This is a genomic window from uncultured Muribaculum sp., from assembly GCF_910583865.1.
Lineage (GTDB): Bacteria > Bacteroidota > Bacteroidia > Bacteroidales > Muribaculaceae > Muribaculum.
This window is the reverse complement of record NZ_CAJTYX010000007.1, coordinates 1-57,671: the sequence shown is the minus strand read 5'-3', so window position 1 is coordinate 57,671 and position 57,671 is coordinate 1. Positions and strand designations below refer to the sequence as shown.

Below are 57,671 nucleotides of genomic sequence, written 5' to 3'. Positions count from 1 at the left end.
GCCATCCTCAACCGACACTCCACCGGTCGACACAACAAGACGGCGGTCGACAGGTATGTGGAATTTCTCAAGCGCCTCGCGGTATCCCTGCGAACGCGCACGCGAGTTTTCTATGTATGACGGCCCGGCAAGGTTCACTATGCGCCGACGACCGCTGCGTATGAGATGCTCTACAAGGAAGAACGACATAAGTCCGTCGTTGGAACAGACCGACGAGCATTGAAGGTCGCGTATGGTACGGTCGAAAAACACTATAGGGAAATTGGAGCGGACCAGATTCTCAAAATGGTCGCGGTTGGCCAGATTATGGGTAACCGACACCAGCAGCCCGTCGACACGCCCGTTCTCGAACATGTCGAGATTCTGTCGTTCGCGCGCAGGATCCTCGCTCGAAACGGCGATCAGCACCCTGTAGCCGAGCGGCTGCACTGCTTCTTGCACCGTCGTGACGAAAGCCATCGAAAAGGGCGTGGTTATCTCAGGCACTATTATGCCTATGATCTTGTTGGCCTTGGCGCGAAGATTCACAGCCGTCATATTACGACGATATCCCATCTCCAGCGCCTTGGCGCGGACGCGTTCAATAGTCGACGGACTGACGTTGCGTATATCTCCCGCCAGAGCACGTGATACGCTCGACTTGGAAATGCCGAGCGCGTCCGCTATATCTTTTATTGTAACGTATCGCATCAGATATCAGATTTTGAATTCGGAGGCCCTGATATTCCATTCCGGGAGGAATTCACGCCTATTTGTCCATGTCAAATTTAGGCAAATTCCACTAATAAAAAATCAAGTTCAGGAAAAAAGCGAACAAGAGGCGTATCGGGAACGGTTGCGCAGTCCGCAAACGGTTGAGGTCTTACACCCCTGCGCCTAACCCGGCACCGCAACCGATTGAGGAAACCGCAACCGATTGCGGGAACGGTTGCGAAAAATAAAAGCGTTAAATCATTTCCATGAAGTCGCGAGGCTTTATAATTTTATGTCATAAATTCTACCAATCAGACATTTAACATTTCTGAAAATATATCATGAAAGAAAACATGAACGTGGCCGTGATGAACGGCATCGGGAAAATGGGACTCATCAAACGTCCTGTCCCGGTCCCTGCAAAAGGTGAGGTACTTGTGAAAATCGACTACGTGGGAATCTGCGGGTCCGACATACATTATTATGAAAGCGGACGTATCGGCAACTACATCGTGGAGCCTCCCTTCGTGCTCGGACATGAAGCCGCCGGAGAGGTGGTGGCCCTCGGAGAAGGGGTCAACGGCCTGAGTCTCGGCGACCGTGTGGCCCTCGAACCGGGAAAGACATGCGGCCACTGCCGCTATTGCCGCGAAGGCAAATACAATCTCTGTCCCGACGTGGTGTTCTTCGCCACTCCTCCGGTCGACGGCGTGTTCCAGGAGTATGCCGTCCATCCCGCCGACCTCTGCTTCAAGCTCCCTGACAACGTAAGCAATCTTGAAGGCGCCCTTATCGAACCGTTGGCGATAGGATTCCATGCCGCCAACCAGGGGGGAGCGCATGCCGGGCAGAAAGCAGTGGTGTTCGGAGCCGGATGCATAGGACTGGTGTGCATGATGGCCCTAAAAGCCGAGGGCGTGTCGGAGATAATCGTAGTCGATGTAATGCCGAAGCGTCTTGAAAAAGCGTTGAAGTTAGGCGCCTCCGCCGTAGTCAACGCGGCGCAAGAGAATACGGTGGAACGTATCGCCGAACTTACCGGAGGCGAGGGCATCGACTTGTCAATCGAGACCGCAGGCACTGAAATCACCACACGCCAGGCCATCGAGGTGGCACGCAAAGGTTCCACGATAGTGCTCGTGGGCTATAGCAAGACCGGGGAACTCACCCTGCCCATATCGCTATTCATTGACAAAGAACTCACGTTCAAGAGTGTGTTCCGCTACCGCCACATCTATCCTATGGCCATAGAGGCTGTGGCCAAGGGACGTGTGAACCTAAAGGATGTAGCCACGCACATATTCGACCTGTGCGACATACAGGAAGCCATGGACCGAAGCGTCAGCGACAAGGCCAACATCGTAAAGGCCGCAGTCAGAATCAATCCATAACACCAACCGAATGCCATGGATTCACTGAATTACATAGTATTGTTCCTTTATTTCCTCGGGCTGATCGCCGTCAGCTGGCTCATGTCGCGCCGCATAAAAAGTTCGGAGGACATGTTCATCGCCGGCCGCAGCTCCTCATGGTGGCTGTCGGGGATGTCGACCTACATGACCATATTCTCGGCAAGCACATTCGTGGTGTGGGGAGGTGTGGCCTACCGCTCAGGCATCGTGGCTGTCATCATCGGCAACCTCGTAGGAGTGGCATGCCTGGTGACCGGACGATGGCTCGCCGGCAAATGGCGACAGATAAAAATCAACTCTCCGGGCGATTTCATAGCGGTACGCTTCGGCAAGACCACCGTCGATTTCTACACCATAGCGGGGATAATCGGGCGCGGCGTTCACACCGGCGTGGCCCTCTACGCCATAGCCGTGGTGATGTCGACGCTGATGATTCTTCCGGAAGGACACTTCCTCGCCGACGCCTCGGGCCACCTTTCCATAGCGTGGGCAGTGGTAATCCTTGGGGTCATCACTCTTGTCTACACTATCGCGGGCGGTTTCCTCGCCGTACTCATGACCGATGTCATACAGTTCGGCGTGCTCATCACCGTTGTGCTGTTCATGATTCCGCTATCGCTCCACACAATAGGAGGAGTCGACAATTTCATCAACTCTCCGTCGCTCCCATCCACCTACTTCGACCTCTCCTCCGGAGAATATCCATGGATATGGCTTCTGCTGTGGACGGGGCTGAACATCTTCCAGATGGGCGGCGACTGGCCTTTCGTGCAGCGCTACATCAGTGTCCCCACCGCGCGCGATGCCCGTCGCAGCAATTACCTCGTCGGAGTGCTGTATCTCCTCACCCCTATCCTGTGGTATCTCCCCGCCATGGTCTACCGCACCATAAATCCCGAGGCCAATCCCGAGCAAGCCTACATACTCATGAGCCAGACGGTGCTCATGAAAGGGATGCTCGGTGTGATGCTCGCAGCGATGATCTCGGCCACACTCAGCTGCGTGTCGGGCACGCTCAACGTCTATGCAAACGTGTTCACCTATCAGATATACGGGGCTGCCCATCCGCAGGCCAAGGATCGGACGCTTATCAAGGCCGGACGTCTGTTCACGCTCGCATTCGGCGTAGCCATAATCGCCATAGCATTGCTCATCCCGCTTATGGGAGGCGCGGAGCGTGTGGTGGTGACAATCCTTACCATGGTGATCGCACCTCTTTTCATCCCCTCGGTGTGGGGTCTGCTGTCGAGCCGCATCAACGGTCGTCAGGTAATATGGTCGATGCTCGCCACCTACGCGATAGGCATCACCATGAAGTTCACCCTTGCCGGGATAGTCAACAACCAGGTGCTTGAAGCCACCGTAGGACTCCTCCTGCCGGTCGCCCTCATGGCGGCGCTACAATTGCGAGGCTACATGAAAGGATACGTATGCCCCGGCTATACAAAGGTAGCCGCCATGGAGGACAAGAGCGCCGACCTACAGCCCGACGAGGCCACGCGGAGCGCTGTGAAGTCCTACTCCTTCATGGCCGTCAACTGCTTCCTCGTGACGCTCGGCGCGATTGCCCTGCTGCTCGTGTATCTCATGTGCACCGAGGTCTACGATCCGGCGGTGCGCTGCATAATGACCGCCACGTGCATCATCATAGCGTCGCTCATAATCATATATCTGGCATACCGAATGGTAGATTCACGCAATAAAAAGGTTGTCACCGCATGAAGAAAGGACTGACATATCTGCTGCTTGCCGGCGTCATTACCGGGATGCCGCCCCAGGAGTCCCGTGCGGCCGACACTCGATGCGAGGTAGCCTACACCAAGGATGCCTCACGCCGTTCACAGCAAGGGATGGCCCTGTGGGGCGACCTTTTGCTGGCATTCGAGCACGGAGGTCACTGCACGGTCTACGACCGCAGTAGCGGCTCTCTCCGCAATGCAGGAGAGTTCGATGTGGAGTCATCATCACCGGCCAACCATTGCAACCAGGCCAATTTCGGCATAGAGCGACTTCCTGGCGCGGAGATGCCGGTGATATACCTCTCTGTGGCGCAGCCCAAAAGCGCCCTCGACATGCGATGCCATGTGGAGAGCGTAAGCCGCAAGGATGGCAAATGGAGTTCGAGCCTTGTGCAGACTATCGAACTTGACACCGCAGGATGGGCCAAGAGCGAGCTTAACACCATATTCGGCGCACCATCATGGCTCATCGACAGGGAAAGAGTCTCGCTGTGGGTTCTCTCGGGAAGAGTGCGCACTGTGCCGGCCGCGATGCCGACATTCGCCCACAACAAGCTTGTGGCCACGCGCTTCCGGCTGCCCGCGATTTCCGAAGGAAAATTCGTGAGGCTCGGTGCCGACGATGTGGTTGAGCAAGCCGTGTTCGACATGGACGCATATGCCACACAGTCGGGGTGCATCCATGATGGCAAAATCTTCTACTCTTTCGGATTCGGTGACAAATATCCGGCCACTACCTCCAAAATCCGTGTCTACGACCTCGACAGCCGATGTGTGACAGCACGTGTGGATCTCGACAGCCTCATCCGCCAGGAGTGCGAGGCGCTGATGGTCGACGGCGACAGGATGCTCGTCAACACCAACAGTGCGCTCATCTACTCAGTGACTCTGCCCGAGATGCCGGATCCCACCTTGTGGCGCGGCACATACCGCGTTGACCCGTTCACAGAGGTGGAGGACCGCACGGCACCCGAAGGCTACGTCCCTTTCATGATCAGCACATACTGCCGCCACGGCATACGCCACATCGACAGCGCCCCGGTGCTCCCGCTCGTGAAAGAGGTCCTTGAATGGGGCGACTCCACCCGGCTGCTCACACCACTCGGAAGCATCATTCTCGACCGCCTGCATGCCCTGTGGCCGTCGGTAAAGATGCGCACGGGCGACCTCACCGCCGCCGGAGCGCGCCAGTGGGAAGCTTATGCTGCAAAACTCCTCCGGGAATATCCCGAGGTGTTGGCCCCCGGCGCCATCGTCCGGTCCCAGTCTACCAATGTGATGCGCACGGCCCGGTCAATGGAGGCATTCAACGGAGCTGTAGGGCGCCTATGTCCCGGAGTTAAGGTGTCGGGCGATGTCAGCAGCCGCTATCATATATGGCTCAATCCATATGCCAACGACTGTCCCACCAAGCTCCCCATCGACGAGGAGATGCGTTCAAGCTCAGGACGATGGTATCCGTTATGGCGCGACTTCGTAAGCACCCATGTCGACCTTCCCGCATGGCTTGCCCGCATATTTGTCCGGCCCGACAGTGCCGCCGCACGCTTCGATGCCGTAAAGCTGTGCGAGGCTATGTTCACCCTGTCCAACGCCGCTCCAGCGCTCGACCGTCCGGAGTCATTCTCCGAGCTGTTTACACCCGTGGAAACCGAGGCCATGTGGGAAGCCGACAATGTAAGACAGTACATGCAGAAAGGACGCCACGCCGTAAACCTCGGCCGGGGTTGGCAGCAGGCGGCACGCATGCTCGACAACATCGTGGCAAACGCCGACGACGATCTCGCTGCCGGACGACGCGGAGCACGCATGCGCTTCGGCCACGACGGCTGCATGATGGCTCTCCTCGCCCTGCTCGAAGCCGACTCATGGGGCCAAGTCACCGATAATCTCGACGATGTAAAAGATTTCTGGCAGACATGGCGCATACCCATGGCCTCGAAGGTAAGCTTCGTTTTCTTCCGGCGTCCCGACAATCAGCGCGTGCTCGTGAAAGTGCTCCTCAACGGGAAAGCGCTGTCGTTCCCCCTCACCTCAACGAAGAAGGGACAGTGCTACGACTGGAAGGAGTTCCGACACATGTGCCTTGCAAAGATCGACGCCGCGACAGATGCCCTTGAGGCCTCGGCGTCGACCCCTCTCAACGGAAAATGAATCAAACAATATTAACCTCAAAAACAAATCATGAAAATCCTTTCAAGACTACTCTTCATCACTCTCATAGCGATGATGACAGCCTGCTCCGACGACGATGCGGCTCCTTACATGGAACTGTCGCACAAGGAGGCAGCCTTAAAGGCCGACGGAGGTACCATTACCATGACTGTCACTTCCAACGTCAGGTATGTGGTAAACCACTCCAGCGAGTGGATCACCATCAGGGAAGCGGCAAACGAACACAATGTGACGACATTCACCATCGATGTCAGCGCCAACGAGGACTATGACGACCGCACGGGACGCATAAAATTCATCGGTGACGGAGTGACGCCCAAAGCCTTCGACATCACCCAGAGAGGTGTAGTACCCACAGGCGTGTCGGTGAAGAACATCACCGTGGAAGCCGGCGACACCGAAGCTGCCTTCACCGTGCTTGGAGAAGGCCCGTGGACAGCCGTCGCATCCAATCCGGACTTCGTCCTCACGCCATCCTCGGGCGACGGCCGGACAGATGTAAAGGTGAGCTTCCCGCGCAACCAGGCCATGGAGGACGTGACTACAACCATAACCGTATCGATCGACGGAAAGAACTATACCCTCACCATCACCCAGGCCGCACTCGATCTCACTCTCATCACCGAATGGGCCATAGATGCCAACAGCGACGAATACAAGCAGACATGGGGCGCAATGAACTTCAAGAAGTCGAAAGCCGGATTTATCGAAGCATACGCCAACCCGACCACGGGTACAGGCTCGATACGCTTCTACAACTCCGACAAGTCGGACCGTCCCGATGACGGGAAAGGTATGCGAACACAGACCGGCACACACGGCGACCTCATGATACGCGGATGCGTCACGACAGACTACTGGCTCCTGGAGTGCGGCAACAAATCGTTTGACGAAGTGCCGGCAGGGATGCCAATGCGATTTGAATTCACCGGCCACATATATTCGAGCTGCGCGGGCCACTGGATGGCCGAATATCTCGACGGCGGAGAATGGTTGCCGATCATGACTCCAAAGACCGTGACACTGACCGCCACCGAGGGCCTTTCGGGGGCAAGCGGGAACTGGAGCGAGACAGTGACCTACAACTACGAATATCCCAAGGACGGTATCTATGTGCTCTTCGAGGGTACGTTCACCCTGAAGAACCCGTGCGAGAAGGTGCAGATAAGGCTGCGTCCGGCCACAGAGATAGCCGTATGCGGCAAATACATCGACCAGATCTCGCAGAGTACGTGCACACGCTTCACCGCGCAACACCCCCACGACGGTGACAAGGCCGTAAAGGAGTATAACCAGACGGTAAAGCTCGAATTCGTAAAGTAGCAACCTAATCCATCAGAAAAATCATGAAATCCCACAAAATGAAATCATTCATAGACACGCTGCGCAAAGCATCGGCCACCATCCTCGTGATGGCGGCAATGCTCTCACCGGGCGCGGCAACCGCACAAGGATCGACCTTGAGCGGCACCGTGACCGACGAGACCGACGAACCGGTGGTAGGGGCTATCGTGGCCGACATGGGCGGCAAACTCTCCGCCATGACCGACATCGACGGCAAATACTCTATAAAGAACGTGCCCGCAGGTTCCGAAATCAAGGTCACCTATCTCGGCTACAAACCGCAACAGGCCAAATGGACCGGACACGGACACCTCGACTTCAAACTGCAGCCCGACGTGCAGATGCTTGAGGAGACGGTGGTCATCGGCTATGCCACGGTAAAGAAAAAAGACCTAACGGGCGCCGTAGGTGCCATCGGCTCCGACCGCCTTGAGAAACAACGCTCCCCCAACCTGTCTACAGCCCTCCAGGGCGCAATCCCCGGACTCGACATCACCCGCAGCGGCAGCATGCCCGGAGCGGGCGGCACAATAAAGGTGCGCGGCGTGACCACCATGGGCGACAGTTCTCCTCTCATCCTTGTTGACGGCACGCCCGTCAACGACATAGACAACGTCAATCCCGACGACGTAGAGTCGATATCCGTGCTCAAGGACGCCGCAGCAGCATCCATCTATGGCGCCCGTGCGGCAGCCGGCGTGATTCTCGTCACCACCAAAGGCGCGAAGGAAGGCGACCTCAAGATCAGCTACAACGGGGAATTCTCCCTGATGCACGCATCCTCATTCCCAGACTATGTGGTCGATCCCGTGCGCCACATGCAGATTGTAAACGAGACACGCTGGAACGAAGCCGGAAATCCTGCCGGCGGTGAATACCCCACCTACTCCAAGGATTACATCGAGTCGTACATGGACAATCATTTCTACGATCCCATCGACTATCCCCTCTACGACTGGCGCGACCGCATACTACGCTCCACAGCCCCGCGCACGAAGCACAACGTAAGCCTCTCCTACGGCAACAAGCAGGTAAAGACACGTATTTCCGCCTCATATGAAAAGACAGAGGCCCTCTACGAAGGCTCCGACTACCAGCGTATATTCCTGCGCGCCAACAACACCATAAAGTTCAACGACAACTGGACGGCATCGGTCGACCTCTCCATGCGCCACTCGATAAAGAACGACCCGCACTCGGGCAGTCCCATACGCGCCGCACTCAGTTATCCACAGATCTATGCCGGCACATATCCCGACGGACGCATCGCCGCCGGACAGTCGGGCACCAATCTCGAGGGGGCGCTCCTCGAAGGAGGTACGAAGAAGAACACCATGGACTATCTCACCGGCAAGATATCGCTCACCTACAAGCCGTTCCGGTTTCTCACGATACAAGGCACCGTGACACCGACCCTATCGTTCCAGAAAGTGAAGGACATGCGGCGTGCAGTGCCATTCTACGACGCGTTCGACACCGACCAGCTCCTGGGCTACGTGGTAGGCTACGAGACCAACTACCTTCTGGAGACACGTGCCGACTCAAGGGCGCTCGAGAAATCACTCACGGCGACATTCGACAAGGAATTCGGCATACACTCCGTCAACGTCCTCGCAGGATATGAGGACTATACCTACGACTACGAGGTGCTTAAACCCGGTTCCAACGGTATGACCCTCCCCGACTATCCATATCTCGACAATGCCAACAAGAACCAGCTCGAAGCCCTGGGAAGCGCTTATGAGAACGCTTACCGCTCATTCTTCGGACGCGTGATGTACAACTTCGACCGCCGCTACTTCATCCAGGCCAACATACGCGGCGACGGATCGTCGCGATTCGCCAAGAAACACCGCTGGGGCTGGTTTCCCTCCGCATCAATAGGCTGGCGCATCAGCAACGAGAAGTTCATGGAACATCTCTCTCCCGTGCTCTCCAACCTTATGCTGCGCGCTTCCTACGGCTCACTCGGCAACGAACGCATAGGCAACTACCCCTACCAGGCATCCGTAAGCCTCAACAACGCCATAATGTTCGGTCCTAAAGGCCCGCAGGCCGTGACCTCCGGAGCTCAGATCGCATATGCCGTGGAGGACATCACCTGGGAATCGACCCACACATGGGACATAGGCTTCGACCTCGGACTGTTAAACAACCGCCTCGACCTCACCGCCGACATATACTACAAGAAAACCAAGGATATGCTGATAGCCACCGAGATACCGCTCTTCATCGGATATAACGCCCCCGAAGTAAACGCCGGCGACATGAACACGCGCGGCTGGGAGGTGAAGGTATCCTGGAACGACAACATCGGCAAGGACTGGACCTACGGAGCCGGATTCAACATATCCGACTCACGTTCCAAGATGGGCAACCTCGGCGGAAAGGTACAGTACAGCGGCAACTGCATCATACGCGAAGGTGACGAATACATGGCATTCTACGGCTACCGTGCCGACGGCATCTACCAGACCCAGGAAGAGGTCGACAACTCGGCCAAACTGATCGCAGCCGTAGGGCCCGGCGACATCCGCTTCAAAGACCTGGGAGGCGCCGACGGAACTCCCGACGGTAAGATCGACACCACATACGACCGCGAGGTGCTCGGCTCCTCGCTCCCCCACCTGCTTTTCGGCGGATATATCAACGCCGGATACAAGGGGATACGCTTGTCGGCGGCGTTCAACGGCGTCGGACGTCAGAAAGTGCGCATGTCGGAGGCCATGGTGCGCCAGTCATCGTTCCGCGCCGCCCCCGAGATCATCATGGGCAAGTACTGGAGCGTCTACAACACTCCGGAGCAGAACCTGAAGGCAGAATATCCGCGCCTCAACAACGCCACGGGCGAAAAGAACAACTACGAGATGTCAGACTTCTGGCTTATGGACGGTTCCTACTTCCGCGTGAAGAATATCAATCTCAGCTACTCTTTCCCGAAGCATCTTGTCAACGCCATACGCCTCAACAACCTGCGCGTGTATTTCAACGTGGAGGATCCATTCTGCTTCCATCACTATCCTAAAGGATGGGATCCGGAAGTCAACTCGGGAGGCACCAACTACATAGCCACATCCTATACTTTCGGCCTCGACTTCTCCTTCTAACCATTTGAATGTACTGAAATGAAAGCAACAGCAATATATCAGAGCGCCATATTCTGCACCGCGATGCTACTCGCCACATCGTGTGCCGACCTCGACCTACAGCCGCTCACCCAGCCGTCATCCGGCACCTGGAACTCCAAGCTCGAGGAAGTGCGCATATCGGTCAACGACCTCTACCGCGACTATCCCTACAATCTCGAAAAGCGATGGTTTACCGACGGACACACCGACGACTTCTCACACCGCAACAAGGTGTACGACGTCCCTTCCGGTACACTGTCGAGCACCACCGGATGGATACAGACGACATGGGAAAACACCTATAAGGCCATCAGCCGTTGCAACCGAGTGCTCGAAAGCCTCGACGAGCTTGGCTACGACTCCGACGAGGCGAAACGTCTGGCTGGAGAGGCCCGCATGTTCCGTGCGTTCTTCTATGCACGCCTGATAACCCTTTGGGGCGACGTGCCCTTCTTCACCACGGCAATCACCATCGAGGAGGGGAGGCAGATGGGCCGCACTCCCGTGGCCGACATACTTCCGACAATATACTCCGACTACGACTATGCCATCGAGAACCTTCCCGAAAGCAACGTGGTCAACGGCATATGGCGTGTCAACCGCTACGTGGCGGCATCCCTGAAATGCCGCATAGCCCTTACGATGAAGGACTGGGAGATAGCGCGCGACGCCGCCAAAGCGGTCATCGACTCCAAACAATACTCCCTCTATCCCGACTACGGCGAGCTGTTCCGCGACAAGACCATGGACAACGGCGAATTCATATTCTGCATACCCAAGTCGGTGGAACTCGAGCAGTCGGACGACGTAAAGACATTCATGCTGCGCACCGTCAACGGACAGGCAGTGGCCAATCCTTCCTGGGATCTTCTTGCGGCCTACGAGTGCACCGACGGGAAGCCAATCGACGAATCGCCGCTCTTCGACCCGAAAAATCCCTATCTCAACCGCGACCCGCGCTGCTGCGAGACATTCGCCGCCCCCGGATCGGTAATCTACGGATGCGTGTTCGATCCCAGCCCCAAGGCGACCAACGTGCTGCTCGACGGGAAATCGGTCAAGAACAAGGACTCGAAAGTCAACGACCAATATGCCGCCACGACCGGCACATGCCTCCGGAAAGGTGCGCAGGACAGCTGGCGCACCGGCGAGATGCAGAGCGAAAATCCGACCGTCATCATACGCTATGCCGACGTACTGCTGATGTATGCCGAGGCGAAGGTGGAACTCAACGAACTTGACAACGCCATGCTCAACGCCATCAACGACGTGCGCGCACGTGCCTACAAGACCACCCGTGACAACGTGACGGCTTATCCGGCGCTGGCCATGGCCGACCAGAACAGCATGCGTCTGGCCATACGCCGCGAACGCCGCGTGGAATTCGCCTGGGAAGGACGCCGGTTCTTCGACCTGCTCCGTTGGGAGGGCTGGATGGAGAAAGCCTTCAGCCATGACTACTACGCTTTTCCCAACAAATCAGGCATGGCCGACATGGAGAAGAATGGCGAATATTACTGGCCCGGCACACCCGAGATTGACGAATACGGAATGGCCGACTTCAAGCCCATGTTCGATGCCGGCAAGATCGCACGCGTGCTCCCGCGCAAGTTTGATCCGCGCCTGCCGCTCCTCCCCCTACCATTCGTGGATGTCGACATATCCAACGGGAAGATCCAGAACAATCCCGGATGGTAAGGCAACAGAATGGACTGTCGGACAGTTCAGACAAGTCTGGCAGTTCGGACAGTCCACCAATCCGATTTACAAATCTCAATTATATTACTGATTTAAAACAATCGCACAATGAGTGTAGACGAAATATTACTCCGGAGTCGCTTCCAGCCCCTCGAAAGGGTATTATGCTACGACGTGTTCAACACAGGCTTCAACGGCTGGATGACGCTGCTCCCCAATTTCACGGAATATCCCGATTTCGACGTACCAAAGACCCTCGTTAACAAGGACCAATGGCCTCCGGTTATGCTCAGTTCGGCCACCTACCGCTATCCCGGTACCCACGGGGCAATGTCCGGAACGTTCAGCCTGAAACTATCGACGCGCCCCGTACATTCACGCTACGAGGATATACCGGCTCCGGGGTCGATGGGCCACGCCATAAAGCGCCTGTCGTTCTACCGGCCCGGAAGCCGCTTCCTACAGATAGAATGCTGGTTCTCCTATACCGCAGAGCAGGACACACTCGACCCCGAGGGCACTCCGCAGCCGGGACTCCACGAGAAGAGCATACGTGCCTTTGGCATGGGATTCGACATACAGGAACGCGGCGAGCGCTACCAGGTGGGAGTCCGTCATCTCAACTGCTTCAACGGCAACCTCGTACAGCGCTGGGAAATAGAGAATTCCGCCGATGTCACCGACAAGGAATGGGCATTCGGACTTGAAGGAGACTGGTGTAAGAGAGGCATCGACCCTTGGTGGTTCGGACGACGCTATCCCGACGGACGCCACGAGGCATTCCAGGTGATTCCCGACTCCCACCAGAAGCTCATCTACAACGAGACCGACTGCAAGCTCAACTGGCAGTACATGCGGCTTAAGATCGACACGCTCAACCGCGAGTATGTGGAATTCCAGTGCCAGGATCGCATATGGGACCTGCGCGGCACTCATGTCACGAATGTCCCCGGCTATCACCGCATCGATAACCTCATCAACCCGCTCTTCTGGGTAGAGACCGACCAGGACCGACGCGTCTACTTCTACATCGACTCCGTAGTCGTGTCGCAGGAGTAACCATACCACCCCATCCATCAACCTCCAACAATCATCATGAAACAATTCAATGCATCACACCTTGAGATAAAGAAGTGGTTCGCCGGACATCTGGAGACCCATCCCTATGAGGCCGGCTGGGCCGATGAAGCCATCTTCTTCATAATGATCGAACATGCCGAAGGTGAAAGACCCACGATTACGGCACACGTAGAAATCTCGCACGACGGTGTCAACTGGGCCTCCGACGGGACTACTCCCGTAAGTTTCACCGGCATAGGGCTACATCCCGTCAAGGTAGCCCCGAATTTCGGCAACTGGCTGCGTCTGGTAGCCGACATCGACGGTGGCAAGCTCTTCCTAAACATTCAGATACACTGCAAAGGATAATCCACTACCATGAACCGACTCATCAAATACATGGGTGTCGCCGCCATGACATCCGCAATCATATCGGGCTGCTCCGACGACAAAGAATATTTCGGCGCACCTCCCATCAAACAGCCCGCTCCGAAGGAAGTCTACGTACAAGGCACGGTAAAGACCGCAGAGGGGATGCCTCTCGCAGATGTAGCCGTGTCGGATGGCTACGACATCGTAACGACCGATGCCGACGGAAGATACTCCCTCAAATCGGAAGTGCCTCTGGGCTATATGTTCGTCTCCACTCCCGACGGCTACGAACCGGCAACCTTCCTTGACAACAACCGCCCCAAATTCTGGCAGAACGTCAACAAGAACGCTCCTTCGGGAGTCGACTTCATCCTGAAAGCCACCGACTGCAAGCCGCTGTCGATAATAGCCATCGCCGACCCGCAGATCTCCGACCGCGCCGGCGACGTGGAGCTTTTGAAGAACATGTACGTGCCTCAGATCAACCGCGCCATCGACTCGCTAAAGACCGCAGGAACAAGTCCCATCGTGGTCACTCTCGGCGACATCATCTGCGACTGGTTCGTGGCCAACGGTTTCGGCTACACTCTCGACCGGTTCAATGCCGACTTCAAGGTCAACGCCCCCGTCTACCATACAATGGGCAACCATGACAACGACCCTTTCATCGAGGGCGATCTGGCGAGCGCGTCGACATGGCACTCGCATGTAGGGCCGAGCTACTACTCGTTCAACCGTGGCGGCGCACACTTCATCGTCACGGACAATATCGTTTACACCAACCCGGGGGCGGCGCCGGGAGTGTCGGGCAAGCGTTCTTACACCACCGCCTACACAAAGGAACAGCTCCAATGGATCGAGAAGGACCTCGCGACAATAAAGGACAAGACCGCACCGCTATTCATCACCATGCACGGCATCCTGCTGACCTATCCGGAAGCCGAAGGTGTGCAGGTGAGCAAGGTCTACCGCTTCGACGACGGAGGCCCACAGCTCGGAGCTCTGCTGAAGGATTTCACCAACGTGAAGGTGTTCTCCGGCCATTCCCACAAGAACCATTTCCAACACACTCCCGAAGGCAACATCCGCGAATACAACTATGCCGGCACCAACGGCGGATGGTGGCCGGCGGGCTACAAGCCCTACAAGCCCAACCTGCCGCTATGTCTCGACGGCACGCCATGGGGAATGGGCATATGGAATCTGTCGTCGGGCACCGCACAGCACATATTCAAAGGCTACGAGCTTCCTGTCGACCATCAGATACGCGCATATGACCTCAACACCCTCACGGTCGATGATCGCGAATTCACCAGCTCCTACCTGCCGGGCAACAGCGCCAACACCAACGTGGTGCAGGCCAACGTGTGGGCATGGGAACCGGGATGCACTGTGAAAATGATAGAGAACGGCCGGGAGCTTGCCGTGAAGCGTGTTAAGATGCCCGACCCTTACCTCATCACAAAATATCTCGTTCCTATAAAGAAAGAGTATCCGAAGTGGGACAGCGGACTTAATCCGGAATCCACAGCCCACATGTTCCGCGCACAGGCGTCTACCGCCGACTCACCCGTCACCATCGAGTTTACCGATTTGTCGGGCCGCAAGTTCACGACCGTGCTCAACCGTCCCGCTCCCGCAGAATAAGAGGTTGTTTAAAAACAGCCTCTAAACCTATTTCCCCTGATAAGTGGCCATCCGCCGCAAACGTACAGATGGCCACTTATCAGGAAATACACTTCTAATCCCAAACTTAAAGATTCATGAAAAAATTTCTACTTCTCGGTGCTTCGGCACTACTGACTCTCCCGTCCGGCGCACAGACCGACTACCATGGATTCAGCATCGATGCCTCGCAGGCGCTCATCGACAATCCCTTCAACCAGGCGCTCGGCGAGCCTTGGTATCGCAACAACAAACAAATATCGCTCCAGGCATTCTACCAACCTGAATACAGTACACTGACCGTCAACGAGGAACTGACAGAATGGGAACATGGCACCACCACCCACACCGACGCCAAGGGAAAGTTCGGCGACCTAACCTCCAACGCCACGAGCCATAAGGGCACGCAGAACTACCATGTGGATTTGGCCTTGAAAGAAGGCTTGGTCAACGGTGCGGTGCTCAAGGCGGAGATGTCCGACAACGGCCTCTGCTACGTCACAGTCCCCGAGCAGTACTACGTGAACAACGAGCTTGTCGACGTGCCGCCCACGGGTGGCGACATACGCATACGCTTCTTCATGCTTTCCGGCGACAAAGGCCGAATCAACGATGCCGACAACCCATTGAGCCATACCGAGGACATAACCGGCGTATATCTGACAGTCGACGCACCATCGACCGTAAGAATCACGAGCGACTTCACGGAGGCCGCCCCAACGGCATTCGACGGCAAGAAGATGGATTCCGGAACGACCGACCAGCTCGGCGCGGTGTCGCGCGTGGCCTCGTTCCCCCTCCCGTCCACCAAAGGTAACGGCCCGGAGGACATCTCCTACACCGGAAAAGCCGAGAAGTGCTGGAACCTGTTCACCTACAAGCGCACTTCCGACACCTATGCTTTCCCGATCAACACGGTGGACATAGTGTTTTACGGAGTGAAGCCCGGCGAGCGTGTGGGATGGACCAACTACCAGACCCTCCACGATGGGTACACCCCAAAAGCCTATTCCTCAACATCGGGTATCGACGCGCCGGCGCGTGACGTGACCGACACCACAGCAGATTACTACACCCTTCAGGGGATCAAGGTATCCCGGCCATCCAAAGGCGTATATCTCATGCGCAGGGGATCCGACGTGCGTAAGATTGTTTTGAAATAAAGGTTATTTAAGAATGCCTTTAAGGTTTGCCCCACATACCACATATATGTGGGTATGACAGAGACGGCGTGCCGGAATCCGGCACGCCGTCATGGTATGGAGTCAGAAGGAGGATAGTATTACCGGAGGGGAGTGGTGGGGAGGATGTCGGGGGCGGTGTCGGAAGGGATAGCCTTGATGAGCGTGCCGTCGAGGGCATAGAACAGGTCCATGTCGGCCTGTCCGGCTTTCTCTACCTCGAATACGTAGAACTCGGTGTCGGCACGGCGATAGTGGGTTATGTCGTCGATGGTCCACGTGCCGTACTCGCCACGCGGGAATGCCGCCGTAACTGCGTTGTCGGGCACAAGGAAGATGTCCTTGCCATAGTCCGTCTCGGTCATGACCCATGCGGTGGTCTTGTCGAACCACACATCATACCCGACCATGTTCTTTGTGAACTCGGCCACTCGGTATTCGTTCTTACGCTCCCATTTCACATTCTGCGCATCGGGAAACTGCTCTTTCAGCGCACTGTTGAACGCGGCATCCACCTTGTTGGTGATATAGGTGTCCTTGTCATCGTCATCATCGCTGTCGCACGACGGCATCACGACTGCCATGGCGGCCAATGCAAAAGCAAAGGCAAAAATGCGGCGAATTCTCTTCATAGTCCTGAGTGTTTTTAATATTGTCAACTTAATATTTATATATCAAGACCTTAACGCTCCCCGAAAGTAAATTGTTCGCACACGTGCCATCGTCGTGGCCCTGCGATTTTCTACTCACGCGGAAATTGCCTAACTTCACGGCATGGAAAAAGGAGATCCGACAAAACGATTCGCCATATTCGCCTCCGGCGAGGGGAGCAACGCCGAGAATATCATAAGATATTTCCGCGACAACGGCTGCCGCGCCGAGGTGGCGCTTATAGTGTGTAACAACCCCTCGGCGGGAGTAATCTCGCGCGCAGCCTTGCTCGGCACGGAAGTGCGCATAGTCAGCCGCAAGGAGCTGAACGAGCCGTCGACGCTGCTGCCCCTGATGGAGGAGTACGGCGTCGACGTGGTGGTGCTCGCCGGATTCCTGCTGATGATACCGCCGTTTCTCATCGACCGCTACCGTGGCCGCATCGTCAACCTCCATCCGGCGTTGCTTCCGAAGTTCGGCGGCAAGGGGATGTACGGACGCCATGTGCATGAGGCCGTCGTGGCCGCCGGAGAGAGCGAGACGGGCATCACCATCCACCACGTCAGCGACCGGTATGACGAGGGGAGGATAATATACCAGGCCTCTATACACGTGGCACCCGGCGACACTCCCGACGACGTGGCCGCCAAGGTGCGCGACCTTGAGGGACGCCACTTCCCCCGGGTGCTCGCCGAGACTTTCCTATAACCGTCACATCCAATTCATAGCAAAAGCATGTCAGAAACAATCAGACAGATAGCCGAATCCATAGCCCCGGCGAGCCTTCACCCGAACATAGCCACACCCGTGCTGCTCGCGTGCATAGCCGTAGTGGCGGTGGTAGCCTACTTCATGACAAAAGGCGCACTGATGATATTCGAGAAGATGATCCTGCGCAGCCCCACCCAATGGGACGACGACATGCTCAATCCTCGGCTCATGCGCGCGATATCGCAGCTTGCGCCGGCGCTGATAGTGTCGTGGCTCCTGCCGCAGACGTTCGCCGGCCAGGGCGACTCGCCGGACTCGGTGAAGTGGGCCGACATATTGACGTCGCTCTATATCCTTTGGGCGATAGTGCGCATAGTGGTCATCCTCATCGACAATCTCTACAAGGCGCTTCTGCGCCGCGACAGCCTCAAGGCGTATGCCATCACCGGCATATTCCAGATGTTCAAGCTGATAGCCATAGGTATAGGAGTAATCATCGCGATAAGCATACTCATCGGCAAGACCCCGATAGCCATACTCACGGCGCTGGGTGCGTCGGCGGCGGTGCTGTCGCTGGTGTTCAAAGACATGATACTGGGGCTTGTCGCGGGCATACAGCTGACGGCAAACAAGATGCTACAGCGCGGCGACTGGATCACGATGCCCGGGCGCGACCTCAACGGCGAGGTGATCGACGTGTCGTTGACCACGGTGAAGGTGCGCAACTGGGACAACTCGGTGACGACGGTACCCCCCTACTCGCTCGTGACCGACTCGTTCCGCAACTACCGCCCGATGCAGATGTCGGGAGGGAGGCGCGTCGACCGCGCCATATACATCGACATCAACACGGTACGCATGCTCGAAGCGCAGGAGGTCGAGAGCCTGCGTGCGGACGGCTTCCTGCCGGCCCGCGGCGCCGCGACGGAGAACGGGGAGAATGCTGTCCCGCGCCCAGAGAGCAGGCGCGTCAACCTGCGGCTGCTGCGCGACTACCTGGAGCATTATCTTGCCACCCATCCCGACGTCAACCCCGAAATGACGCTGATGGTGCGCCAGCTCTCGCCCACGCAGTCGGGGCTGCCGGTGCAGCTCTACTTCTTCACCCGCGACACGGCATGGGTCAACTACGAACACGTGCAGGCCGACATCTTCGACCATGTCTACGCGGTGGTGGGAAGGTTCGGCCTGTCGATATTCCAAGCGCCATCGGGCATAGACATCCTGTCGTCACCGGCAAGACACAGGTCCTACACATGATTTACAAAGCCGTGGCAATCCTTATAAAATGCTGTGGAGGATGGCTCGCGTATTATATTATGGGTTAATTTTGCCATGAGCGCACGGGAAACCGGACATACAGCCCCACCCGGCGGCTCAGCACATTCATTCGTCAATATCTATCTACGCGATCATGTCTAAAACGAAAACAGCGGTATGCCGGATGCTGTCGGCGATAGCCGTGCTGTCGATAATATGCTCATGCAGCCCTGATAAGAGGGGCGGCATGGAGTCGTTGCCGCCATGTGCGGTGACGGAGGGTCTCGACTCCCTTTTCAGCGGAATATTCCCAGAGGAGGAGGGCCCGGGCGGGATTGCCATGGTGATGCGCAACGATACTGTCGTCTACAGGCACGCGTTCGGCGTGGCCGACCTCCAGAGCAAGGAGCCGATCAACGACAGCACACTGTTCAACCTGTCGTCGGCATCGAAGATATTCACATCGGCAGCGTTGCTGAAGCTTTGCGAACAGGGTATGTTGTCGCTTGACGACAGCCTGTCGAAATTTTTCCCGGAATTCAATGAGGAGGTGTTCGCCCCTCTGACGATACGCCATATCCTCACCCATAGCTCCGGATTGCCCGACCCGCGTCCTGCCAACGCCAAGGAGTGGAGCAAATACCAGGACATGCACCATTCGGTGTTTGTCGACAATGAGGACTATGCCCTCTACGGCGACGAAGGGGAGCACATGCACTCGTTCCAGAACCTGACACGCGCCGACTTCGAGCCGGGCACACACTACAACCGCCAGGATCCGGCCTACATCCTCGTGGCCCCCATCATCGAGAAGGTGACAGGATCCACATTCGAGGAGTGGATGGACCGCAACATATTCAAGCCGGCAGGCACAAAGGAAACATTCTACTACAGCTACCTGTCGGAAATGCCACCTACATCCCACGCCTACCGTAAGGCGGATGGCCGTCCGGCATCGCTGGCCTTCCGCAGCGAGGACGGCCGATGGGAAGAATATGACTTCGGCGAGGCGCCGTTCTTCCTGACCCGTGCCGACAGGGGTGTGTATAGCTCGGCACGCGATTTCATGGTCTGGAACCGAGCCTTGTACTCGGGGAAGATAATATCCGACTCGTCGCTCAAGGTAATCAACATGCCTTATATCCCGACCGACGTGCCGATGGTGTCGTTCGGACTGGGCACGGCCATACGCGAGGAGCCGGGCTTCCCGCTGAAAAGCTACCATATGAACAGCAACGGGGCATACTCCATCGTGGAGGGAACATGGCCGGAAGAGAAGCTGCACTACATAGTGTTTGCCAACCGCGCAGACTGGGACTACCGTGCGGTTACCGCATCGATCGACAGCATCTTCAAGGCCAAAGGCTTCCTGAAATAATATCGCACAGAGCACACGGAGCGCACAGAGATAAGAGTCGGGGGCTACCCGGAATCTCTGTGTGCTCCGTGTGCTCCGTGCGGTTAATCCGACGATGCTCTGCGGTTAATCCTGATGTTTCGGGAAGCATCCCTACGTCGGACGATACCCTGTGCGGTTGTGTCGAACGTGTGCCGTGCGGTTGCGTCCGACGGGATGCCGCTCAGGGCAATTGGAGGATGGCGGAGAGGAGGGCATCTCCGGTGACATGCTCGACAAAGGCGGCGGCGATGACCGGGGGAGCGCTTTCATCGGCGGCAGGCACGGTGAGGTAGATGCGCGGGATTATGCGGTTGGCGAAAAGGCGGTAGACGCGGTCGTCGGGCTGCGGCGAATAGGGCATAGTGAGCGATGCCTCGCGCCAGTACGGGGCGATGGAGGCCTCCCCCTCGGAGCGGGCAATGCACACGAAGCGCACGCCGCGCGACTGCACTACCGTGCGGTCGGCCACAGACTGCACGACGGGGAGGGCGGCGCGGCAGTCCGGACAGGAGGTGTCGAAGAAAGTAATCACGCATGGCGTGCGCTGCATGTCGGTGTAGCCGAAGCGTGTGCCGTCGTCGAGCGTCACCTCGAAGCGTGGCACGGCGTCGCCCGGCCCGAGCGCCACCACCGGCTCATCCTTCTCGGTGACACATCCGGCCATCACCATCGCCAGCAGAAGCATGAATATATAAAACAGTCTGACAGACATCGATTCATCTGAGATTATCCATTACAAACGAATACCACCTGCCGAATGTTGCGATATGTCCCGTCTCGTTGTACCGTTCAACGAGACGATCCAAATAATGCTTCTTACATACTTCTCCAGGCTGCCTTTTAGAATATCTGACATGCTGCTCTGAAAATATCTTTCTTAAATAAGAGTGATGGAATTGTGCCTTAGTCGAGAATTCATCGGGATTAATATTGTCCATGAGTTCCGGATCATTCTCCTTGACATTAAAATGACTGATATAGCGTCGCAGTGCTTCATCCTCCGGATTTGATTTAAAAATCCTACGGTTTCCCAAGAACCACGACTCCATACTGACTTTCTGCTCAAAAACAACAAGATTGAATGACGACAACGGTATATTCCGTTCTGTCAGCTTTTTATCAATCTGCCCCAATATATATTCCCGGGATTCTTCTTCCGTATCAATACAGACAATGAGAAAATCGATTATGGCCGTCCCTTTTGCATTTATATTATTAATGTCCTCTATAGCATTAGCTATATGATTATATATCGACGGAATTCCACCGCCGCTGAAAAGATAATAGTTGTTTTCATGCATGTCGAAAACATCGGACACGCGTGTAAGCGCCGGCGCGAGTATCTCCAACCATTTTGGATACACAATAGTTTCCGTTTTGTCTCCTTCTACTATTATGTATGCATTCATAATTGTCCGGTCCTGTAAGCGGAAGTCTGAATCAGCTGCATAAATGCATCATGCCTGGAGTGCTCTCCGATTTTCATTTCTGAAGCAGTATGCACTCTTAACTCACCACCAATCCGTGAAACAATCCTCCAATCCCGGTATGGGATTGAATTGATGATATACGGATGATGGCTTGTCATTATAATCTGGACATTGACCTCCGGCTCCAATGCCATATCGGCAAGACTGTCGATACAATTGATTCCAAGGCCGTTTTCAAATTCATCGATTAGAATTATATCCCCGTCATCAGCCAAAGTCAATGTCACTATCTGACTCAATGTACGGCACATGCCGGATGAGATGTCGGGAAGTTTAATCCAACTGTCGACACCTTTTTCTTTTATTTTAAGCACCGGGACAAATTCTTTTTTAAAAAAATGCTCCAGATCAAAATCAAGATCTTCAACCAATGGGAATATTTCAATAAACGCCCTCTTTATTTCACTGAATACGTTTGCGTCATTTTTCTGTATCAGGAACAGCCTCTCAATCGGTGTCCTGAATTTCAGACCTTTAATTTCTTTGAGGGTTAATTCGGCGTCGTTATTAGTCCATAGACCCGGTCGAAAGGATATCCGGCTACCCTCTCCCATGTCAAGCCATGACATCTTTTTAAAGGCGCGCTTGACAGGGGCAACATCCGGCTCCTCTTTCAATAGTTCAACGGCACTTTTAGATGGGTCAAGTTTCACCGTCGGGGTATCATGATAGCGGAGTTCCGTCTCGTTTCTTGAAAAAATTTCCGTTCCATCATCTGTTGCAAGACGTTCTTCCAGAATTGAAAATTCCGGCTCATCAGAAAAAAAAACCTCCTGAAGATTCTGTGAGGCTTCAAATCGTCCTGTCCAGATGTAATTTATCCCCGATTCTTCAAATTCTACAGCCCATTCCCTTCCGTCAAGAGAGTTTCCTTCCGCAATCCTACATAATGCAGAAAGAGATTTTAAAATTTGAGTTTTACCAACGCCCGAAGCTCCGACAAGCAATGTCAGAGCGCCAAACCGGACATCTTTAACATGCCAGCCTGTTTTATGGTTGGCAAAAGAAAACTTCTTTAATTTCATTAATTGTACAATATGGTTGCGAAGTTATATATTTTTTCCAAACTATCAAAATCGACCCCCGTTTAAGAGGTTGTCTAAAAACAACCTATAAGCTAAGACGTTAGAATTCCGATTATGATGGCATCTCACAACAGACAGGAGAGATTCACGACGAAACATGCACAAGACTTTTTTGATGAGGAGGAAGCTATTTATAAGGTGTTTCATATTTCGGGAAGGGCATAAAGGCCGTTGATGAAGATGCGGAGCAGAGGGTCGGTGAGCGTGTAACCGCCGTCGGCAATGGATATGAATCCGTCTCTGACGAGACGTGAGATAGCGCTCTGCACCGAACTTGCCGAGGACAAAGCGTTGGCCCTTATGAAATCGCCGCTCAGCGGATTGGCAACGACGCGCGCCTTGGCCACGGCATAGAGCGTCGATTTCTGACCGACACTGATATTGGAGAGCATCTCGCGGTAGACCACCTCGTTGGCGGCCAACATGGCCCGGACGGCACGCCTGACGGTCTCGCCGGAACATATCGCGCCCTCGGGAGTGTCGGCAAACGCTCCGTTCATCGTGCGCTGCATATAGTACGTGTTGCCGTCGAAGAGCCGGAATGCCCAGCGTATGGCCTCCTCATCCACATCTTTCTGCCGCTGCCGGAAAAGGGCGCCGGCGAACTCCACATATAGCCCCTCCCCTATCGGCCCGAGATGCATTATCTCCGAACTGTTGTAGAACGGGTGCTTCGAGGAGACGAACATTTCCTGAAGGATCGACCTTTCGCTTCCGGCGAAAACAAAGGTCGCGTTGCCCATGCGCTGCATGTGGCTGCGAAGGATGGCCTCGGTGTTCTTCTCGGGATATTTCGTGATCTGCTGGAATTCGTCGATAGCGATTACCACGGGTTTTCCGCTCTGCTCGATATATCCGAATATCTCGTCGAGCGTGTATTCGGGATGTTTTATGTCGCCCAACTGTATGTTGAAAACGGGAGTGCCGCTCATAGCGTCGAAGCCGAACACGCCCCGCAGCGATTTGAGAGCCGACAAAAAAGCGCGTACTCGTGCGTGTCCCGCCGGGAGCAGCATGTCAAACACAGCCTTGCCGAGGAGATATGTGAATTCGCCGAGGGAATTGGTCTGGAGTATGTCGAGGAAAAGCGTCAGGTAGTTGTCGCGTATTTCCTCCGAGTCGTTGAGCGCGACGTAGACCAGCGATGTCTTTCCCATGCGTCGTGGGGAGATGAGCACCACATTACGTCCGTTGGTGACGGCAGAGGCGAGTGCCTGCTGCTCGTGGATGCGGTCGCAGAAATAAGGCCTCTCTATGCGGTGGCCCAATATGAAGGGGTTGCGTGGATGCTGCATAAACCGGTTTTTATGCAAAGATAATCATTCGGGGGGCAATTATGCAAATCGGATAATGCAAATCGGATAATGCAAATCGGATGATCGGTTTGGATAATCGGGAGGGGAAACGGAGTATCGCCGGACATTTTTCATATAATATTTCCTATTATACCAAATATTCATTATCTTTGGGTGTCGTCTTATATACTAATATGTCGGTAAATTCAAATAAATTTATCTTTGCACTCGACTTGTCTGTATATTTTTCCAGTTAACATAATAATTGCCGGATGAACAATAAAGCCTTATATTGGATTGAAATGTCTGATTACGACTTCGACACCGCCCATGCCATGCTTGATACGGGGCGTTATCTATATGTGGGATTCATGTGTCATCAGACAATCGAGAAACTCCTTAAAGCATATTGGAGTACAGTATTAGAAGAACCCCCTTTAAAGATACATACCTTATCGCGTCTTGCGGAAAAGACCGGAATCGACAAAGAAATGTCAGAGACTCAGTTGGATCTCATTGACATGCTTGAACCATTAAATATTGAAGCTCGTTATCCTTCATATAAGGAGCGCCTGATGAAGAGTCTTGATTCGGCGCGCTGTAAAGAGCTGATTCACTCGACTGACGAATTAAGACTATGGATAAAGACGAAGCTATAAAATTAGCACGACGCTACAAGGCCGTCGTGGCTGACCGATTTCCCGTAAAAGCGCTGTACCTGTATGGCTCGTTCAGCAAGGGTAATTATAGTGCAAGCAGCGATATTGATATTGCCGTAGTCGTAGAACACCTCAACGATGATTATTTTACGGACACACCTTTGTTGTGGAAGCTGAGACGTGGTATAAGCAACCTGATTGAGCCGGTGTTACTTACAGAGGATGCCAATAATCCGCTTTATTCCGACATCGTAAAAACGGGACTGCGCATATGACGGGACGCAGTTCATTTTGTTCCTGTGCTGCGGCATGCCCGTCCCGGGCGGGAGCCCTCTTGTACCATCTCCATCTCCCCAGGCTGCACTGCGCTACGCCAGGGGTTAACCACAAACACCGCCACTCCGTGGCTTCCTGAATGCACAAAAACCAGACTCATGGGGTATGGGGATAAAAAGCTCAAGGGTAGGCTTGCCCATTATCGAGAATTAGCGGCTTAGTACGGCTGTATCGGACAAGCGTGGCCATGAGCGTAATTGTGTTGCAGATATAACGAAAATCATCGATATATTCCTAATATTCATACCTTGAACCCAATACTATTTAATATTTTTTAAGTAATACAGTAGGCGCATGCACCGGAGTACATCCCTACGGGTGGAGGGGACGGCGCGGGGAGAGAGGGGATATGGAAGTCAGGAAGCCACGGAGTGGCGGTGTTTGTGGTTAGTCCCGGGTGTAGCGCAGCGTAGCCCGGGCAGGCGGATGCACCGGGGGTACATCCCTACGGGGAGGTGGGGACGGTGAGGCGGAGGGGAAATGGGAGCGGCTGCCGGGGAGGGCAGCCGCAGGGGTATGGAAAAGGATGGGATGTCGAATGGAGAAGGATGACGCACGGAGAGCACAGAGGGTGCGGGGAGGAGACAGGGAAGAGAGGGAGGGTTTATTCGACGAAGCGAACCATGCAGGCATCCTCGCCTTCGGCAACGTTAACTGCTCCAATCATATTGACATCAAACGAGAAATAGTTTATATCCATGCCAATCGCCTTTCCATCAGCGCCTGAATTTCCGACAGCACCGGTCCAATCAAGGAAATTATCTGTAGCAGCATCTTTGGCATAATATACCGCACCGGGGCGATAATAAAGCGCGGAAAACAATGGTGCAGTCTTATTGAAGAGCCAACCACGATTCTCATATCCTGCACAGCTATATCGGAGTACTCCTTTTTTGGTGTTACCTTCAGCCTCCCTCATATCCTTACGATGTCCATACCCAGAGCGACCTATAGGAAAGAAAACACTATTTCCAGTGCATTCATTGCCAGGATCAGTTTCATCGTAATAATAAGCAAACATACCTCTCATGCCCTTGGGACTGTCAGTCTGGAAATCGGGATCCGGACCCACAGGCCCGGTATTTTCGGGATCTCGACGATAATATCCGTAAGCAGAACTGATATCCCACTGTGTTGAAGTTGCACCGTCGGCATAAAGCACACCAAATCCAAATTGGATGTTATTGGTGGCATAAAGCTGTTCAAAATGACGCATGGTAGCCATACTGCTCCAATCGGGATCAGTAGAGGTGAAACCGCTATTATTTTTGTTGAATGAAGTCCAATCCTTTTCAGAATCAGACAACCGTCCATCACCTTCTGTGAGCTTATACTTACCATTCGACGCAACATCAGAAGTAAATTCAGACAACGATGGCGCAGTGTATATGCCCATCCCATCACGTTTACCGTCTGCCGCCATATCCTTATAACAGTTATTGTAGGAATCAATCGCATTCCATACATTACCATGTTTGAATAAGGAGCCTTCGTCTCGCGGATCCTTCGCATCAAGCCGTGCCGCAATACGATTAAATGTTCGCCACTTAACAGCAGTAGCGGTTCCACCTTTATGGTCGAAGTCTTTGGCGTTCTTGGATATAGCCTGAGGGTTATACCCTTGGCGCACAAATATCAGGTGCGTGCACGTATAGCTATTGTAACGCACGCGCACCACTGCATTTCGTACAGTTTCATCTGCGGAATTAAGCTTGTTAAACCGGATATTAAAAGCGATGGATGAGCCGGTGGAGCCGGTAACGGTCTGCTTGCCGTCAAGAGTGATAAAATTCTTGTCACCAAGAATTTCGGCCATCCATGGACCATCGGAAGTAAAGTCGCGGAAAGTAGTCGACAAGTCACCGGGCAATTCCAAGAGATGAACGGCAAAATCTTGATTATTGCCGGAACGACGGTATACGCCTTTAGGATTTACTATACGACGCACCTGCTCCACCTGAATATCTCTGGGAGTAGCAGCAGCAGGCTTATCTGTAGTGTTTTTTTTACGGACAAACGGAGTAACTTTAATTGTTGCAGTACGAGTATAACCTACATAGGGATTATTCCCCGAATAACCCGTCTGTTTTATCAATGTTTTTGCACGGGTAAACAAAGGCATATCAAGAGAAACACTCTGATTCCGCTCGTTTCGCTGGTAAGAGAATTCCTCTTTAGGCCTACTGACATAATCATCCTTAGAATCATTCCATTGGGCATCCTTGGAAACATTAAATCTACGTTTCGCTCGATTCAAGCCGCCACTTCCATCTGATATCCCAAGAAAATATTGATTATTCATATGTATGGAAGTATCACGCTTAGCCTCAGCAGCATTATCATATCCTGTCCATGCGTTCACACCACAATCCTTAGGAGTGATAATCAGTGAAGTAGTCTGACGTAGCGACAGAAAACCATTTCCTATCTGTTTGTTCTCATCTGCTGCTATAGCTTGGTCGTTATCAGGCGGGAGAGGTATACCTTCGTCTTTATCAGGTTCCCACGGATTTTTGGTAATCTCGGCTTCGAAGTATACCACTTCATAACCCTCCTTAGGAGTGTATTTGAAAGGGATGGTGGACTGGTGGTTGTAGAGGTAGGAGACGTACCAGGGCTGGGGGACGTCCCATGAATCGGGTTCCTCCACGTAGTCGATGTGCCAGGAGACATCGTTGGCGTTGCCGTTGAATTTGAGGGTGACCTTGTAATGGTAGTTGCGCTCGGCATCGCAGTTGCGTATGGCGTCCTTGCCGAGCATGAAGCGATACTTTATCGGGCCGTTGGATATGTTGCCTGATGCTTCCGACTCATAATAGGCGGATACCTCGATGTATGTTCCATATTCCATGCCGTCCTTGTCGCCATTATCCGTAGCGCCGCCGGAGCTTATGTCGAGCATCGGGCCTTTGGTCTTTCCGTCGGGAAGGTCTCCCTGCATGTTCTCGTAAAAGAACAGCGCCGGGGCATCAAGGGCATGCAGGTCGCGCCGCTCCTTGACATCAGCTTTCGGATCCATATAAATGTACGGCGAACCTTTGGCTATGCGAGGCCATTTCTCATGATTGGTCTCGGCATCACCACCATTGCCGGCGACGGCAGTTTTGTCGTACATGTTAAAGAAGTTGATTGCATGGGAAGTATTGTCACCTCCGGTAGAATGCGTGTGGTCGCCCATGGTCGAGTGGGAGCCATCGGCAGCGTCATCATCACTGCCGACATGATTATTATAGTCAATCCACGGATCAATATCATTATCCTTATGCTTGCCGAAGCCAAGGGTACAGGATGTTGCAATGTCATGGATAGTAACATTCCTGATATAAACTTTAACATTCTCGCGCAGGCCTGTGCCGTCGAAATCAACGGTAACCTTCGAGGCGAGACGACGCAACCATGTTCGCAAAGTCATCCCCGACTCATTGACAACGACAGTCTGAAAGTCGGAGGAAGCGGTAGGAGAAGAGTCCTCACCCTTTACCGCAAAATAGCCGCACATCTCACGGTTGTTGTTGATATTTGAAGCAGCCCATTGTCGGCGCATGCGGCGCAGCTTATGAAGGGTATTATAGTCCTCGACATCCATCTCGGAGAAAGTCTGATAGGTGGATTTGGCAATCGTCAGCTTATCTCCATTCTTGGTATATTGACCCATGTTGGCCACGGCTATGAGATAGTATTCACCAAAGAAAAGCTTGAGGCCTTTCTTTGTGAGACATTTTGTAGAAGGCTCGCCAAGCGGTCTGTTGACATTATCATCCTTACCGGCATCGCCCTCAACTCGCGGCTCATCTTTGATAACATAGTCTGTGAGATTGATAAGACCATCATCCTTCAGTAGATTGCCATCTTTATCGTATATCAAGAGAGCGACATCGGATATATCACCCATAAGATTGCCGGCAGTAGTGTAACCATTTGTAGGTGCATACTCATAGGCGCGGCTGCCCATGGCGGCTGCGGAGAAGGGGGAGAAAGCGGCCTCGATGTTGACCACGGCTTCGCCGTGGGGGTATTCCCCACCCTGCCGGAATATGAGGTCGTCATCGACACAGGCGGTCATGCCGAGCGCCAACAGCACCGACACGAGGAAAGTATGTAATAGTCTGTTATATCGTTGCATTGTCATTTACAGGGTTGAAGGGGGTTATGGTTGGTTTTCAACCGATTTCCGGCTCACGAATTTGGTGGGGTTACGGTCGACCTCAGTCTTGGTGCCGGTCTCCTTATCGACTCTCACGACGGTGCGCGTCTGATTGCCATCCTTGTCGAACTTGCGGAACAGGTAGTATTGTTTTCCATCCTGGTCGGTCTCTTCTCCGATATCGACATAGAATGCGCCGGGCACATGTACTGCTTCATCTTTTGTCTTATCCCACGACCAACTGCCTTCCCACGACTCTATTTTGAAACGCTTTATTGAACCATCGGGGGTATAGAGCTTGTAGAGCAGACCGTAGTCGGTGTCGTAGATTATAGAGGAGTGGTCTGAATGGAGCTGCTGCTGGCGCTCGCCGTCGCGGTCCTTTATATAGTCAAAGGTAGATAGGCCCTCATATCTCTTCACGTGGCGGGTGTCCCAGCGCTCCTTGCCATCGAAGTCGGAGAGCACCTGCGCGCCATCTCGGTCCTTCAGCCAGATTTCGGCATTCTCCATAGAACCGTCGGAGCCGCGATGGATGGCGTAGTAGTCGCCCATCTCGTCGTGGATGGCGGGGAGCGCCTGGAATGCCGTCCATCTATCGCCTTTAAGTTTGAGATACTCCTCGAAGTAGGAGGGGAGACGAAGCTCACCGGTGGCGGGATCTTCCTCCATGTAGATCATGAGATCGCCCATCTCGTCGACGAGGAGGCCGACGCCGACCTCCATGGAGGCTGAGGCGTAGGGCTGTACGTCGATTTCGACATCGAGTTCAAGGTCGCGGCGGCGGAGGGTGTATATGTACCAGTTGTTGCGTCGCAGGTCGAAGGGTTGGTCTTTTTCGACTCCGGCGAGTTGGCCGTAGTTCTTGAAATAAACTTTGTAGGTCTTATTGTCACCGAAAGTGACATCAAGCCAGTTGGATGTCGCATCAGAAGATGTGTTGTCGTACTCGGGGACGTAGATTATCCATGAGCCGTTGCCGTCGGTGTCGAGGGAGGGATTGGCGGTGAAGTGGGGAGTGGGGGTGTGCTGAAGGGGGAGTTCAAAACCTCCGGCAACGCTGTGAGGTATGGATACATGGTCGACGTAATCGAGGGTGTGGGAATCGCGGACGTAATGGGCACGGTCGTAGACGCGCGAGGGCATCGCCGAGAATGTAGTGTGGCAGTATCTGAGGGTGACCGACTTTATCTTCTCGGATTCGTAGCCGTGGGAGGGGGCTGCGGCGACTTCGATTTTGGCGAAGGCGCGGAGGAGGTGGAGGGTGGAGGGGAGGTCGGTGAGGCCGTTGGCGACGAGATTGACGGAGGTGTAGGCCTGGACGCCGAAGAGGGGGATGCGGGTGTCGCGGGTGATGGAGGGGCCGACTGGGTCGGGATATGCGCGGGTGGAGGCTGTGGCGGCGTAGAGGTCGTCGATGGTGGCGCCGGAGCCGGGAACTCCGGGGGTGGAGACGGGGAGGTCGGCGGGGTAGTCGGCAGCCAAGATGGGGGCGCTACCGTCGGGGGCGGGAGCGGCCCATGCGCGCCAGTTAGCGAGCATTACGAGGCGGAAGGATGCGCGGCCGGTGGCGTCGAAGATGGCGGCGGGGTTTTCGAGGCGGAACTTGCAGGTGTAGCGCTTGGCGGAACCGTTGGCATCGGGGGAGATGGGGGTCAGCTCGGTAATCTCGGCGCGGGCCACGAGGCGGGAGTCGGAGCCGGCGGGGGTGGCTTCGGTGTCGGTGGTGGTGCCTGAGGTGAAGATGTAGAGGGCGAAGTCGCGGGCGTCGATGTCGATGAAGTTTTCGTAGCCGGAGCCGGGGTCGTAGCCGCCTTCGGGGGTGGAGGGGGCGCGGGAGGGCCGGAAGCTGCCGCTTCCGGCACGGCTGTTTGCAGGCGAGGCGGGGGAGGCAAACGAAGAGGCGTCGGACAGGTCGGACGGGTCTGACAGAGAGCTACGGGAGGAGGTATAGCCTGAGCGGGGGGAGGCGGGGGTGTCGTCGCCGAGGGATATGACAAAGCCCAGCTCGATCGGCCCGTCGGGGATGGTGGGCGCAGCGGGTGCGTCCGGCTCCGGGAGGATGGGGTCGGATGAGCATGCGGCCATGAATGGCAGCATCATCAGCAGAGGTAATATGAGCTTATATATGGGCTTCATTAATTATGGCGGTGACGGAGAGAGGGGAGATGGGGTATAGGGACATTAAAGAGATTAGGGACTTTAGGGAGATTAGGGAAAAGCCGGGGATGAGAGGAAACCGGGTGAGCAGAAGGAGGGATCTCTTGGCGACCGGGGGAGGGATTTCTTGGCAGCCGGAAAGGGAATCTCTTGGCAGCCGTTCCGGAAGCTGCCGCTTCCGGAACGGCTGTTTGGGCGGCGGGTGCGGGGCTATAGCTCTTCGAACTGTTTGCGGATGGCCCAGGAGAGGACATTGACGCGGATGTCGCAGTAGGCCCAGGTGTCGCCCTTGAGGAAGAACTGGAGGTGGTAATCGTGCTCGCGGTCGAGGAATTCCTGGGGGGAGTAGCCGTAAAGCTCGTAGGCGGCGCGTGCCTCGGCGAGCCATGAGGGGAGGTTTATGGCTGCTACGGTCTTGCCGGAGTTGCGGTTGCGTATGCGGAGGACGGCGCAGCGGCGGGGGTCGTCGTCGTAGATGAGGCGGTTGAACATGAGGTTGTAGTGGGCGGTGCGGGAGGTTGAGTTTTCATCGCTAAGGACGGTAGGGTCATTAGGGAAATTAGTGGCATTAAGGGCAGCCGTGGTTGGCCGGTCGGACGACCGGAAGCTGCCGCTTCCGGCACTGCTGTTGGCAATCGAGGGGGAGGAGCTTCCGCCACGGGGGGAGGCGCTGCTGTTGGGGGCGGGGGCATCGGGGTCGGTGGGGTCGATTACGACACCGCCGTCGGGGGTGAAGCGTGATGTCCATGCGGCGTAGGGGGTGTAGCGGAGGGAGTCGGAGGCGGCGTCGACGGCGTTGTCGTGGAGAAGGGTGGCGTTGTCGTCGACGATGGTTACCTCGTATTGCTGGTGGAATATGTTGTCGGGGAAGTCGATCTGGCGGAGGGTGACGTTGAGGTGCTTGGTGTCGCGGATGAGCGATACGGTGGCGTAGGTGGCCATGTTGTCGGTGACGGTTACGTACTGCTCCTCGATGGGGTAGATCGAGTATGGCTTGACGGTGCGGTGCATCGGGGGTACGTCGAGGCCGTCGTCGGGGAGGTGGCTCTGTACCTTGAGGGTGTGCCATAGGGTGTCGAGGGGCATGGAGCGGTGGTCGACGAGGTGCTGGGCTGTGCCGGGGATGGGGTCGGCATCGTGGTCGAGGGTGATGCGCATGTCGTCGCCACGGTTGATGGCGGTCTCGTGGCGGTACTTGGCGCCGGTGCGCGAGAGGGCTTCGTCCCAGTCGCGCTGCATGGCGAGGGCCTGGAGGCGGTAGCGTCCGGGTCGGAGCTCGGAGGGGTCGAAGTGGATGGCGTAGCCGTACTGGGCGAGGGGTGAGGCGAGTGAGTTGTTGGAGACGGCACGCTCGGCTACCTTGTGGCCCTGCTCGTCGTAGAGGTAGAGGTGGAGGTGGCCCACATGGTCCTTGAGCATGTCGGCCCGCATGGTGTTGTAGTCGTAGACGAAGCGGACATAGAGGCCCGTGGGGCAGTAGTCGACCGAGTCCTGGATCATGGTGCATGCGGGGACTGCGGCCATGGCGAGGGCCATGGCGCAGAGGGCGAATATATGGTGGAATAAACGGGTCATCGTTTTGTTCTCGTTGGTGTCGGTGGTTGAAAAAAGGAGGGAGGCGGACTGTCGGGGAGAGGGAGGGTAAAGCCTGAGGGGCTTTGCTTTAAGGAGATCGGGGAGATTAAAGACTTTAGGGACGCTAAGGGCTTCAATGACACTAAGGACGCTAAGGAGATTAGGGTCGTTAAGGACATTAGGGAATCCCGGGATTTGTTGAAAAAAGGCGGGCACGGCGCAGGGCCTTCGGCGCGGTGGCGCACGGCTCCCGCCGTGCCCGTCATAGTTATGGAAGGGTTAAATTGGATTCCGCAAGGGATTAAAGCTCGATGTTCTGAACACGCTTAGCCCAAGAGAGGATGTTGACCTTGAAGGCGATCCACTGCTCGGTTTTCTTCTCGTCGTCAGGCTTATTTGTAATATCGATAGAGCCGATTTCAGGAGCGCCGAGCTTCTTGAACGCAGTTACATTAACGTCATACCAGTTGTTGCGGACCATGCCATAGCGGCCAAGCCACATATTCTCGGGATCAACAGGCTCACCATTATAAATAGCTGCATACGACTCTGAGGTCTTGTCGGTATTAGCCGCAGCCACCCACGCCGGATTCCATGGAGCGAGGTCGGCGGGATCAGTGTAAGAGCTACCGGCGAAGTGCTTGAAGAGTACGGGATAATAGCTTACGCCATCCTTATATTCCGCAATAACAAAAGCTTCGTTCACAGCAGCCATAAGTTTCTCAGCATTCTCCAACACGGGATTGATGGTATGAACATTGCCGTCCTTATCGGTAACCGAGATATTTTCCTTGAAGGCAAGCGTGGTGACCGAGCGTATGCCGGTAGTGGCATCGCGGGTAAACTTGATATCAAGATAGTTGGGGTAGGTGGTAGCGTCAATCTCTATGGTAGCATCAATGTTGCCAGCCTTAAGTGCATCGAGGAGAGCTTGCTTGACACCCATATCATAAATGATATAATGTACGGACTGAGCCTGTGCCTTTTCAGCGGAAGTATAAAGCACGTCCTTTGCCTCATTTACCGTATAATAGGTTGTATTGCCATCGCCAAACTGCACCTTCACCATAGCCTGAGTGGTAGCATCATTGGCCTGGTTAGCCACATTAAAGGTATTTTCGTGGCAATAGAGAGGTGTGCTTTCTGCGACAAATGTCATCGGGCCGGTGGGATTGTCTTTATCCACGATGTCAAGCGCATATTTGGGAGACTCCGTGCCATCATAGTTGGGGTCGATGCACCAATAGGTACGGTAGAGATCCGTGATAGGTTGGATAGAGGTAGTACCAATCTTGGTGTTACCAAACATACGGAACTTGCCCACAATAGATGTAGCATCCGAGTTATTGTAGCCGAGGTAAGCGCCGGTGCCCATATTGCGCACGATGAACGACGCAGGATTAGTGACATTGAGCGCCCATTCCACTTTACTAGGCGTAAGGGGAATATCCTTTCCATCCTGGTCCTTTATCGTAAGCGAAGCATTTTTTGCGGAAAGAGTGGCTTTAGCCACGGCACGCTCCACAAACACCGATGATGCGGGCTTTGCCTTTGCCTCCTCTTCCGTGGGCTGGATAGCGTTGGCATCGAACACGACAAGAGTGGTTACATCGCTTAGATCGGCATAAGCGGTAGCAGTGCTCTGCGACAACTTGCTGACGGGAGAATTGGTCATGAAGAAGTTGTCATCAGCATTCTTGAATGACTGGGTACTAACCAACTTGACGAGATCGCCGAAAGTCTTTCCGACACCGAATACAGTAGCATCAACATCCTTAAGAGTGATTGCATCGTACTTTTTCCCTGCGGTAAGCGTCTCCTCAATCACATTGTCGTAATTGATCATCACAAGTCCATAAAGAGTCTTGCCGGTAAGATCACCAACCTCGACCTTTACAGCCGTGAGATGGGAAGCTGTGATGTTGTCGTTGTCATCATCCTGCACCCATTTGTCTAAAGGCAGGTTGTAGGCGCTACTAAATTCAGCAGTGGCTTCGCTCGTACCGGTACCGGTGAAGAGCAGCAGCGCACCGTTCTTAACCTTGTATTCTGCTGCAATGCCATCGTCAAAATCGTCATTCCCTGCACGGGGAGCAGCAACGACCTGAGTAGGCAGATTAATACGTACAGCCACATAGCCGTCACCGATCATGGTCTCGCCTTGATTGCCGCCGTCGGCGGGACCGTCGGCGATGACGTCCTTGTCGGAGCAGGCCGCAAGGAGTGCGGCTGCCATCGAAGCGTAGATAAATTTGTTAAATTTCATGTGAATAAAGAATTATGTGTTTGATTGATTTTGTTCTTTTGGAGAATGGAAGGGTTGGAGGAGCTGCCATTGAGGCTACGTGGAGGGGAGAGGGAATATGATTGGGGGAGCGACAGTCAGCGGTGTGTCGGACAAGTCAGACCGGTCGGACAGGTCAGACAAGGCTGACGGAGAGGGAGCAGGAGGGGTGAGGGTCGAGAGGGATCGATGGGTGAGGGTCGAGAGGGATCGATGGGTGAGGGGGGAGGGTCAGGGGAGCTCGTCGAGGTTGCGGGCGGCCTCCTTTAGGTGGGGTGCCGCGCGCTCGAAGAGTGTGCGGGCTGCGTCGAAGTCGCCACGGTGGGTGGCCACCACTCCGCGTGCATTGTATGCCTCGGGGGAGTCGCCGGCGCTCTCAAGGAGGCGGTCGGCACGGTCGTAGTCGCCTTCGGCGATGGCTGCGACGGCGGCATTAAGGTTGGCGACGGGCGACTGCGGATAGTATTTGAGGGCTATGTCGATGACGCGGTTGAACTCGGGGGAGCCTTCGGGGTAGAGGCGCGCCACGCGGAACATCTGGTTGAGCGACATGAGCTGGGGGTCGGTCTCGATGATGGCGGCGAGCTGTTGGTCGGACATCGGCTTGAGGCGCGTGGATATGGCGAACTTGGTGGCACGCAGGCGCGGGAACCATTTGGGGAGGATCAGCGAGCGGTAGAGCGAGGCGAATCGCGGGTCGGTCTTTAGTGTGCGCTCCTTTGCGTCGTAGTCCGACGGGCCGTAGGCGGGGGCGTCGATCAGCTCCAGGAGGTCGGCGCGCTGCTTGGGTGTGATCTCGTCGGAGGCTACGACCATCTCGCGGAACTCGCCCCAGTTCTCGGGCACGGCGCTGTAGGTGCAGCGGTCGGCGGGGAGGCTGAAGCGCTCCCCTATGTATTCGGAGAGGGCGCGGGAGCGGTTTGTGGCGAGGTAATCGTTGTGGTGGTAGGGCGACTCGGGCGAAGCGTAGCCGCAGATGTCGATGCGGGCTATCTCCACGCGCGGGTCGGAGGTGGCGTAGCGTATGGAGTCGTAGATGATGGCGAGCTGCTCGCGGTTGTCGATGCGCTGCCCGTTGCGGCATTTATATGGCTCGGGGTGTAGCTCAGTGCGGTCGACCTCGAACTGCACGCGCGCCTGGCCCTCGTGGATCTGCACGGGGAGGTCGGTGACCTCGGGGGTGATGTAGGCCGCGCGCGGGTGGGGTGTGAGGCCGAGTGGTATGCGCACGATCTCGCGTCCGGCGGGGAGGCCGCAGCCGCATGTGTCGTAGACGATCGAGAGGAACGCCTTCGGGCCGAACATCCAGCGGCGCATGGGTGTGGCGTGGGCGTAGGCGTAGGTCTGCGGGCGTCCGTTGTGGCGCCACACTTCGGCGGCGAGGTCGTAGGAGTCGACGATGTCGCGCCGGAGCGAGCCGCGCTCGTAGGCGTAGTGCATGTTGCGCCCGTTGATGAGGACGGTGGGGAGGGCCACCCGCGACGAGTCGGCCGTGCCGGCGTTGATCATCGGGGTAACGTAGATCTGGTGGTCCGCGCCAAGGCGGAGGGAGTCGAGCACGAGGTCGAGGGCGAGGCGCATGTCTGGACCCGCGCGGTGGAGGTCGATGTTGCGCGCGATCCCTGCCGAGGGGAGGTCGGCGGCGATGGCCGAAAGCGGGAACATGGCGGCGAGGAGGAGTGCTTTACATTTATGTATGTAGCGTTTCATGACGATGGCGATGGTGGATTAGAAGAGGTAGAGGAATGATATGCCGAGCTTGGTGATTCCGAAGTAGTTGGTGGCCCCGTCGGCAAGCTTCGCGCCACACTCCCCGCAGGCGTATTTGTCATACCAGACGCGTGCGTAGCCCACACCGACCTCGGCCTCGATGTTCCAGTGGCGCGAGAGTATCCATTGGTATCCGTAGGTGGCGCCGGCGCCGACGAATCCGCCCTGGTAGCGGTAGTCCTTGACCCCGCTGCGCAGGTTCTCGCCGGAGAAGAACGCTCCGGGTATGGGGAGGTTGACGTGGGAGGCGTTGTACTGTCCGCCGAGGGCATGCACGCCGATGAAGTGTCCGTTGAAACGCGAGCAGAGCCACCATCGGTACTCGGGCATGAGCACCCAGTGCTTTACCTTGCGGTCGCCTCCGGAGAAGCTCCAGGGATTGAGTCCGTAGACGAGATTCACGGTCGAGCGGTGGCCCAGTCCGTATTCCAGGCCGATGTTGGGGGTGGTGGTCATATCATACAGCAGGTTGTTCTTGACAGCCAGCTGAGCCTCTGCGGCAACCGCGCCCGCGATCAGCGCGACTACCACCGACAAGATATGTCGAATATGCTTTTTCATATCATACGTTACTATATTTGCAGGCGGGAAGCTTCCGGGCCTTACACTTTTTTTCCATTACATCGCCTTTCAATTTGTCATAACCTATGTACAAGGCGACCATTAATGCACCGGGGCAGACAGGGTTTCAGACAAACCAATCCTTTGGTACTTAAAGGACTACAAAGTTAGTAATTAAAACGAGAAAAACTACCCCCCCCCGTTGTTAATATTTGTTAATTCGAATGATTTCGTGAGCTTTTTAACAGTTTTAAGTGAAAGACCGTCAGGATAAGGACTTCCGGAGGCGTAATTGGAGAGGTCGGCGTCCGGCCAGGGCCGGTCGGACGAGTCTGGCAGCCCAGACGGGTCGGACTGCCTGATTGTCCGACCGAGGGCGGCGTGCGATTTTGGTGTATTTTTTTTTGCATCGGGTTAATCTTTTTATAGTTAAATTTTGTTTTGTGAAGTGAAATCCTGTAACTTTGCATCCTGATTCACATAGAAAAGGCCGCAAATCGAACAAAATGCCACCATGCCACGGCAGTGGCAACGCCGACACGCTCCGGCAGCAATCCAAGGATTCACATCATTTTAAGTTAGTCCATATTAAAGTCTTACAGTTACAAAGTATGAAAAGAATCGTTTTTTTTCTAACAGCGTTTTTTGCGCTCTGCCTGACAGCCGTTGCGGCCAACCGCACAGTCAAGGGCATCGTGGTAAGCGCTGAGGACGGAGAGCCTCTGGTGGGTGCGACCGTGATGGGAGCAGGCACCACCGACGGCACCGCCACAGACATCGACGGACAGTTCTCCCTATCGCTGCCCGAGAGCGTCAAGCACATCAAAGTGTCGTACGTAGGGATGCAGACCAAAGAGGCCGCCATCACTCCCGGCGAGATGCGCATCGAGCTAAACAGCGCGAACATGCTCGACGAGGTGATCGCCGTGGCATTCGGCACAGCCAAGAAATCGGCATTTACCGGATCGGCTGCCGTGCTTAATTCGGAGGAACTCGGCAAGCACCTGACCACCAACGTAGCCAACGCGCTTGTGGGCAACGTGGCCGGCCTGCAGATGCGCGGCGGCTCCGGCGCCCCGGGCACCGACGACGGAAAAATCAACATCCGAGGTATCGCGTCGATGTATGGCTCGACCGACCCGCTTGTGATAGTCGACGGTTCCCCCTACCCCGTCAACCTTTCCACCATACCGCAGGGTGACATCGAATCAATCACCGTGCTCAAGGATGCCGCCTCGGCCGCCCTCTACGGCGCACGCGGCGCGGCAGGCGTCATCATCATCACCACCAAGAAAGGCGACGCCAAGCAAGCGAAAGTGTCGCTCGACGCACGTTGGGGCGCCAACTCACGCGCCGTGCAGAAGTACGACATGATCACCGAACCGGGCGAATACTATGAGGCGTACTACCAGGCGATGTACAACTACTACAACCACTCCATGGGACAAAGCCCCATGAACGCATATGTCAACGCCAACCGAGGCATGCTCCAGCAGCTTTACTACAATGTCTACGACGTGCCCGCAGGCCAGACACTCATCGGCCAGAACGGCAAACTCAACCCCAATGCCCGGCTTGGGCGCACGATGGAGTATAAGGGACAGGAAATGTACCTCACTCCCGACAACTGGGACGACCTCGCCTACCGCAACGGATTCAGGCAGGAGTACAACGTCAACGTAAACGGCGGCACTGAAAGAGGCTCATACTACGCCTCACTCGGCTATCTGGACGAGGAGGGCGTGCTGAAACATTCCGGATATGAACGCCTCACAGCGCGCTTCAAGGGCGACTTCCAGGCCAAGAAATGGCTGACTCTCGGAATCAACGCCGGATACGTCCACTCCAAGACCACGTCCAATCCCGGACTGTCGGGCACCACCTACGGCGCCGACAACGTAGCCTATTACACCGACCTCATCGCCCCGATCTATCCATGCTACGTGCGTGTGATCGGACCCGACGGACGACCCATGATCAAGCTCGACGAGGAAGGACGCCAGATCTATGACTTCGGCGTAGTCAACAGCGACCAGTACTACGGCCTGACGCGTCCGTTCGGAGGCAACGGCAACCCTATCGGCTCGAATGTCTACAATGTCAACCAGGCACTGTTCAACCAGTTCAACGGCAATTTCACAGCCGACTTCACTTTTACCCCCTACCTGAAGGCCAACATCGTCAGCAGCGTGACATGGGGAGAAAACGAGCTTAGCGAATACGGCAACAGTCTCATGGGATCCAAGCAGAGCGTCAACGGCGAACTGAAAAAGACCACCACCACCGACGTGCGCACCAACAATATCCAGACGATAACCTACTTCAACAATTTCGACAAGCACCATGTGAATGCCCTCCTCGGCCACGAATACTACCGCAGCGAACGCCACATACTCATGGGACGCGCCACAGGAGCATTCTCTCCCGACATCCTTGAGCTGAACGCATTTGCCAAGAAAGAGACCAACGGCAGCAGCAAGAGCGTGTACAACGTCGAAGGATACTTCGTCCGCGGCCAGTATGACTACGACAACAAGTACTTCGCAAGCGTGTCGTATCGCCGCGACGCTTCCTCGCGATTCGCCAAGAAGAACCGCTGGGGCAACTTCTGGTCGATAGGTCTCGCGTGGATCGTCACCGAGGACTTCTTCCAGGACCTGGGATGGATCGACATGCTGAAAGTAAAGGCATCCGTTGGCCAGCAGGGCAACGACGGCATCATTGACTATGCCTACACCAACACCTACGACATCACCCCTATCGACGACAAACACATGTCGGCATCCTTGCGTCTGCTCGGCAACAAGGACATCACCTGGGAGACAACCACCAACTGGAACGGCGGCGTAGAGTTCGAGCTGTTCGACCACCGTCTCAACGGAAGCATCGACCTCTACTACAAGCGCACCACCGACCTGCTTTTCTGGCTCAACATCCCGGAAAGCAACGGCTCGCGAGGCTACTATGACAACATCGGCAACATCCGCAACGCCGGCGTCGAAGTCGTGCTCAACGGGGCCATCATCCGCAGCAAGCTGATCGACTGGAGCGCCAACCTAAACTTCTCACACAACGAGTCAAAAATCCTCAAACTCCCGGAAAGCAAGAAGCTCTATGGCGGATTCTCCGACTCGCAGAACTCAGAGTACCTCTACCCTACCTGGTACCAGGAAGGCAAGTCGCTATACTGTGCATATCTGCCCAAGTATGCCGGCGTGAACAGCGAGGGACAGGCCCTGTACTACACCGACTCGTCGATTGACATGGCCAACACACAGCAGCGCAGCCCGGCTACAAAGATGGACGGCACGACGACCGACAGCAGCCTCGCCCCGAGCTACGCCACCAAATCGATGCTCCCGGCCCTGACGGGCGGTTTCGGATCTTCGTTACGCGTAGGCAGCTTCGACGCTTCCGTCCAGTTCGATTTCCAGCTTGGCGGAAAGGTCTACGACTACCAGTACCAGATGCTGATGACGCCTCCCACCACCGCCAACAAGGCCGGACAGAACTTCCACAAGGACTGGGCCAACGCATGGAATCCGTCGAACACATCAAGCAACATTCCACGATGGGAATACGGAACATTCTCACAAGGCTCATCCATCAGCTCCGACCGATTCCTCACTTCAGCCCGCTATCTCAATTTCCAGTCGTTCACGGTAGGATATACCCTGCCTAAATTCTGGAACGAAATTTCCAAGATAAGGGTCTACGTAATGGGTGAGAACCTATGCTTCTGGTCGGCCCGCAAGGGATTGGATCCACGCTACTCGTATTCCGGCAACAACGGCATGACCCCCTACTCGCCCTCGCGCAACATTTCGGGCGGCGTACAGGTCGTTTTCTAACACATCCGCCACTTCAACACGATTTAACATGAACAAATTACTATATACGACGGCTGCCATCTCGTCACTCCTGTTCAGCACAGGCTGCATCGAGGAGACGATGCCGGCCACCGATTATGTATCGAAAGACCAGGCAGCCAACGCACCCGGCTCATTCGACAACTTCGTCAAAGGAATCACAGGAGACCTTTCAGGAAAGTTCCTCTATTCGCAGAAAGGCGAATTCGACGCCAACGACTTCGGATATTCCGCCATGATGCTTTCGCGCGACCTGCTGGGCAACGACATAGCCGCACATGCCACCAATGGTTGGTGGGATCCATGGATCCAGTACAGCATAGCGTTAAGTCCCGAATATGCCAGCTGCCAATTCACATGGACTCTCTACTGGGGGTGGATAAAAAGCTGCAACGAGACGATAGCACTCGCAGGCGACAACATAAACGCCAACCACCGTGCAGGCACAGGCATAGCATATGCCATGCGAGCCTTGTACTTCCTTGATCTCGCACGTCTCTACGGAGTAAAGCCTTACACAGCAGACAAAAATGCCATTACCGTACCTATCGTGACGGAAAAGACCACCGTCGAGGAATCAACCAACAATCCACGCGCCACCAACGAGAAAATCTATGCGCAGATAATTTCCGACCTAAACACAGCCGAGGGACTGCTCGACGGCTACACCCGCGACGACAAGACCACACCCGACCTGTCGGTAGTCTACGGACTCAAAGCACGCGCATACCTCGACATGGGCGAATGGGCCTTGGCACAGGAGTTTGCCGTGAAAGCACAGGACGGCTATGCTATGATGACGCAGGATGAATATCTCAGCCGCATCAACGGCTTCAACTCTCCCAACTCGTCATGGATGCTCATGACACGCTTCAAGGCCGACGACAGCAATATCCTCGACAACGACGCCGACTCCTCGTGGGGATCGTGGATGGTGCAGGACATGTTCCACGGCGACGGCATGGCCGGATACGCCTCCAACTATGGATTCCCGTTGTTCATCGACTATCACCTTTACCAGACCATACCTTCCTCCGACTTCCGCAAGAAGCTGTGGATTGACTTCTCGATTGCTGACGCACAGACTCAGGAAGAAGCTGAGGAAATCTGCGCCAACTATTCCGACTATCCCGATGAGCTCGCCTCCATCGTCGTTCCATCCACTTATGAATATGCGCAGGGCGGCATATCGGTTAAATTCCGCCCCAACCCCGGCGACGGCGACGGTATAACCGGACGCTCCAACGCCAAAGTAGGATTCTGCGTGGCCGTGCCGATGATGCGCGTGGAAGAGATGAAACTCATCGAGATTGAGGCAATCGGTCGCCAGAATGAAGGCAACGGAATCGCCAAGCTCACCGAATTCGCCCTGACACGTGACCCCGATTACGTCTATGGCCGTCACAACGAGGCTTACGGAAATACCCAGACATCTGCTTTTATCAATGAAGTGTGGTGGCAGCGTCGCGTCGAGTTGTGGGGCGAGGGCATGGCCACGTTCGACATCAAGCGCCTTCAGAAAGGCATGATCCGCAGCTATGCCGGCTCAAACCACCTGGAAGGATACCGCTGGAACTTCACCGAGACACCGCAATGGATGAACTATTGCATAGGCGGAACTGACGCCATCTACAACTACGCGATTATTCCCACCGTATACATGAATCCGCCGACAAGCGATTCCCCGGAATTCGCGTTCTAAATCCCATTCCAATAAGAAAATCTAAAAATGAATAAGTTTCTATTGAATATCGCCGTCATCGCCACAGTCGGGAGCATCATATCAGGATGCAGCGACGACGACTTCACGGCAGGTCCGCAGACAGGCGACTGCTATTTTGACCTCACTCCCGAGCAGACCCTGACGGCAACCGAGGACAACGGTTCATGGGATTTCGCCATTCACCGCAGCGATGCATCGTCGCCCCAGACAGTGGCACTTAAAGTAGAGGACGAGTCGGGACTGTTTACCGTCACCAATAGTGTTAGCTTCGCGGCCGGAGAAAAAGACGCCGTGGTTAGTGTGTCATGCACCCCTTCAGCGCTCGACCCTCTCACCGACTATTACGTGAATATCTCGATTGATCCCCAGTCGGCAAATCTCTATTCCCGTACGGAACTGCTACTCACCATAGCCCCTCCACGCTGGAAATCTATCGGCACCGGCTCGTTTACCGGCAACCTCCTTGCCGCGTTCGGACTGCCTCCGATGACCGATGCACAGGTTACCATAGAGAAATCACTTATCGACGAGGGAGTGATCAGAATGGTTGATCCCTTGTCGGCATGGTCAGAGTATTTAGGTAATCCTCCAACACACTATATCAGTTTCAACTACAGCAATCCGGATGCGGTATATGCAATGAAGAGTCCTCTTGGATTTGCGCTTAATTCCAGCGGAAATCTGGTATATGGCTCTCTCTACGAATACTTCATCGGAGCAGGATACAGCCCGGATACTGTAATAGGAGAAGGATATGTCGGCAAGTATGCCGACGGAGTGATAACCATCCCTGCGGAAAATATCTGCTTCGGATTCAGCACATTGGGGACCTACGTTGGAAATGATGACGTATTTACCCTGACCCTCCCGACAGAATAAATCCCCCAAAAGGACTACAGACCCAGCGCCGTGCCGACCCCGTCGACACGGCGCTTCCATTTAGGGAGCGAGCTAATTAGCCTAATCAGTCTTATTGGTCTAATTAGTCTTATTGATACTATTGCACTAATTGGCCTTATTCCCCCTATTGCCCCTACCATCCTTCTTGAAAATTTCACTACCTTTGGCTACCGCCTTAGATACTCACGCTCGGAAAAGGACATGCAAGCATGTCCTTTTCTCTCGACTTATTCGTATCTTTGCATCAATCAAAAAGACAATCCGCCAATTATGAAGATAGGTATAATAGTAGCCATGGGCAAGGAACTCGAACTGCTGCTGCCCCACATCGACGGCCGCACCGAGACCATGCTGCCTACAGGGGGAGTGCTCCACACCGGCACCATGTCAGGCGGCCGCCACACCGTAGCCGCCATGCAGAGCGGGATAGGCAAGGTCAACGCCGCACTCGGCACGGCCTCGCTGATCGACGCGTTCACCCCCGACCTCGTGATAAACACCGGTGTGGCCGGAGGCACAGGCTCCGACGCAAAGGTGATGGACGTGGTGGTGGGCGAGCGGACGGCCTACCACGACGTGTGGTGCGGACCGTGCGCCGAGCGCGGGCAGATCCAGGGTATGCCGCGGTTCTTCGAGGGCGCATCCGAGGTGATCGGCCTCCCCGTGCTCGATACCCTGCCGCACCTCCACCGTGGGCTCATAGCCAGCGGCGACATGTTTGTCGACAATGCCGCCGACCTCGCCCGCATAGTGGAGCTATATCCCGATGTGAAAGCCGTCGACATGGAAAGCGCCGCCATGGCACAGACATGCCGGGTGAAAGGCGTGCCCTTCGCCAGCATCCGCGTGGTGAGCGACACTCCCGGGCAGGAGGAGGACAACACCGCCCAGTATCTCGACTTCTGGACAGCCGCCCCCGAGGCGACGTTCGCTACCCTGTCGAAAATCATCGATTCACTCTGAACGCCGCACGACACCACACTCGCACGCACGGCCATACACCACCAGATCATGAAAAAGATTCCGAGCTTCACAGTCGACCATATAAACCTGCGCCGTGGCATATATGTCTCGCGCAAGGACACCACACCATCGGGCGACGTCATAACCACGTTCGACATACGCATGACAGAGCCTAACCGCCAGGCCGCCATCGACGGAGCCGCCCTGCACACCATCGAGCACCTGGCGGCAACCTACCTGCGCAACCGCGCGGACATCAGCGCCGACGTGGTCTACTGGGGACCGATGGGATGCCGCACAGGCAACTACCTGCTGCTCCTCGGCGACCGCACCCCCGCCGACATCATCCCGCTGATGCGCGACACGATGGAGTTCATCGCCAACTATGAAGGCGACATCCCGGGGGCCACGCCCCGCGACTGCGGCAACTACTCCTACATGGATCTTCCGGAAGCGCGCCGACAGGCCGCACTCTACCTCCGTGAGGTGCTACTCGACCCCGACATGCCCACAGAATATCCCCGATGAAGGACATCAAGGCCATACGTGGCCGGTACTACATACACAATCTCATACAGGAGGGTGAGCACGAGCATCAGGACTTCAAGTTCGCCATCTCCGACGCGGCCAAGATAGCCCACTCCATCAGCGCCTTCGCCAACAACGACGGAGGACGCCTGCTTGTGGGCGTGCGCGACAACGGCACCGTGGCCGGAGTGCGTTCCGAGGAGGACATCTACATGATCGAGCAGGCCGCGCAGCTCTACTGCCGCCCGGCCCAGCAGGTCGAGGTGACGGCATTCGCCGTGGAAGGGGGCGCCGTGGTGGTGCGTGCCGTCATCCCCAAGGCGGTGCGCCGCCCCGTCTGCGCTCGCGACACCGACGGCACCTGGCGCGCCTATTTCCGCGTCAAGGACGAGAACATAGTGGTGCCGCCTGCCATGCTCGCCGCCTGGAAAAGGAAATCCGCCCCCTCACCCACCCTGCTCTCCTTCACCGCCGCCGAATCGGCCCTCCTTGCCTATCTCGACGAATGGGGGATGGCTTCGCTCGACGAATATGTGACCGCCGCGCACATATCCGTGGCCACGGCAACCGACATGGCCGCACGCCTCTATGCGATGGACATAATCGACTTCGCCTACACAGGGGCGGGGTTCGTCGTGGTCCGCAAATAGCAACGGCCCCGTGAACATCGGTCCGGGGCCGCCAACATCAAGCTCGTATAATTATCCGGATGCAAAGTTACGACAACCGGCATCCCCCGGCAATACCTGATTTCAATGATTTCAGACGGTGAAATCCGCCGGTCTATCATTGTTAATGATTAGAGACCCATACCCACCGCGCTACCGGAGGCTCGTCCCCCTGCCCCGTTTTTTACCCTGAAAACATAATTTCTTCTTTTATTTTGCATTATCCATTGTTTTTTGCGTAACTTTGCACTCTCATAGGCACTCTACATGCAAAAGACAGCACAACATTTTCCGGTCGGAGGCTTATGGGACCCCGATAAAATGAGTGCGAATAAAGAATCTTAAAACAACTTCGTCAAATCAGACCTGTCGTCATATCGGCAGAATATTTAGTAGTACAGATGAATCACCTTCGTTACCTTCTCGCCGTCGTGGCATGCTTTGCCGCCATACTGACAGGCTGCAAGACTCCGAAAGATGTAACCTACTTCCAGGATGTGGACTCAGTGGCCGTCCTGGCAGTAGCGAACCCACTTGAAATCAAAATCCATCCGGAGGACAAGTTATCGATCATCGTCCACTCGAAGGACGCTCAGCTATCCGAGTTGTTCAACCTACCCGTTACCGCCCGCCGAATCGGTTATTCCGGCAAATCATCACTGTCGCAGTCACAGGAGATCTCAATCTACACGGTCGACACCGACGGTTATATCGACTTCCCCATAATCGGCAAAATCAAGGTGGCCGGGCTCAACCGGCGTCAGATTGCCGACCTTATAAAGAATGAACTCATCTCACGCCAGCTCGTCAAGGACCCCACGGTGACGGTAGAGTTCGACAACCTTTACGTGAGCGTGCTCGGAGAGGTCAACAATCCTGGACGCTATAACCTCAACCGCGACAAGGTGACCCTGCTCGACGTGCTCGGCATGGCCGGAGACCTGACCATACTCGGACGCCGCGAGAACGTAGTAGTGATACGCAACATCGACGGCAAGACATCGACCTACCGTGTCGACCTCACAAAGGCCGCCGACCTTTATAGGTCGCCCGCCTACAATATCCAGCAGAACGACGTGATCTACGTAGAGCCGAATGACAACCGTGTGCGCCAGTCGACCGTCAACGGCAACAACCTGCGCTCCACCTCATTCTGGATCTCGCTCGCATCGCTCCTGACATCGGTCGGCGTGCTCATCACGAACATCACCAACTAAGAGCTATTCACAGTCAATCCTCGTAAAACAGTATCCAAAGATGCCCAACGAAACTTTCGACAATATCCAAACGCGCGAAGAAGAATCGTCGATACGCCTGCAGGACTTCCTGCAGATGTGTCTTGCCAACTGGAAGTGGTTCGTGCTCTCCCTCATGTTCACCATGGGACTCGCCGTGCTGTATCTGTTTGTGGTGTCACCCACATACACACGCACCGCATCGCTCCTGATCAAGGACGAGGACAACAATTCGAGTATCAGCTCGCAGCTCAGTTCCCTGTCGGATCTCGGAGTGTTCAGTTCGGGAGCCAACGTAACCAACGAGATGGTGGCCATACAATCGCCCTCCACCATTCTGGAGGTAGTGCGCCGTCTCAATCTCGACATGAACTATGTCACCCGTAAAAATCTCCGCAAGCAGCATCTCTACGGCCTTTCGCTGCCTGTGACAGTAAAAGTGCTCGATTATCCTGAAAACCAGGGATGTTCGTTCGAAATCGACATAGACCGCAAAAAGAAGTCAGTCACACTCTCTGACTTCCGCGACAAGGACGGCACAATCTCCAAGGAAGTAAAGGGAGCGCTCGGCGACACCCTCGCCACCCCGTTCGGAAAAGTACTGGTGACACCCACCGCCTATTACGACTCCCCCGCCAACAAGGAGATCGACAACATAAAGGTGACACGCATGAGCACACAGGGAGCTATCGACGCTTACCAGAACAAGCTGTCGGTGGAATTGGCCGACAAAGATGCGACAGTGCTCAACATCACCTGCAATGACGTAAGCCCCCAACGCGCCGAGGACTTTATAAACACTCTCATATCGGCATACAACGAGGACTGGGTGCGCGACAAGAACCAGGTGGCCACGGCTACATCACAATTCATAAACGACCGTCTGGGAGTAATCGAGCAGGAACTCGGCAATGTAGATTCTGACATCTCATCCTACAAGTCGGAGCATCTTATTCCCGACCTGGCATTGGTAAGCCAGATGTATCTCGACCAGAGCCAGGAGGCGGCCAACCAAGTGCTCGCCCTCAACAACCAGCTCTACATGGCGCGCTACATACGCACTTTCCTCGCCGATACACGCAACCACAGCCAGCTGCTCCCCGCCAATTCCGGTCTTGAGAACACAACCGTAGAAAAGCAGATTGCCGATTACAACGACATGATGCTCGAACGCAACTCCCTTGCCGCAAACTCCTCCGCCAACAACCCGCTCGTCGTGGACCTCGACAATGCCCTGGCCGCTTCCCGTTCAGCCATCGTCACCTCGATCGACAACCAGATAAACTCCTTGAATGCACAGATACGCGCATTCCGGGGAAGCGAGGCACAGAGCCGCAGCCAGATCGCATCCAACCCGACACAGGCTAAATACCTCCTCTCCGTGGAGCGCCAGCAGAAAGTAAAAGAGGCCCTTTACCTGTTCCTCCTCCAGAAACGTGAGGAAAACGAACTTACACAGGCTTTCACCGCCTACAACACCCGAATAGTGACTCCTCCGATGGGCAAGTCGGAGCCTACGGCACCGGTAAAACGCAATATTCTCCTTATCGCGTTCGTGGCCGGGCTCTTCATACCCGCAGGCATAATCTTCATGCAGGAGAGCATGGATACACGAGTGCGCACACGCAAGGATATCGAAAATATCACCGCACCGTTCCTCGGCGAACTTCCGATGTCAGGAAAGGTGAAGAAGAAAGGCGTACGCGCTACCCTCTTGTCTCTCATAGGCATCAAGCCAAAGGCAACAGAAATCGTCAAGCGCGAGATCATGGTACGCAAAGGCTCTCGAAACGTAGTCAACGAGGCTTTCCGCGTGGTACGTTCCAACCTTGAGTTCATCATAGGCAAGAATGACCATAAGGTAATCATGGCAACCTCCATGAACCCGGGTTCGGGAAAGACGTTCGTGACTGCCAACCTTGCTGCATCTTTCGCCATAAAAGGACAGAAGGTCTGCATCCTTGACCTTGACCTTCGAAAAATCACCATAAGTAAATATGTAGACTCTCCCAAGATAGGCATAAGCTCAATCCTCAATGGCGAAATCACCGACTGGCACAAGGCAGTCGTGCCTGTAGGGACTACCAAGAATCTCTTCATGATTCCCGGAGGCACCATACCACCCAACCCCTCGGAACTTCTCTACTCGCCGCGCATGAAAGCACTCATCGAGGATTTGCGTAAAGAGTTCGACCTGGTATTCATCGACTGCCCGCCGACCGACATGGTGGCCGATACCTCAATCATAACGCCGCTTGCCGATGTCACTATATTCGTGGTACGTTCCGGCGTGCTTGACCGTCGTCTCGTACCGACAATCCAGAATTTCTATGTCGACAAGAAATTCAACAACATGTCATTGCTGCTCAACGGTATCCCCTCCAAAGTCAACGGCTATGGTTACGGCTACGGTTACGGGTATGGATATGGATACGGTTACGGATATGGATATGGATACGGATATGGGGGGGGTGATAAAGCTACTGATTAACAAGAAGTTATATGGCAAATTCCACCCTTGACATCCTATTGGACCATAATTAATTCATATGTTGCCTTGAAATTTTTATCGAAAATTTCAAGGCAACATCATTATAAAATCAGACTCTCTCCACACATAAAGACATGTGGCCATTTACATCATCAACCACCACAATCGCCCGCTCGGGAATCCTTGAGGGTGCCACCGAGTGGCATTCCCACCTTCTTCCCGGAGTCGATGACGGCATAAAGAAAATCGACGAGACGATAGAGACCCTCCGGCTTATGGGGCAGGCAGGCATAAGACGTGTGCACCTCACCCCCCACATCATGGAGGACGTGCCCAACACTCCCGCCGACCTCAGGAAACGATTCGATGACCTGTGCGCCGCCGTGGCAGGTGATTCCGACATACCGCCGCTCGTGCTCGGCGCCGAAAACATGCTCGACCCGATATTCACCGAGCGGTTCACGGCACGCGACTTTCTGACCATAGCCACCCGCAACCCGGCAAGCAACGACACGCTGCTTGTGGAGACATCCTATGCCAACCCTCCGATGGGGCTGTTCGATATCCTGAAAGATGTGCGCAGCGCAGGCTATTTCCCGCTCCTTGCCCACCCGGAGCGCTACCTCTACATGTCGCCCGCCGACTACAGACGACTGAAGGATGACGGCGTGATGCTACAGCTAAATCTCCCCTCGATCACCGGATTCTACGGTCCTAACGTACAGCAACGCGCCATACGCCTCCTTCAGGACGGCATGTATGACTATACCGGCAGCGACACCCATTCCCTGAAATGGTTCCGCCGTCTGCTCGACGCTCCCATCCGACGCTCCCTTGTGAAGCACCTCCTTCCCATCATGCGGTGACCTCAACGCACAGCACTCTCGGAAAAAATAACGCACAGAGCACACAAGGAGCACAGAGAATAAAGGATAGGAGTCAGACGACTATCATCATCCTTATTATTCTCTGTGCTCCTTGTGTGCTCTGTGCGTTATTTTACGCGATCAGTCGATGATGTCGAAACCTGTATATTTGCGCAGGCACTCCGGCACGATGATACCCTCGGGTGTCTGGTTGTTCTCAAGCAGGGCGGCCATGATGCGCGGCAGAGCCAGGGCAGAGCCGTTGAGGGTATGACACAACTTGGTCTTTTTGTCATCACCGCGATAGCGGCATTTCAGACGGTTGGCCTGGTAGGTCTCGAAGTTGGACACCGACGACACCTCCAGCCAGCGCTTCTGCGCTGCGGAGAACACCTCGAAGTCAAACGTGATGGCCGACGTGAACGACATGTCGCCGCCGCAGAGGCGCAGTATGTGCCAGGGGAGTCCGAGCTTCTCAAGGAGTCCCTGTACGTGGGCTTTCATCTCCTCAAGCGCGGCATATGAATCCTCGGGCTTCTCTATGCGCACGATCTCCACCTTGTCGAACTGGTGCAGACGGTTGAGTCCGCGCACGTCCTTGCCGTAGCTGCCGGCCTCGCGGCGCCAGCATGCCGAGAAAGCACAGTTCTTTATAGGGAGCTTGTCGGCGGGGATGATCACGTCGCGGTAGAGGTTGGTCACGGGCACCTCGGCGGTAGGTATGAGGTAGAGATTGTCCTCGCCCACATAGTACATCTGCCCCTCTTTGTCGGGGAGCTGTCCCGTGCCGTAGCCCGAAGCCTCGTTGACCACGAAAGGCGGCTCCACTTCAAGGTATCCGGCCTTGCCGGCCTCGTCGAGGAAGAACTGTATGAGGGCGCGCTGCATGCGTGCTCCCTTTCCGAGATACACGGGAAATCCGGCACCGGTGATTTTCACGCCGAGGTCGAAGTCGATGATGTTGTACTTCTTAGCCAACTCCCAGTGGGGAAGCGCGTCGGCGGGAAGGTCGGGCATCACACCGCCGGTTTTCTCGACAACGTTGTCCTCCGCGGTTTTGCCTTCGGGCACCATGTCGCAGGGCACGTTGGGCACCGACAGGAGTATCTCGCGGATGCGCGCCTCTGTGCGGGCAAGCTCGTCGGCGATTGCCTTCTGCTCATCCTTGAGAGCGGCCACGGCCTTCTTGGCCTCCTCGGCCTCATCCTTCTTGCCGGCCTTCATAAGCTGGCCGATGGAGGCGGCCAGGCGGTTAAGCTCGGCGGCCTTGGTGTCGTTGTTGAGCTGCGACTGGCGGCGGAGCGTGTCGAGTTCGAGAATTTCGCCGATGGCGGCGTTGCCGTCGAATCCCTTCACCGCAAGGCGTGCGATGATGCGTGCGGGATCTTCCTTTATCTGTTGTATCGTAAGCATAATGTATGATTTTTCCGGTTATAAAAGACACTTGGAGGCCGTTTGAAAACAACCTCTTAACTCCGAGGCGGAAGGCTTATCCGAGAAGCTCCTTCACCTTGGCCGAGATGGCACGCCCGTCGGCACGTCCGGCCAGGGCTTTCGATGCCACGCCCATTACCTTGCCCATCTCCTTGGCGGAGGTGGCGCCGGTCTGCGCGATGATCTTCTTCAGCTCCGCGGTCAGCTCCTCGTCGCCGAGCTGTTTCGGCAGGTATTCCTCGATCACTGCGGCCTGGGCAAGCTCCTCGCCTGCAAGCTCCGGACGGTTCTGCTGCGTGTAGATCTCAGCGCTCTCCTTGCGCTGCTTCACCATCTTGACGAGCACCTTCATGGCCGCTTCGTCGGTAAGGGTGCCGTCGGAGCCTTTTGCGGTCCGTGCCTCCAGAAATTCTTTCTTTATGCCGCGCAGGGCCTCAAGCCGCGCATGGTCGCGTGCAAGCATCGCCGCCTTGATGTCGGCGCTGACTTTATCAAACAAGTCCATAATGAGTCGGTTTTTGTCATGCAAATTTACTCACATTTCCCGTAAATCCCGCCAACAGGAATTTAAAATCTCAGTTTTTTCCGTAGATTTGCACTGACCTGATTCAAACCAACCACAGGACTCCATTATGCGACCGATATTTCTGATAGGATACATGGGGAGCGGCAAGTCGACCGTAGGGCGGCATGTCGCCGCCCTGACAGGCATGCAGTTCATCGACCTCGACAGCTACATCGAGAGCCGCTACCGTGCCACCGTGCGCGAACTGTTCGCGCTCTACGGCGAAGCAGGCTTCCGCACGCGCGAGCAGGCCATGCTCCACGAGGCGGGAGAGTTCGAGGATGTGATCGTGGCATGCGGAGGCGGCACTCCCTGCTTCTTCGACAACATGGAGTGGATGAACGCCCACGGCACCACAGTGCTGCTCGACGTGAGCGTCGACCGGCTGCATGAGCGCCTGCTGCGCGGACGCCACAAGCGCCCCCTCATCGCCGACAAGACCGACGGGGAGCTGCGCGAATTCATCGTCGAGGCCCTGGCCGCGCGAATGCCCCACTACACCAAGGCCTCGCTGCGCTTCAAGGCAGAAAACCTCGACAGCGAGCAGGAGAAGGAGGTGACGGCACGCAGCTTCGCCAGGTTCCTCGGCCTCCACGTCGACAGCCATCCCGACAATACCCTCTAACCCCTACCATACCACAATGAACGAATCTTCGGAATATATCACCCCCGAACCACAACCCGCTGCCACCGCCACCATGCGCCGCCGGCCGTCGATAGGGCTGCCATCCACCCCGGGCAGCAGCGAGAGGCGCTTTCCGCTCACCCCGGAGGCTGCGGGAATACTTGCCGAGCGCGGCTACGAAGTGCGTCTCGAAGCCGGCGCTGCAGCATCCATACACTACGACGACACAGCCTACATGCGCCAGGGCGCCATAGTGACATCGCGCGCCGAGGCCCTGGAGGCCGACATGGTGATAACCCTCGGGCGGCTCACCCCCGCCGACATCAGGGCCATGCGCCGGGGAGCCATGCTCCTCACGCTCCTCCACAGCATCGACAGCTGTGCGGCAACCATCCGCGAGCTGCTGCGCCGCAATATCGCCGCCATAGCCATCGACCTGATCGGCGACAGCGACGGACACACGCCTTTCGCCGACATACTCGACGAGATCAACGGGCGCGCGGCGCTGGCCCTGGCCTCGTCGATGCTCGCCTCGCCCGACCATGGCAAAGGGATACTCCTCGGCGGTGTGGCGGGGATCATACCGTGCGAGGTGCTCATCCTCGGGGCAGGCATCGCGGGACGCGCGGCCGCCTCGTCGGCCCTCGGTCTGGGAGCGTCCGTGAGGATGCTCGACAACGATGTCTATCGCCTGCGCCGTGCCGCCGAATTGCCCGGATGCGCGGCGGCAACCTCCGTGCTCCATCCGCGCGTGCTCGAAAACGCCCTGCGCACGGCCGATGTCATCGTGGCCACGCCGATGGAGCGTCCATGCACCATCAGCGCCGAGCAGACCGCGCTGATGAAGCGTGGAGTGATCATCATGAACCTCTACGGCGACGGCAACGCACTGTGCCCGTCGCTCCCAGAGGTCGACATGGGAGCGCCCCACACCCTCGCAGCCGTGCCGGAAGGGTCGCGCATATGCTACACCGGCGTAGGCAACGCCGTGCCGCGCACAGCCGCCATGGCCCTGAGCAACACGCTCATATCGCTGCTTGGGCATATCGCCGACTGCGAAAGCGCCCTCAGCACCATGCGCATGCTCCCTGGAGTGCAGCGCGCCGTGGCCACATTCCTCGGCAAGCCCGTCAACCGCCGCGTGGCCGCGAAGGCAGGCCTGAGGCCTATCGACATCTCGCTACTCCTCAGCTGTAGCTGACCTCCGTGGCACAAGGCCACACACATACAATCCTCAATGGGGGTTGCATAGCCGTCGGACATGTCAGACCCGTCCGACCTGTCCGACTCGTCCGACGACACCGGAATGGCTTATCGCGCCCCACAAAATACGATAAAAATGGCAAGAAAATTCTACGTAGTATGGGAGGGCTTCGCTCCCGGCATATATGACTCCTGGGAAGAGGCCAAGGCACAGATTGACGGCTATCCGGGGGCGAAATACAAAAGCTTCTCGTCGCAGACAGCGGCCACGGAGGCATTCCGCGACTACGGTGGCGACGAGCTTTACGCTCTGCGCGCCCTCGCCGAGCGCAAGACGCAGCTCATCAACTACGAGGCGTTTCCGGAGATACGCCTCGACGCAATCGCCGTAGATGCCGCATGCGCCGGCAACCCGGGCGTGATGGAGTACCGTGGCGTGGTGGTGGGCACCGGCGAGGAGCTGTTCCATTACGGCCCGGTGGCCGACGGCACCAACAATGTGGGCGAATTCCTGGCCCTCGTCCATGCCCTCGCATTGTGTGAGAAAAACGGATGGACGCGCACAATCTACTCCGACAGCCGCACGGCGCAGGCATGGCTGCGCAACCGCCGCGCCCGCACCACCCTCACCCCTACCCCCGGCAACGCAACCCTTTTGGCCACGCTGCAGCGCGCCGAGCGATGGGTGCAGACCCACACCTCCCCATGCCCCGTTGTGAAGTGGGACACCGAGCGCTGGGGCGAAATCCCCGCCGACTTCGGCCGCAAATAGTCCGCCTATATCGATATATGATCAGACACATCATTCTATACTCACTGCTGCTTACGGCAGCATTCGCTTGCTCGCGCTCCGGCCAAGCCGACCGCGAGCTGACCCGCGCCGAGTCGCTGATGGCGGAGCGACCCGACTCTGCATTGTCGATTCTCGAAGGCATGGATCCCGAAAAGATCGGTTCGCGCCGACAGCGGGCCGAACACGCCCTGCTGCTCACGCAGGCGCGCGACAAAAACTTCCGCTTCGAGACCGACGACTCGCTCATCACCACCGCCGCAGCCTACTTCGACGCCCACCCCGTGCAGCCCTGGCAGACACTCGCCCACATGTACCGTGGCATCGTCAATCTCTACCGTGGCAGCCACACCGTCGCCATAAAGGAGGCGCTGACCGCCCTCGACCTCGCCGCGCAGCTCGACGACGACTACACCCTCGCCAAAATCCACGAGCTTATCGCCGACATCTACGTCGCAGTCTACAACTTCGAAAAGGCAATCCCCCACCGCCGCCTTGCCGCAGACCTCTACCACGCCGCCGGCAAAACCCTCAACAACCAGTATGCCCTTGTGGAATTGGCGTCTGCATTCAACCGTGTCGACAAACCCGACATAGCTGTTGCTATGTTAGACAGCCTATCGTCAGAAATCACCGATTCGACTCTACTCGGCTTTTACCATGAGACATATTTAAAACCATTGCTTAAATTTAATAGTTATGACGCCGCACGCCGACATTCCAACTTGGCCGAAAGATATTGGGGTGAACAAACAGTCGATTTACAAGACCGACCATATACATCCTATCTCTACTTACTCCTTAATCAACCCGACAGTGCAGAACATTATCTCCAACTGGAACGTAAGTACAATCCTCATTGGAACGAGATGGAAGAATATCATTGGGCCAAATCGACCATTCTGATAAAATCCCGAGACTATGAGAATGCCGTCGCCGAACTTGAGAAAATGTGGGCAGTACATGACAAAGGATTGAAAGAAGTACTCAAACACAATGTCGCATTAGCAGAGAGCGATTTCCATCATGACAAGGCCATTGCCGAGCATAAAAGAGCTGACAAGTATCATATAATCGTTTGGGGTATCTCTATCGCCACATTAATTATATGTGTCGCATTCTACATATTCTATCGCGAGCGCATGAAGAGAAAGCGACTGGAGATAGAAAATAAGATGCTTGAAGTCAGGGAGATCACCTCTCGCCTTGTAAGCTCCGAGCGTAAAGGAACCTATCTTGATACACGGTTAAGAGACCAACGCCTGTTGCTCAATCAGTTGCTTAGAGATCGATACATGGTGCTGAACCACCTTAGCAACAAATATTTTGAGAAACGCGACTCCGAGGCTACACGTGCCACTATCGCCAAAGATTTTGAGGATGAAATAGCCCGGATAAGGCAAGACAACTCGATTCCTCGTATAAAGGAGATTGTAGATTTATGCCATGATAATATTCTCATACGCATGCGCCAACAGTTCCCGAAATTCAAAGAGGATGACATTACATTCTGCGCCCTCGTAATTGCAGGATTTTCGTCCCGTGCCATATGTCTGCTGATGGATATTGAACGAGGCAACTACTATAACAAATGGACGCGCATTAGGCGTCGTATTACCGACTCGGAAGCACCCGACAAAGAGCTTTTCTTAGAAGTACTGAATAATCACCTATAAATCAACACATTATCGATCGTCAAAATATGGGGGGGGTAATGTATTGATTATCAGTATGTTAAATTTTTAAATACAAGTGATAAAATCTAAATGTTTTTATCACTTGTATCCATTTATATATCAACCAATTAAATTAACAAAATCCGCGAAGTGATAAATATTTTAATCCATAAAAATTCGAAAACTTCTCTATCGCAGTCATAACTTTGCCATCGAATAAATCGCGATTTTCATCTATTACTGTCCGCTAAACCATAAATCAGAGAGTCCAACATCTTGAAAGGCAGAA

Annotated in this window: 42 protein-coding genes (1 of these 42 running past the window's edge); 28 read left to right on the top strand and 14 right to left on the bottom strand. The window is 55.3% G+C overall.

The genetic code is table 11. The features are described from left to right. Positions 1 to 690: the 5' portion of a LacI family DNA-binding transcriptional regulator gene (locus QZ303_RS02865; RefSeq protein WP_295728822.1), read on the bottom strand. It extends 330 nt beyond the left edge of the window; 690 of the gene's 1,020 nt are visible here — the first part of the coding sequence; the start codon lies at positions 688 to 690; the stop codon falls past the left edge of the window. A gap of 344 nt (positions 691 to 1,034) precedes the next feature. Between QZ303_RS02865 and QZ303_RS02860 the strand changes: the two genes are divergently transcribed. From QZ303_RS02860 to QZ303_RS02815, 10 genes are all read left to right on the top strand, one after another. Continuing rightward, a complete protein-coding gene (locus QZ303_RS02860) occupies positions 1,035 to 2,084 on the top strand; it encodes an NAD(P)-dependent alcohol dehydrogenase (RefSeq protein ID WP_295728819.1) in 1,050 nt (349 codons plus the stop codon). 15 nt (positions 2,085 to 2,099) lie between these two features. Continuing rightward, positions 2,100 to 3,827 carry a sodium:solute symporter gene (locus tag QZ303_RS02855; protein ID WP_295728817.1) on the top strand — a complete coding sequence of 576 codons (1,728 nt, stop codon included), beginning with the start codon at positions 2,100 to 2,102 and terminating at the stop codon, positions 3,825 to 3,827. Continuing rightward, positions 3,824 to 5,998 carry a hypothetical protein gene (locus QZ303_RS02850; protein ID WP_295728814.1) on the top strand — a complete coding sequence of 725 codons (2,175 nt, stop codon included), beginning with the start codon at positions 3,824 to 3,826 and terminating at the stop codon, positions 5,996 to 5,998. The genes QZ303_RS02855 and QZ303_RS02850 overlap by 4 nt, the downstream gene beginning before the upstream one ends. Positions 5,999 to 6,028: 30 nt before the next feature. After that, positions 6,029 to 7,342 carry a BACON domain-containing protein gene (locus QZ303_RS02845; protein ID WP_295728812.1) on the top strand — a complete coding sequence of 438 codons (1,314 nt, stop codon included), beginning with the start codon at positions 6,029 to 6,031 and terminating at the stop codon, positions 7,340 to 7,342. 38 nt (positions 7,343 to 7,380) lie between these two features. Next, a complete protein-coding gene (locus tag QZ303_RS02840; RefSeq protein WP_295728809.1) occupies positions 7,381 to 10,470 on the top strand; it encodes a TonB-dependent receptor in 3,090 nt (1,029 codons plus the stop codon). 18 nt (positions 10,471 to 10,488) lie between these two features. Further along, positions 10,489 to 12,189, top strand: coding sequence for a RagB/SusD family nutrient uptake outer membrane protein (locus QZ303_RS02835; protein WP_295728807.1), 1,701 nt, complete (start codon positions 10,489 to 10,491; stop codon positions 12,187 to 12,189). Between the two features lie 108 nt (positions 12,190 to 12,297). Further along, positions 12,298 to 13,248, top strand: coding sequence for a DUF6772 family protein (locus tag QZ303_RS02830; protein ID WP_295728804.1), 951 nt, complete (start codon positions 12,298 to 12,300; stop codon positions 13,246 to 13,248). A 36-nt stretch (positions 13,249 to 13,284) separates the two neighbouring features. Beyond that, positions 13,285 to 13,617 carry a hypothetical protein gene (locus tag QZ303_RS02825; RefSeq protein ID WP_295728801.1) on the top strand — a complete coding sequence of 111 codons (333 nt, stop codon included), beginning with the start codon at positions 13,285 to 13,287 and terminating at the stop codon, positions 13,615 to 13,617. Between the two features lie 9 nt (positions 13,618 to 13,626). Then, positions 13,627 to 15,267, top strand: coding sequence for a calcineurin-like phosphoesterase family protein (locus QZ303_RS02820; RefSeq protein WP_295728799.1), 1,641 nt, complete (start codon positions 13,627 to 13,629; stop codon positions 15,265 to 15,267). A gap of 116 nt (positions 15,268 to 15,383) precedes the next feature. Further along, positions 15,384 to 16,448, top strand: coding sequence for a hypothetical protein (locus tag QZ303_RS02815; RefSeq protein WP_295728796.1), 1,065 nt, complete (start codon positions 15,384 to 15,386; stop codon positions 16,446 to 16,448). Between the two features lie 119 nt (positions 16,449 to 16,567). On the opposite strand, the gene QZ303_RS02810 is transcribed toward QZ303_RS02815, so the two are convergent. Next, on the bottom strand, positions 16,568 to 17,098 hold the full coding sequence (locus QZ303_RS02810) for a PepSY-like domain-containing protein (RefSeq protein WP_295728794.1): 531 nt from the start codon (positions 17,096 to 17,098) through the stop codon (positions 16,568 to 16,570). Positions 17,099 to 17,240: 142 nt separating this feature from the next. Between QZ303_RS02810 and QZ303_RS02805 the strand changes: the two genes are divergently transcribed. The 3 genes from QZ303_RS02805 (at position 17,241) to QZ303_RS02795 (ending at position 20,466) form a co-directional block, all read left to right on the top strand. Beyond that, a complete protein-coding gene (locus QZ303_RS02805; RefSeq protein WP_295728791.1) occupies positions 17,241 to 17,825 on the top strand; it encodes a phosphoribosylglycinamide formyltransferase in 585 nt (194 codons plus the stop codon). Between the two features lie 27 nt (positions 17,826 to 17,852). Beyond that, the gene (locus tag QZ303_RS02800; protein WP_295728787.1) at positions 17,853 to 19,088 is read left to right on the top strand and encodes a mechanosensitive ion channel domain-containing protein; all 1,236 of its coding nucleotides are present in this window, start codon (positions 17,853 to 17,855) and stop codon (positions 19,086 to 19,088) included. A 154-nt stretch (positions 19,089 to 19,242) separates the two neighbouring features. Then, positions 19,243 to 20,466, top strand: coding sequence for a serine hydrolase (locus QZ303_RS02795; protein WP_295728784.1), 1,224 nt, complete (start codon positions 19,243 to 19,245; stop codon positions 20,464 to 20,466). A gap of 202 nt (positions 20,467 to 20,668) precedes the next feature. Here the strand turns inward: QZ303_RS02795 and QZ303_RS02790 are convergent, their stop codons facing one another. The 4 genes from QZ303_RS02790 to QZ303_RS02775 form a co-directional block, all read right to left on the bottom strand. Further along, positions 20,669 to 21,199, bottom strand: a complete 531-nt coding sequence (locus QZ303_RS02790; protein WP_295728781.1) for a redoxin domain-containing protein — start codon at positions 21,197 to 21,199, stop codon at positions 20,669 to 20,671. Between the two features lie 4 nt (positions 21,200 to 21,203). Then, positions 21,204 to 21,896, bottom strand: a complete 693-nt coding sequence (locus tag QZ303_RS02785) for a hypothetical protein (RefSeq protein ID WP_295728779.1) — start codon at positions 21,894 to 21,896, stop codon at positions 21,204 to 21,206. After that, positions 21,893 to 23,002, bottom strand: a complete 1,110-nt coding sequence (locus tag QZ303_RS02780; protein WP_295728777.1) for an AAA family ATPase — start codon at positions 23,000 to 23,002, stop codon at positions 21,893 to 21,895. Before QZ303_RS02780 ends, QZ303_RS02785 begins: the two co-directional genes overlap by 4 nt. Before the next feature lie 203 nt (positions 23,003 to 23,205). After that, entirely contained in the window at positions 23,206 to 24,357 is a 1,152-nt protein-coding gene (locus QZ303_RS02775; RefSeq protein ID WP_295728775.1) for an ATP-binding protein, read from the bottom strand. A 272-nt stretch (positions 24,358 to 24,629) separates the two neighbouring features. Between QZ303_RS02775 and QZ303_RS02770 the strand changes: the two genes are divergently transcribed. Together QZ303_RS02770 and QZ303_RS02765 are read left to right on the top strand one after the other, a co-directional pair. After that, positions 24,630 to 25,016, top strand: coding sequence for a HEPN domain-containing protein (locus QZ303_RS02770; RefSeq protein ID WP_295728773.1), 387 nt, complete (start codon positions 24,630 to 24,632; stop codon positions 25,014 to 25,016). Further along, positions 24,995 to 25,291: a nucleotidyltransferase domain-containing protein gene (locus QZ303_RS02765; RefSeq protein ID WP_295728771.1), complete on the top strand. Its 297-nt coding sequence runs from the start codon at positions 24,995 to 24,997 to the stop codon at positions 25,289 to 25,291. The genes QZ303_RS02770 and QZ303_RS02765 overlap by 22 nt, the downstream gene beginning before the upstream one ends. A gap of 665 nt (positions 25,292 to 25,956) precedes the next feature. On the opposite strand, the gene QZ303_RS02760 is transcribed toward QZ303_RS02765, so the two are convergent. The 6 genes from QZ303_RS02760 to QZ303_RS02735 all read right to left on the bottom strand — a co-directional run bounded on the left by QZ303_RS02760 (position 25,957) and on the right by QZ303_RS02735 (position 37,846). Then, the gene (locus QZ303_RS02760) at positions 25,957 to 29,481 is read right to left on the bottom strand and encodes a hypothetical protein (RefSeq protein ID WP_295728767.1); all 3,525 of its coding nucleotides are present in this window, start codon (positions 29,479 to 29,481) and stop codon (positions 25,957 to 25,959) included. A gap of 18 nt (positions 29,482 to 29,499) precedes the next feature. Next, positions 29,500 to 31,635, bottom strand: a complete 2,136-nt coding sequence (locus QZ303_RS02755) for a hypothetical protein (protein WP_295728765.1) — start codon at positions 31,633 to 31,635, stop codon at positions 29,500 to 29,502. Positions 31,636 to 31,866: 231 nt separating this feature from the next. Continuing rightward, the gene (locus tag QZ303_RS02750; RefSeq protein WP_295728762.1) at positions 31,867 to 33,231 is read right to left on the bottom strand and encodes a FimB/Mfa2 family fimbrial subunit; all 1,365 of its coding nucleotides are present in this window, start codon (positions 33,229 to 33,231) and stop codon (positions 31,867 to 31,869) included. Between the two features lie 301 nt (positions 33,232 to 33,532). After that, positions 33,533 to 35,497 carry a fimbria major subunit gene (locus QZ303_RS02745; protein WP_295728759.1) on the bottom strand — a complete coding sequence of 655 codons (1,965 nt, stop codon included), beginning with the start codon at positions 35,495 to 35,497 and terminating at the stop codon, positions 33,533 to 33,535. Positions 35,498 to 35,746: 249 nt separating this feature from the next. Beyond that, on the bottom strand, positions 35,747 to 37,225 hold the full coding sequence (locus tag QZ303_RS02740) for a tetratricopeptide repeat protein (protein ID WP_295728756.1): 1,479 nt from the start codon (positions 37,223 to 37,225) through the stop codon (positions 35,747 to 35,749). 18 nt (positions 37,226 to 37,243) lie between these two features. Beyond that, positions 37,244 to 37,846 carry a DUF3575 domain-containing protein gene (locus QZ303_RS02735; protein WP_295728753.1) on the bottom strand — a complete coding sequence of 201 codons (603 nt, stop codon included), beginning with the start codon at positions 37,844 to 37,846 and terminating at the stop codon, positions 37,244 to 37,246. 611 nt (positions 37,847 to 38,457) lie between these two features. Here QZ303_RS02735 and QZ303_RS02730 point away from each other — a divergent pair. The 9 genes from QZ303_RS02730 (at position 38,458) to QZ303_RS02690 (ending at position 51,089) form a co-directional block, all read left to right on the top strand. Beyond that, positions 38,458 to 41,697, top strand: a complete 3,240-nt coding sequence (locus QZ303_RS02730; RefSeq protein ID WP_295728750.1) for a SusC/RagA family TonB-linked outer membrane protein — start codon at positions 38,458 to 38,460, stop codon at positions 41,695 to 41,697. Positions 41,698 to 41,725: 28 nt separating this feature from the next. Further along, on the top strand, positions 41,726 to 43,417 hold the full coding sequence (locus QZ303_RS02725; protein ID WP_295728748.1) for a RagB/SusD family nutrient uptake outer membrane protein: 1,692 nt from the start codon (positions 41,726 to 41,728) through the stop codon (positions 43,415 to 43,417). Positions 43,418 to 43,444: 27 nt separating this feature from the next. Then, positions 43,445 to 44,317: a hypothetical protein gene (locus tag QZ303_RS02720; RefSeq protein WP_295728744.1), complete on the top strand. Its 873-nt coding sequence runs from the start codon at positions 43,445 to 43,447 to the stop codon at positions 44,315 to 44,317. A gap of 291 nt (positions 44,318 to 44,608) precedes the next feature. After that, positions 44,609 to 45,301 (top strand): 5'-methylthioadenosine/adenosylhomocysteine nucleosidase, encoded by a 693-nt coding sequence (locus QZ303_RS02715; protein ID WP_295728741.1) that lies wholly within the window; start codon positions 44,609 to 44,611, stop codon positions 45,299 to 45,301. A 48-nt stretch (positions 45,302 to 45,349) separates the two neighbouring features. Continuing rightward, entirely contained in the window at positions 45,350 to 45,829 is a 480-nt protein-coding gene (locus tag QZ303_RS02710) for an S-ribosylhomocysteine lyase (protein ID WP_295728739.1), read from the top strand. Beyond that, positions 45,826 to 46,479, top strand: coding sequence for a helix-turn-helix domain-containing protein (locus QZ303_RS02705; RefSeq protein WP_295728737.1), 654 nt, complete (start codon positions 45,826 to 45,828; stop codon positions 46,477 to 46,479). The genes QZ303_RS02710 and QZ303_RS02705 overlap by 4 nt, the downstream gene beginning before the upstream one ends. A gap of 419 nt (positions 46,480 to 46,898) precedes the next feature. Further along, positions 46,899 to 47,714 carry a polysaccharide biosynthesis/export family protein gene (locus QZ303_RS02700; RefSeq protein WP_295728734.1) on the top strand — a complete coding sequence of 272 codons (816 nt, stop codon included), beginning with the start codon at positions 46,899 to 46,901 and terminating at the stop codon, positions 47,712 to 47,714. Between the two features lie 40 nt (positions 47,715 to 47,754). Beyond that, complete coding sequence (locus tag QZ303_RS02695; RefSeq protein WP_295728731.1) at positions 47,755 to 50,223, top strand: polysaccharide biosynthesis tyrosine autokinase; 2,469 nt, start codon at positions 47,755 to 47,757, stop codon at positions 50,221 to 50,223. 134 nt (positions 50,224 to 50,357) lie between these two features. Further along, positions 50,358 to 51,089, top strand: a complete 732-nt coding sequence (locus QZ303_RS02690; RefSeq protein ID WP_295728729.1) for a CpsB/CapC family capsule biosynthesis tyrosine phosphatase — start codon at positions 50,358 to 50,360, stop codon at positions 51,087 to 51,089. A 141-nt stretch (positions 51,090 to 51,230) separates the two neighbouring features. Here QZ303_RS02690 and serS read toward each other — a convergent pair whose 3' ends face one another. Both serS and QZ303_RS02680 read right to left on the bottom strand, forming a co-directional pair. Continuing rightward, the gene (gene serS / locus QZ303_RS02685; protein ID WP_295728727.1) at positions 51,231 to 52,502 is read right to left on the bottom strand and encodes a serine--tRNA ligase; all 1,272 of its coding nucleotides are present in this window, start codon (positions 52,500 to 52,502) and stop codon (positions 51,231 to 51,233) included. A 76-nt stretch (positions 52,503 to 52,578) separates the two neighbouring features. Beyond that, positions 52,579 to 53,028, bottom strand: a complete 450-nt coding sequence (locus QZ303_RS02680; RefSeq protein ID WP_295728724.1) for a GatB/YqeY domain-containing protein — start codon at positions 53,026 to 53,028, stop codon at positions 52,579 to 52,581. 127 nt (positions 53,029 to 53,155) lie between these two features. Here QZ303_RS02680 and QZ303_RS02675 point away from each other — a divergent pair, with 127 nt between their 5' ends. From QZ303_RS02675 to QZ303_RS02660, 4 genes are all read left to right on the top strand, one after another. Then, entirely contained in the window at positions 53,156 to 53,713 is a 558-nt protein-coding gene (locus QZ303_RS02675) for a shikimate kinase (RefSeq protein ID WP_295728721.1), read from the top strand. Positions 53,714 to 53,729: 16 nt separating this feature from the next. Next, a complete protein-coding gene (locus QZ303_RS02670; protein ID WP_295728718.1) occupies positions 53,730 to 54,914 on the top strand; it encodes a hypothetical protein in 1,185 nt (394 codons plus the stop codon). A gap of 138 nt (positions 54,915 to 55,052) precedes the next feature. After that, positions 55,053 to 55,688 carry a ribonuclease H family protein gene (locus tag QZ303_RS02665; RefSeq protein WP_295728871.1) on the top strand — a complete coding sequence of 212 codons (636 nt, stop codon included), beginning with the start codon at positions 55,053 to 55,055 and terminating at the stop codon, positions 55,686 to 55,688. A 17-nt stretch (positions 55,689 to 55,705) separates the two neighbouring features. Next, a complete protein-coding gene (locus tag QZ303_RS02660; protein ID WP_295728715.1) occupies positions 55,706 to 57,382 on the top strand; it encodes a hypothetical protein in 1,677 nt (558 codons plus the stop codon). Positions 57,383 to 57,671 lie beyond the last annotated feature (289 nt).

Coding starts and splice junctions, on each gene's coding strand:
- QZ303_RS02680 (WP_295728724.1), bottom strand. CDS start 53,028: ATGGACTTGTTTGATAAAGTCAGCGCCGACATCAAGGCGGCGATGCTT.
- QZ303_RS02855 (WP_295728817.1), top strand. CDS start 2,100: ATGGATTCACTGAATTACATAGTATTGTTCCTTTATTTCCTCGGGCTG.
- QZ303_RS02750 (WP_295728762.1), bottom strand. CDS start 33,231: ATGACCCGTTTATTCCACCATATATTCGCCCTCTGCGCCATGGCCCTC.
- QZ303_RS02725 (WP_295728748.1), top strand. CDS start 41,726: ATGAACAAATTACTATATACGACGGCTGCCATCTCGTCACTCCTGTTC.
- QZ303_RS02815 (WP_295728796.1), top strand. CDS start 15,384: ATGAAAAAATTTCTACTTCTCGGTGCTTCGGCACTACTGACTCTCCCG.
- QZ303_RS02720 (WP_295728744.1), top strand. CDS start 43,445: ATGAATAAGTTTCTATTGAATATCGCCGTCATCGCCACAGTCGGGAGC.
- serS (WP_295728727.1), bottom strand. CDS start 52,502: ATGCTTACGATACAACAGATAAAGGAAGATCCCGCACGCATCATCGCA.
- QZ303_RS02760 (WP_295728767.1), bottom strand. CDS start 29,481: ATGACAATGCAACGATATAACAGACTATTACATACTTTCCTCGTGTCG.
- QZ303_RS02690 (WP_295728729.1), top strand. CDS start 50,358: ATGTGGCCATTTACATCATCAACCACCACAATCGCCCGCTCGGGAATC.
- QZ303_RS02755 (WP_295728765.1), bottom strand. CDS start 31,635: ATGAAGCCCATATATAAGCTCATATTACCTCTGCTGATGATGCTGCCA.
- QZ303_RS02830 (WP_295728804.1), top strand. CDS start 12,298: ATGAGTGTAGACGAAATATTACTCCGGAGTCGCTTCCAGCCCCTCGAA.
- QZ303_RS02745 (WP_295728759.1), bottom strand. CDS start 35,497: ATGAAATTTAACAAATTTATCTACGCTTCGATGGCAGCCGCACTCCTT.
- QZ303_RS02730 (WP_295728750.1), top strand. CDS start 38,458: ATGAAAAGAATCGTTTTTTTTCTAACAGCGTTTTTTGCGCTCTGCCTG.
- QZ303_RS02775 (WP_295728775.1), bottom strand. CDS start 24,357: ATGCAGCATCCACGCAACCCCTTCATATTGGGCCACCGCATAGAGAGG.
- QZ303_RS02785 (WP_295728779.1), bottom strand. CDS start 21,896: ATGAATGCATACATAATAGTAGAAGGAGACAAAACGGAAACTATTGTG.
- QZ303_RS02820 (WP_295728799.1), top strand. CDS start 13,627: ATGAACCGACTCATCAAATACATGGGTGTCGCCGCCATGACATCCGCA.
- QZ303_RS02795 (WP_295728784.1), top strand. CDS start 19,243: ATGTCTAAAACGAAAACAGCGGTATGCCGGATGCTGTCGGCGATAGCC.
- QZ303_RS02705 (WP_295728737.1), top strand. CDS start 45,826: ATGAAGGACATCAAGGCCATACGTGGCCGGTACTACATACACAATCTC.
- QZ303_RS02675 (WP_295728721.1), top strand. CDS start 53,156: ATGCGACCGATATTTCTGATAGGATACATGGGGAGCGGCAAGTCGACC.
- QZ303_RS02670 (WP_295728718.1), top strand. CDS start 53,730: ATGAACGAATCTTCGGAATATATCACCCCCGAACCACAACCCGCTGCC.
- QZ303_RS02780 (WP_295728777.1), bottom strand. CDS start 23,002: ATGAAATTAAAGAAGTTTTCTTTTGCCAACCATAAAACAGGCTGGCAT.
- QZ303_RS02790 (WP_295728781.1), bottom strand. CDS start 21,199: ATGTCTGTCAGACTGTTTTATATATTCATGCTTCTGCTGGCGATGGTG.
- QZ303_RS02740 (WP_295728756.1), bottom strand. CDS start 37,225: ATGAAACGCTACATACATAAATGTAAAGCACTCCTCCTCGCCGCCATG.
- QZ303_RS02800 (WP_295728787.1), top strand. CDS start 17,853: ATGTCAGAAACAATCAGACAGATAGCCGAATCCATAGCCCCGGCGAGC.
- QZ303_RS02850 (WP_295728814.1), top strand. CDS start 3,824: ATGAAGAAAGGACTGACATATCTGCTGCTTGCCGGCGTCATTACCGGG.
- QZ303_RS02710 (WP_295728739.1), top strand. CDS start 45,350: ATGAAAAAGATTCCGAGCTTCACAGTCGACCATATAAACCTGCGCCGT.
- QZ303_RS02700 (WP_295728734.1), top strand. CDS start 46,899: ATGAATCACCTTCGTTACCTTCTCGCCGTCGTGGCATGCTTTGCCGCC.
- QZ303_RS02825 (WP_295728801.1), top strand. CDS start 13,285: ATGAAACAATTCAATGCATCACACCTTGAGATAAAGAAGTGGTTCGCC.
- QZ303_RS02810 (WP_295728794.1), bottom strand. CDS start 17,098: ATGAAGAGAATTCGCCGCATTTTTGCCTTTGCTTTTGCATTGGCCGCC.
- QZ303_RS02840 (WP_295728809.1), top strand. CDS start 7,381: ATGAAATCATTCATAGACACGCTGCGCAAAGCATCGGCCACCATCCTC.
- QZ303_RS02805 (WP_295728791.1), top strand. CDS start 17,241: ATGGAAAAAGGAGATCCGACAAAACGATTCGCCATATTCGCCTCCGGC.
- QZ303_RS02695 (WP_295728731.1), top strand. CDS start 47,755: ATGCCCAACGAAACTTTCGACAATATCCAAACGCGCGAAGAAGAATCG.
- QZ303_RS02665 (WP_295728871.1), top strand. CDS start 55,053: ATGGCAAGAAAATTCTACGTAGTATGGGAGGGCTTCGCTCCCGGCATA.
- QZ303_RS02835 (WP_295728807.1), top strand. CDS start 10,489: ATGAAAGCAACAGCAATATATCAGAGCGCCATATTCTGCACCGCGATG.
- QZ303_RS02845 (WP_295728812.1), top strand. CDS start 6,029: ATGAAAATCCTTTCAAGACTACTCTTCATCACTCTCATAGCGATGATG.
- QZ303_RS02765 (WP_295728771.1), top strand. CDS start 24,995: ATGGATAAAGACGAAGCTATAAAATTAGCACGACGCTACAAGGCCGTC.
- QZ303_RS02715 (WP_295728741.1), top strand. CDS start 44,609: ATGAAGATAGGTATAATAGTAGCCATGGGCAAGGAACTCGAACTGCTG.
- QZ303_RS02770 (WP_295728773.1), top strand. CDS start 24,630: ATGAACAATAAAGCCTTATATTGGATTGAAATGTCTGATTACGACTTC.
- QZ303_RS02660 (WP_295728715.1), top strand. CDS start 55,706: ATGATCAGACACATCATTCTATACTCACTGCTGCTTACGGCAGCATTC.
- QZ303_RS02860 (WP_295728819.1), top strand. CDS start 1,035: ATGAAAGAAAACATGAACGTGGCCGTGATGAACGGCATCGGGAAAATG.
- QZ303_RS02735 (WP_295728753.1), bottom strand. CDS start 37,846: ATGAAAAAGCATATTCGACATATCTTGTCGGTGGTAGTCGCGCTGATC.